The organism is Bartonella sp. 11B, assembly GCF_002022625.1.
Classification (GTDB): domain Bacteria; phylum Pseudomonadota; class Alphaproteobacteria; order Rhizobiales; family Rhizobiaceae; genus Bartonella; species Bartonella rochalimae.
Window position 1 is genome coordinate 1,118,257 of the sequence record NZ_CP019783.1, and the last position, 57,671, is coordinate 1,175,927.

Consider the following 57,671-nt stretch of genomic DNA (forward strand, 5'->3'; position numbering starts at 1 on the left):
AAAGGAAAGAAAGACTGATTAGAGATGACAATAAGCACATACAGCAAATATTTTTTGAAAAATTTACTGAATCTGTAAACCATCAATTAGATTTCTTAATTGTTATAGCAGAGCATATGATGATCTACGATATGGTTATCTATAATAAATATAATACTTATTGTAAAATATTCTGTTCATGGAAAAGTAGAAATGTTTTACATAAGTTATTTAAGTTTCTAAACAAATAATAGAGGCGTAATAAATAAGAAGCTATGCTTCCTAAAATACTTAAAACTTTAATAAGATATACAAAATATTTAGATTTTAGAAAATTATTTATAGTTAGTCTAATTCTATAAGAGGTTCTTTCAGTGATAAATTATGATAAAGAGCCGAACATGTCTTATTCATTATTTTCTTATTGTAATTAAACTTATTTAGGCAATAATACATTATTAAAAATGAATGTAGGATAAAGAATTCTCAAATTCTTGATAAAAAACGCAAATTGATTTTACTCATCAAATAACATAGCTTTTGATGAAAAGCACCTGAGTTAATATTTGCATCTTTGAAATGTTAACGATTATACTATTTTCAAATTTAAATGTAAGATCAGCAAGTAACACCTTGCCTATTCGAACATGTTCTTAAATAAGCATTTATAAAGATATTTTAAATAAGGTGAACAAACTTATTTGGCAGCATTTCTCGATGAAAATGAACAGCTGCTTGCTCTCAATCACACGCAGATTTCTTATAAAAAGATTGAGAATTCTTTATCCCATACTCATTTTTAATATATTGCTGCCAGAATAAATATAATCATGAGCTAAAGATAAATAGTATATTATTGTATCTCAACATTTATTGTTTTATTCACTCTTTATAGTGTTGCATTGTCCATAAGAGTATTAAATTCCTCTAATGAATATTCTCCCTTCGCATATCCTTCTAAAATTTCAAGCGTTTTAGAATGAAGAGTGATTCCCTCAATTGCATGTGTACTAATAGCTGCATCAACTGCTTCACGGCGTTTTTGTAATTCTTCTGACGTTAAAGATGTAGAATGATCAGTTGTTTTTTTCATGAACTCTTCCTTTCTTTTACTTGTTCTTATAAAATAGAAGCATATCTTCTTGTTTGTTCCGTTCTCTATTATTATTTAGAAACTTAAATAACTTATATAAAATATTTATGCTTTTCCATGAATAGAGTTGCTACAATAATTGCCATCTATAAATATTAAATGAATTATAACTCCACACACTTTAAACGGCCATATTGATTACTTCTGAGTGATCACGTTTGATTTCTTTTAACAAATTTTGTAGGTTTTTGCCTTGCATAAAGAGCTCTCTAATTTGTTTTGCTTTACTTTGTGATATACCAATGCTTTCAGCTAGCAAATCATAATTACCATCACGAAGCCATTTATGTTCTAGTGGCATAAGACGCTGATTGACTGCTTTTATAAAAATATTGAGTTCTTCTTGGAGTGAAGGAGAAAAACTTAAAGTTTCTTTTTGTATATCTTTTGACAAATTAAAAATATCTTGTAATGTTTTGCTAGGCATTTCCACTACTGTCGTAAGACATTTTTCCTTTATTAGATTCTCTCTAACAATTTCATTTTCTACCTCTTTTACAAGATCAACATAATCATAAACCTTCTGAGCAAGTGCTTCAACATTTTGTTCAGCGGTTTTGTATTTTGAAGTTTTCAACCATAATATTTTTTTGCCTGCCAATTCAGAAATAGACTTAGGACAATCGACTATTTTCTTTATAAAAATTTCCTGAAAATTTTTATCTTCAATAATGTTTTTTACACTTATCTTTTCATTAAAGTCTTTTAAATTTTTATAAACATACTTTGCATACATATCAACTTGTTGCCGCTTTAATTGGACAGCAGGATGACTCGTAATTTTTTCAATAAGTTGATCTGATGTTAAAGAAGCTACCGCTTCTTTTGGAATAAGAATATTTTCCAAATTTTTTATATCTCTACTCATTGGAACTTTAAAACTCAGTGGACAACCAGATTTTAATTCCTTAACTTCATTTGGTAAAAAATAATCTTTTTTGAATACCATATAAAGAGATTTTGAAATATAATTAAGATCTACTTTGAGTAGAAGATGTTCCGCAGTCTCACGTTCATAAAAACTTAGATAATTATACCCTCTCTTTGGCATTACAATAATCATTTTTTGAGCATTTTTATACTCTAACTTACTCATGGAGCTTATGAACTCTTTCATAATACTCACTTTTTCTGGATTTGAAATATCTTCAAACATATGCTTCATAGCACTTATATCGCCCATAACACCAGAACGCACCATAGAGAGTATACTGCAAATTCTCATACGCTCTTCTGTAACAATTGAAAAATCTAGTTGATGACCTGCAGCTTCAGCAAGTCTTTCAAAAAACATTCGTTGTGTGCGACCATTACCATCTCTGAATGGGTGTATATAATTAATAAGAGCAAACATACTCGCTGCTTTATTAATAAAAGCTTGTCGCGATAAACCTTGAAAATCATTCTGTTCCGCAAGCGTTTTATCCATATTATCTAGGTATTGAGGAATTTTTTTACTCTCTAAAAAATAATCGTCAGAATTTACCTTTCTCATTGTGTGTACACTAGCAGTAGTGCCATCCTTAAATGTAAACGGGAAATTACGACTATTCCCAGCCCATTCAAATGTATTCTCGAACAAGCGTTTATGGATATATATTAGATAGGAAGAATTAAACCTTTCTGGTAGTGGTTCATGGTGCAAATTAACTATTGCTTTCACCGCATGATGTCCGCTTACCATGGACAAATTGTCTGAGTCTATTATTCCATGTTTATTTTTTAGTACTTGGGTTGCAGGATAAATATAGTTGTCGTACGATGATGAGGAGGTAGATAGTAGTTTTTTCATTTCTACCTCCATATTTCCCATTTCTTGCAATATCATTTGTATAGCAGTATCCATAAGGATATTAAATTCATTTAATGAACTTCCCTCTGCATATTTTTCTAAAATTAGAAGTGTATTAGGATGCAAGGCAATACGTTCAATAGTATGAGTATGAATCGCTGAATCGATAATCCAGCGACGTCTTTGAAGTTCTGCTACCGTTAGAGATGCCTGATCTTTGGATCTTTCCACTAAGCGATCCCTCCTATTTTTCCATTTTTGTAAAATAAAAATATGTTTTTATTTTGTTATAAAAAACTCATATTTTAAACGGCCACAGCCATCTGTATTGACTTTTTTATTTTCAATTGTTGAAGTTCTTGACATATTTTTTTTGCGTCATTAACAGTCTTTATAAGTGTTTTCGCTTTATGTTCTGAAATACCAACACTTTTAGCGATTTCTCTATAATTACCATCTCTGAGTTGTTGAGACTCTATCTCTGAAAGACGAGAATTGACTTTAGTCAAAAAGGAAATAAGCTCTTTTTGGATCTTAACACAATTTTCTACATTTAAGGCTTGTGATTTCTCATTTTGAACCACGCTAAGGATATCTTGCATTAGCTTACTAGGCAGTCTTACTTCTTGTAAAAGGCGTTTTTGTTCTCTATCATAATTTCTAATGATTATATTTTTAGTAACTTCTACAGCAGACATATAATTTTTAATTTTTTGACTAAGTGGTGCAAGATTCCTTTCAGCTGTTCTGCGTTTTGGACTCCTTATACCAAATATTTTAAAACCAGCTAGCTTAGCAATAGTCCTAGGATATTTTAAGATTTGCTCAGGAATTTTTTTACTTACTTCTCGTCCTTTATTAATTATATCAATACTTGGATCTAACGCTTTTGAATTTCCATAAACAATTTGTGATAAATTCTCAATTTCTTTTCGATTGTTTTGAAGTTTAATATGATTCTCAATTTTTTGAAGAATTTTTTCTGACGTTAAAGGAGGTATTTTTTCTGCTGGGATGAGAATTTGATCTAAATCTTTATTTATTGAAACTGTAAAAGTAATCTCATCATTAGGTTTTAATGCCTTAAGCTGTTCTGGTGTAAAATAATCTTTGTAGCATACCATATAAAAGTCTACTGTTTCAACTATAATAGAATCCGCATTACTAGCCTTATAAAAACCTGTATAAGTCACACCTTCACGTGGTGTTATGATAATTTGATCATCCAAAAAATTACATGCATGCTTATTATTAGACACAGCATTTAAATAATCCTTCAAAATGCGTCTTTTTTCTGGATTAGAGATATCTTCGAACAAATGTTGCATCGTTTCATAATTTACATTACCTTCTACAGGTATCGCATCATTACAAGCATGTATCATGCGTTTTTGAGTCACAACTGAAAAATCAAGTTTATGGCCTGCAGCTTCAGCAAGTCTTTCAAAAAAGACTCGTTGTACAAGCCCATTCCCATCTCTAAATGGATGTATATAGTTGAGAAAGGAAAAAAGCTTCGTTGCTTCATCAACAAATTCTTCACGCGATAAGCCTTGTAAATTATTTTTTTTCGAAAGCACTTGATCAAATTTATGTAAACTTTTTGAAACTGCTTTACTCTCTTTAAAAAAAGCATCTGAATTTGGTATTTGCATCTTTGAGATGTTAGCAGTTACGCCATTTTTAAATTTAAATGTAAGATCACGCGTATAGCCAGCCCATTCGAACGTGTTTTCAAATAAACATTTATGAATATGTTTCAAATAAGAGGAATTAAACTTATTTGGCAGAGCTTCTTGACGCAAACGAATAATCGCTTGCTCTGAATGATACGCGCTCTTTTCATGAAGAGCTTGAGAATTCTTTATTCCATATTTATTGATTAATACATCACTGTTAGGATAAGTGTAATCACAATCAAAAAAAGACACATCTAATAATTTCTCTCTCTTTCTTATTCTTAAAGGTTTTAAAATTTTTTTTAAAGATTTTAAATTTTGCTTCTTCATGATCATTCGCTCAAATATTATTTTAAATAAATACAACTTTTTCACATAGATTCTTATAAAGTTTTAGATGTTTTAGTATTGATATTTATATTGATACTAAAATCTGAATTTTTTTATTATACTTTTTTTAGTTACCTCCAATTTTAGTTAGCTCCAAAAATATTTCGTTGTTTGAAAGGATCATAATAAATCTCTGTAACTTTAAATTTTCCTTCAATCCGTTTACATTGAACAATAATATCAATCATTGAAATTAATAACCCGCGAATATCATCGCGCTCTAAATGTCCTCCTCCTTCACTTTCTTTAACCAAAAGCGTCATTTGCTCAAATGCAGCCAATGCTGTTGATGCATGAACTGTAGTAATAGAACCTGGGTGTCCTGAATTAACATTGCGAATATAATAGAAAGCAGTACCATCTCGTAACTCTTGTAGAAGAATACGATCAGGACGCATACGCAAGGCGGATTCTAATAATTCTTTTGGTCCAATAGAAGCTAAGCCATACCCACCTTTTGCATAGATCATAGAAACACAATTAAGATGCGGCACAACTAACTCTGGTGTATCTTCAATAGTTATAATACGCTCATCATCAGGAATTTTAGCTATTAATGCTTTTGACAGCGTTGTTTTACCAGCTCCTGTTTTCCCTGAAATAAGAATATTTTTTTGCAATTTCACAGCTTGATTTAAAAAGGAAACAAAATTTTTATTGTAATAATCAATTGCTAATTTATGCTCGACGTTTTTGAGTTCATCAAAACGCAATTGATAGTCATTCAATGGAGTGAAAGAAATCTGTTCACACATTGAAAATAGACCTTTGTTGGCTAGATCTTCGAGCAAATAACTTCGGGATGATGGTTTACGAATTGTCATGCTGATAGTATTTTCTTTTACAGCTGGTGGTATAACAATTTGAATACGCTCATTATTTGGCAAAGTAGCGGATAATATTGGGTTTTTATCGGAAATACTTTGCTTAGAATAGGCCGCGATCACTTTAGCCATACCCATGAGTTCATTAAAGGAGAATTCTGGTACTTCTATTGTTTTCCATCCTGAAATTCCTTCAATCATGACTTGATAGGGACGATTAATAACGATCTCAAAAAGACTTTCATCTTTGAGAAAGTTATCAATTGGTTTAAGTTTTGTTAAAACGATAGCAGTGGTTTCATCGCTTAAATTTTGGAAGTTTTGTTTCATTTTAATGTCACTGTAGAATTTTTATGAAAGTCTCCTGAAAAGGCACGACGAATGACCTGTTTATTATTTTCAACAATTTTCAATTTATATACAGTTGAGAAATCCAGGTCGCGGGCAACAAAAACATTAACCATTTCACCCTGATTTTTGGTCAAGGTTGGAGGGATATTAGCGTAATTGTCCGCGATAATCTTTGCCATATATGTTCCTACAGAAAGGGTATATTTTTCTGAAGACACGGTATCTGTTGTTTGTTCTTGTGTTGTTGGCATTTTTAGTGAATCTAGCCGGTTATTTAAATAATTTGTTCCATCTCTGACGATTGAGACAAGAAGTGCAGAACCAAGTCGTTCAAACCAATGATTGTCAATATCGCCATCAACACCTGATCGACCTAAGAAATCTGTTGCGGGTGAGGATAATGTTATAATAATACCGTCTGGTGTTTTGGCTCTATTCCATAATATAAAGAGACGCGATTGGCCTTTTTTTAAACCCGCACGATATTCACCAATGATTTGCGTTCCTTTATCGAGCAAGACGATACGACCATTGTCTGATAAGATATCTCTAGAAACGATACAGCTCACAAACCCTTGTTGTTCACTACTGATTGCTGTTTCTAAGATACATGGGATGGAAGCTCCCATTGCAATGATGTAATTTCGGTTACCAAGCGTTGATGCACGAACACCATCTAACTTTGTTGGTTCGAGAAGTTGATTAAAGGATTGTGTTGTTTTATTCGAGTTATCATTGCTTTGGTTAGAAGGCACGCTATTATTTTCCGGAATACCCTGTTGCTGATTTGGATTAAAATAGGCTAAAACGGGAGCACGTTGCGCTGCTTCTAATAGTTTATGATCAGATTTTGGCTGATTGATTGTTGGCGCTGGTATTTCAACCTTAGGCAGCAGGGGGGTATTTTTATCAGCTAGCTCTAGAGGAGCTATTGTTGGTTTTATCGATTGGAAAAGCTCTGTTTGTCTGCTTCTTTCTTCTTTCGGCAATTCTATGGGCTGTTTTTTTGTGTCTTTTGAAGTTGAAAGGATTGCATATATTAAATAAATACAGACACCAAAGAGAATAAGAAGAGCAATGGCTTTTCCTAAATTAAAGCCCTCTTTTTTTTCTTGACCATCCTTTATTGTATCGCGGTCATTAAGATTTATTTCGTCCAATTCATCATTATTCATGGCTATTTCTCTACGTTTATTTCACGTTGGACAGAAGGTGATGTTGTACCGGTTTCTGGGTTAATTCCTCTTGGTATGAACCCTTTATTAAAGATACACAGGACTTCGTTACCACGTCGCAAAGTGAATTGCATGGCTATGGCGTGAACAATGACCTGGTTTCTTTTAATTGATTTTGGCACGATAGTTTCTTGTCCATCAAGTGTGACAAGATAAATGGCGGGGATTTCATTATTGTCTAAAAAGGTAAATGTTGTAGTTTTACCATTATCATAGACTGAACTTGGTTCAATGAGGGGTGAACCTTGAGCGATATAAGCCCAATTGCGTGGTCCAAAATGTTCATGCATATTGAGGATATTATCGACAAATTCTTCTTCATTTTTTTGTGCTTTGGCTTGTTCAGCTAATTGTTTACGCAATGCTTCATCTTCTGGATAACGAAACTTTACAAGGAAATATGTGTCATTACCGACGGAAACATCACCTTCACGCACTTGAAGTTCAAATTGATAAGATCGTTTTGTTCCATCTTGACGAGTTGTGACGATTTGTAGATTGGTAATCGGCTGAACTTCACGCGGTTTGAGAAAGACAAAGTGACCAGCTGGTGCTACTTGCCAAGCAACTGAATTGCCAATTCCAATATAGGCAATATTTTCATCATTAGCGAATTCAATCTGTACTGAAGAGCGAATAGATCCAATGATTTTTGTCACATTGTGTGGATCATAATTAATAAATCTAATTCGGTTGTCTTTATGTGCGCTTACGGGAGAAATTTCTGCCCATAAGAAAGACGCATGACAGTTTATTGCAACGAGGAGAGTTAAAAAAAATATTTTTATGACTCTAGTCATTGGACCACCTCTGGATCAGATCTATATGCTGATACTTGAAAGCCAAGCGGGTTAATTAAGCGATCTTCTACTGAAATGCGTGCATTAACGTAAGAAAAATTTAAGACTGAAACCCAATGGAAAATATCTTCTTTTCCATTGGAGTCTCTAATTGTTTTATAGTAACGTACTTGAACGAGATCTTTACTTAAAAAAGAGATCGATTTTATTGTGATTGTCACGGACATATTTTTATAGATATTTTGCGGACTGTCTGGATTATTTCCAGAATACCATTTGGCAAAGCGATTTTGTTCTTCTAGGGAAGATAAAAGAGAAACGATACGAAAGTTATTTTCTGTCTCTGATAATTGGAAACCTTCGCGTGCACGAATATATTTGCTGGCGAAGTAGCGCGTTATTACTTCATCGTAGTTTTGGGGTTCTTCTTTTAGAACACTGACAACATCGACAATACCTGTAGAATTATCCACACGAATAACGAAAGGCTCTACGGTTTTTAAGGGTGTTAATGCCACTACAGCTAAGGCTAAAGCGATTGTCATCAACCCAAAAAGCACAGTCAAGGCTACAGCAATTTTCATTTGTAGTCGCGTACTACGCATACGGTCAATATCAAATGACCGCGCTTCTCTTATATATTCTTTAAATTCATCACTTTTCATGTGTGATCTCCGCATTTTTATAAGAGGGCATTTGATGGTTTATTGTGTCTACAGAAGATGCGGGGAGTCCAATATGAGCTTTTGGTGCCTCATTTTCTTGTGTATTTAGGATAATAGGAGTTGTGATAGGTTTGATCGCCGTATTGTGAATGATGTTATGATGATTCCAGTTCCACTTACCATGATTGAGCATACGAGCATTCTGTCCATTACAGCGTGGAAGTTTTTGGGCTCCACTTTTTAAAGAAGCACAACCAGTAAGTGTTATCAAAAGGATCAAAATGATAGTGATTTTTAGTTGCATCATTTGGACTCGCAAACATTTTGAAAAATAAAACATTGGTGTTTTTCAGTCCATGATTTTACGAAAACATGAACACTAATCTTTTGAAAAAGCTGGGAGAGCTTTGCATGGATTGTGCATACAGTTAATATCTTGTGTGTGAAGGTATTGACTATAGCTACATTGAAGAGACGTTTGAGATTAAAATGAGCCACGTCCACCTCCTTGCATCATTTGCGCAGCTTGTGCAGCGTGTTGTGCAGCCGTAGAACCTCTCGTTACTGCTGCTGCACTTGCTGCACTTCTACCGGCACCAAAGCTTCTTCCAACAAAACCCAAAGTATTAGAAGCCATTGAGATCATTTGTGATCCTGTTGATACTCCAGCATGATGATATGGTCCTCCACTAGAAAGTGCAGAAGCAATGGTGGGAAGTGATTGGAAGAGATCTACGCCCACTATTGAGACGACAAGAACAGGGGGGAGCAAGAAATAGATTGAAGTATATGAACTATCGAAAACATAAAGCATAATTTTGCACATCATTGTTCCAAGCATCATTACGAGAACTTGCAAAATTGTAAAATTAACTAATGTTGTAATCCATGCATCAGAATATCTGCGGGTTACATTGAACAAATATAAACTAATAAAAAGAGGTCCAAGACCTATCACCATGATTAATGTAATTTTTGCAAACATTTGAATAATAAAACCGACTGTACAAAAAAAGATAACTGCCAAAAACATTAAACCACCAATCAGTGCAACCGTAATTTTATTGAAAAATGAAGCATTATTTAGAAACTCTTGATAACGCATATTTGTAACTAATAAGAGATAATCAAAAACATCAGAGTCAACCGGACTGCTATTAAACGCATTCCCAATAGCATTGGCTAAATTACCGAAAAATATATCTTTGATATAAATATTAAATACGTCTGCATTAGTTGCCATTGTTGTCACAACAACGATTTTAATAACATTATTAAGAAGACTATGCATCGAAAGGGCGACGTGGCCAGTCATAACATTGTAACCATATAAAAAGATAAAAATAATGGCTGCAAGATTTAATGGTGCTGCAATAGCAGAAGATAAGCTACTGACTGTTGTATCTACGACATCATTGAGTGGTGTCAAAATATACGAAGAAACAGTTTCGAATGGAGTAAATTTAAAATCTGACTCCTGAGTTGTCGCATTCATCAATTTCATCAGTTTTATCTCATTCCAATTTTATTTTTAATGTTTGATAAATATGAATTTATGATCTTTTGTTGCATTTTCTCCATGCTCTTTCTGTGATTGATGATTTCCATTTAATAATAGAAAGAGCTTGAATGAGAGTATTCATTTGAAAATTAGCCAACTACATTTGAAGAGCTTCCTTTTCTTCTTTTTGACTAACTGGAGTCAATTTAATACTTGACCTTAGCTTTAGCTTGATCCAATTTGTCTTGCAGTGTTTTTTGAAGAGCTTCCTGATTTTTCTGTTCTTCTTTTTCACGTTCTTGTTCTTTTGATTGAGCATTTTCCGATTTCATAATAGAAGAAGCCTGAAGTTTTAGAGTATCTACTTGAAGATTAGCTTGAAGAATAGCCAACTCCCTTTGAAGAGCTTCTTTTTCTTCTGGTTTAAGAGTCTGTGATGAAAATTTGTTATTGATTTCTTGAATCTTTTTCTGATTTTCAACTGCTGAAGTATAAATAGATTCAGCTATTTCTGATGTGGGCCGACTACCTTCTGATAGGGATGTTCCTTGTTGTGTGACACTTTGATAATATGAATCAACTTCTGTGTTTCCCGATTGCGATATTGCATGAGAGATAAAGCATAATGATAAAAACATAATCAGATATTTTTTCATTGGGATTGTTTCCTTTTGTAAAATATAGGTAGCCATATATCCGGATTTTCCCCATATTCACTTATAATTTGGTTGACGAGTTCAACATTTCTACTTGTTCCGCTTAAGACAGCAATTTCGTTATCCATTCCACGTAAATTAAGTTCTGCAACAATAGAACTTTGGCCTTGTTTAATGAGAAAACGACGAGATTCCCTGCTTAATTCTGATTGGATTAGCTCAAATTCACGTTCAGTGAGTTTAAAGTTTTCAACATAATCATTGTAATTGGCTTTTTGATTTGGAAAAAACAGTTGGGTAGGACATTGCTCAATGATTGTGTGAGCGATTGTTGAATTCAAAGCATCTCTAGGGCTTTGTGTGGCAAAGAGCATCATGCCATTTTGTTTACGAATCGTTTTGAGACGATCTTGAGTAAAAGCTTTAAATGAATCATCTTCAAGGGCTTTCCAGAATTCATCGATAACAATAATGATACGTCGACCATCAATAAGATCGAGAATGCGGTTAAACAAATACATCATCAAAGGGCGACGAATTTCTTCATTATCTAAGAAATCCGTCATGTCATAACCTATAAATTGAGCATCTAAATTGAGATCATCGTGATCATTATCAAAGACCCACCCTAAAGCATTACCTTTGATCCAACGTTGTAAACGTATGGCAATACCTTCTGTGGAAGTATTATCAAAAAACAGTTGAAGCGCACTGAAGGAGCGTTGTGATAGAGGAAGACTTTCTAAGGAATTAATCGCTCTAGCAATATCCTGCCGCTCTTGTTCTGTTACTGTTTGGCCATCCGCGGTAACTAATTTTAAGACCCAGTGCTGAAGAAAGAGTTTGTTTTTTTCAGTGTATTCCATCCCTTTTAATGGAGCAATACCAGTAGGTTGACCATTTTTCAGAGGCTTATATTTGCCTCCTCCAGCACGAACAAAGATCTCTGCTCCTTGATCTTTATCAAAAAAGACTATTGTTGGGTTGTGTTTTTGCAATTGTGCAAGAAGAAAATTAACAATGACTGTTTTTCCAGACCCTGATGGACCACATACAAAGGTATTACCAACATCACCAAAATGAAAATTAAAATAATAAGGAGAGCCAGCCTGTGTTTGTAATAAGGCGACGGCAGAACCCCAAACATTACCTTTGAGTTTGCCAATAGGAAAGGAATGGAAGGGGGATAATGCTGCAAAATTCCTGCTGCTAATAGCTCCAGAACGTGCTCGATAGTTAAAGTTCCCAGGAAGTTGTGCCCACCATGCTGCTTCTAACCCTAAATCTTCTCTGGCTATAACGGCCCCACCATTAGTAAGATATGAACGGGCTTTCGACAGATATTCTGTCAATTCTTGTAGACGATCAGAAAAAACAGCTAAAGAGAGATGATGTTCTCCCAAAACAAAACGATTCGATTCTAAATCATCAAGGGCCTCATCAAGGCCATCAATTTGTGAGCTGGCACGATCAGCTACATTAATCATTTGATTTTGTTTACGGCTCATAATAGCGCTTGCAACTGCTTTACTTTTAAAAACAAAGGATTGCGTTAAGATGAATTCAAAGGGCGCCGTCAATAAGCCATCTGTCATACCAGGACGTGTTTTAGAAGGATATTCTTTCCATCCAAACATACCAACAAAGCGTTCATTGCTTTCATGACGAATTTCAATAATTTCTTTGCCGAAAATAACACGATCTGAATAAATCGTTGAGGCAATAGTACCAAATGTAAGGGGTATGCGCTCACGTCTTCCTCCCACCAATTGATGAAGAAATTCACTTTGCTCAGAAAATACAATGTCATTGTATTCGTAAGTAGATAAAAGCCGTGCTCCATAACACTCCAGACCTTGTATAAGATCTTGACTTAACTCTTCAATTTTCCGAATAGCTTCAGAATCTGGTTCCGATTGCATCTTCTTTGCTTGCGTTAAGCGGTGAAAAAAAGAAGCTAACTGTTCAGTTTTATCTGCTGCAGGATTCCAGATAACCGAAAGGAATAGATCATTTCGATAAAGATCTTGCAAAATCATTTTTTGTTTGTATTGCCGATCTAAAGCTGTTGCAAAAGATGAAGAAAATTGACTCTCTGGGTAAATTTTTTCGCGTCGGCGAATGATGTGAGAATATAAAGCGACACGTTCATCTGCTATATTTTTCAAAAGCGTATTTAATTGGGTATGTAAAGAATTTAATTGGCTGATATCTGCAGTATCAAAATTGATTCCTTCGATAGAAATCACTGTCATCAAGCAACGGGAGTCTAATGCAATCACATGCTGATTGACATGACGAACATAAGGGATAAATTCCTCAGGTAGAGATTCCCGTTTCATCACTGACAGTTGTCTCACTTATTTTAGCTCCTTGTATGTACGGACAAGACGGAGAGGAGACGTAGATCCTCCACCCCATCTTGTCAGGTTTTTTTGTTTCCCTCGAGTATTGAGCCACGCGAATAAAACACGAAATTGGTTATGATCGCGTTTTGTGATTTCGCGTAAAATAAAATGCAAACCAACTCCAAGACCGATCATTGAAAAGCTGCTTGTTATGATAAAAAGAGTAGATGTTGCCATGACATTTAAGGCCATTGCTTCTACGGTAACACCTGCAAACATCGCTGGTCGTGTGCAAGCAAGAAAAAGAGTATCTTCATTCATTTATGATGAACTCCCCATTAATAACGTAACAAGAGCCGAAGCACCAAAAACAATACCAATACCAAGAACACAATATGCTGCTTTGCGTAAATCAATAACACCATACATCCAACCAATACCCACAGCGGCAACACAGATCGTTGCAATGAGCTTCGCTGTTGTCCCTGTCATCATTGTAACAATATTCCGCAAAACCGTATCAAGATTTCCCATACTGGCAGTAGCAGAATTAGCATACGCAGGGGTTAACACTGCAAACATTGATAAAAGTAGCGCAAAAGCGATATAATAAATATGCTTAGATATAATGTTTGGCATTTAATCTCCTCTTCAGAAAGAATATTGATTACAAACTGACATCATATTACTTTTACAAATTTAAAAACTTTAAAACTACAGGCCTACAACTTTAAGATTCTTTAATCGCAAGTGTTCTACCAAACTATCACAAAAATTCTTTACTAGAATTCTCCGACTGAGAGACAGAAATTAATCAAATCTATAACCAAAAAGGCTAATGTGGATATTGTTATTTTATCAAAATGACAATATCAAGAGCGTAAAATAATGTTTTTCTTTGCAAAATGTGTTTAATTTGCAACAAATGCTGTTGAGACGCTTTCTTTAAGATCTAGAAAAAAAGCAGAGATGCATAAAAAATTGTAGGATATAGAAACAATAAGGATTGGGCAAATGCGATTTAAATCGATTATTCTTGTCTACATTATCTGCTCTATAGGAATATGGATAATAAGCCAAAACCATTACAAAACAGATCTAGATATTCTCGAACCATTAAAAATGCAAGAAAACCAAGATACAATGGAGATCAAGATCGAACAAAATAAGCACTATGAAACAAGTGTGCCAAAAAAATTAGAAGAAAATGACCCAGATCTCAATTGGATCAATAGCGATTCAAATAATCATGAAGGTGTGTTTAATGGTATCGCATCTGTGACTAGTGGTGTCACATTTAAATTAATAATTCCTGCTGAACAACCTCAGCATAAACCTATCGTCCGAAATATTCACTTATATGGTGTAGATACATGTGCACCCCGTCAAAAAGCAAAATTAGATAATCAAGAATGGCCATGTGGAGCTGTCACAACAGCATGGCTGGTCACAAAAACTCTAGGACATAACTTATCTTGTAAACAAGCTGTTATAGAAAAAGAAACTCACTATGCTCAGTGCTTTGTGCAAGGAGTCGATCTAGCAGAAATAGGGCTTGCAGAAGGCATGCTGATCCTATCAAAAGACAATAAATATTCAGTTCCAACAACATATTTAAGTGCTGAACAAAACGCCTATAACAATAAAATTGGCCTTTGGTCTAGCAACTTTACTGAGCCTATACAGTGGCGCAAAAAGTATGGAACCTATAACCCTTTCGATAACCACCATCAGTTCATGTCTGAATCAAAATAAAATGCAGAAATATTCCATTAAACTTCAAAATACAAAAATAAACCAAACATAATTTTTGAAAAATAGTCTAAAACGCGTAATGATAATAATCTTCTCATCGCTAGTTTCAAATGATCTCCTAATAAACATGCCTTATAAAAATCTATTTGATAGAAGGATAATCCTCTAATGAGAATGCTCTAGCATTCCATCACAATCAAACAAAAATTTTCATTCTTACATTAAACAGAATAATACATATCAAATTCAACAGGATGAGGGGTTGTTTCATAGCGCAGAACTTCTTTCAGCTTTAATTCAATAAAGGAATTAATTTGGTCATCATCAAAAACATCGCCAGATTTAAGAAAATCGCGATCTTTATCAAGAAATTCAAGTGCTTCGCCTAGGCTTCTAGAAACTGTAGGAATGTCTTTGAGCTCTTTCGGTGGCAGATCATAAAGATCTTTATCCATAGCTGGACCAGGATGTATCTTATTCTTTATACCATCTAGACCAGCCATAATAAGCGCTGAAAAGGCCAAATATGGATTCGATGATGCATCCGGAAAACGAATTTTCATTACTTGCCTATAACTATTATGCTTAAATAGCTGATTGGCTTGATAAATAGCATCCCACACAATATAGGTAAAAGTACAATGGAAATCACTTATCTGTTAATCAAAAAGGTAACCACATATTTCTTGACTTACATAACAAAGTAATAACAATCATTCATCTGTAAGAATATCAGAATTTTTTTTGCAATCTTTTAGCCATACATCATAAATAGGATGCTCAACAGCATTTAAGCCAGGACTATCTGCAAACATCCATCCTGTAAAAATACGCCGTGTTTTTTTCTCCAATGTCATTTCACTAACTTCAATAAAACTAGTAGTACGAGCTGGTTCATTTTTAGAACTTGTATAACACACTCGCGGTATTACTTGCAAAGCACCATATTGATAAACCTGACCGATATGAACTTCAAAACTAGTAACCTGCCCCGTAATTTTATCAAGACCTGTGAAAATAACAATTTCATTGCTAATACGTTCAGCTTGTACAAAACTAACTGTAAATAAAACCGCTATACCCCCTAATAAAAAAGTATAAAAAAAATACTCAAATTTTGATAATAAAAGCTTCATAATACCAAATTAATTACACCTGACAAAAATCATTACAAACATAACCAAAGAAAAAATACACCTATTACTCCTCAGGTAACCATGCATCATAATCTTCACGAGCATAAAAGTTTCCATGATTATAAGCAATAGATCCTTTTGGCCGGTAAGCTTCACTTGTACCCGTCATATTTAAAATATGCGATTTCTCCCAACTATATGATTGATAATTTTCTTCCGTAGGTGGTACATCACAACGGTGGTGAATCCATCCATGCCAACCTGGAGGAATACTAGAAGCCTCAGAATAATCTTTATAAATCACCCAGCGGCGTAAATAGCCATCCTTATGGCGACTACCTTCATAATAAACATTACCAAACTGGTCTTCTCCTATACGTTTACCATGGCGCCATGTAAAAAAGCGTGTATTAATAGTATTACCATTCCACCATGTAAAAATTTGCTTGAAAAAACCAGACATTTCTTCTCCTATTTCTTTCGAATCCTCATAAGATCACTCCAACAAGAATAAATTTATTATGATACTTAGAAACATCAATTGCAGTTGAACCAAATAACTAACTATTAATCTGTACGAATTATATCATACGTTAATATCATACTTACAGGATTTTCATCCTGATATATTAATCTATCCCAAGCTTACTTTTAACTAATTTATTAACTGTTTGAGGATTTGCCTTACCTTCTGTTGCCTTCATTACCTGTCCAACAAACCAACCAATCAAAGCAGGCTTCTCTCGTGCTTGAGAAACTTTATCAGGGTTATTGATAATAATTTCATCAACAGCTCTTTCAATAACTCCTGCATCCGTTACCTGCTTCATACCACGCTTTTCTACAATCTGATGTGGATCTCCACCTTCATTCCAAATAATTTCAAATAGATCTTTTGCAATTTTTCCAGAAATAGTTCCAACTTTGATAAGATCAATAATTGCTCCCAATTGGTTTGCTGTAATCGGAGTATCTTCAATATCACGATTATCTTTATTTAAAGCGCCTAAAAGATCATTGATCACCCAATTAGCAACCATCTTTCCATCCCGCCCATGTGCTACTTCTTCGAAATAATCTGCAATTGCTTTTTCTGTTACAAGAATAGAAGCATCATATGCGGTTAACCCCATCTCATTGATAAAGCGCGCCTTTATATCATCAGGTAATTCAGGTAATTCTGAAGCTAAAGTATCTACAAAAACCTGATCAAGCTCTAACGGTAAAAGATCAGGATCAGGAAAATAACGATAGTCATATGCTTCCTCTTTTGAACGCATAGATCGTGTTTCACCTTTTGTTGCATCAAAAAGTCGAGTTTCCTGATCTATTACACCCCCATCTTCTAAAATTGCAATTTGGCGACGTGCCTCATATTCAATTGCTTGGCCAATAAAACGAATCGAATTAACATTTTTAACTTCACAGCGCGTTCCAAAAGGTCCACCAGGACGGCGAACAGATATATTTACATCTGCACGCATAGAGCCCTCATCCATATTCCCATCACAAGTACCCAAATAACGAACAATTGTACGTAATTTTGTCATATAGGCTTTTGCTTCTTCTGATGATCGCATATCTGGTTTAGAAACAATTTCCATAAGAGCAACACCTGAGCGATTAAGATCTACAAAAGACATTGTTGGATGCTGGTCATGCATAGACTTTCCAGCATCTTGCTCAAGGTGCAACCTTTCAATCCCAATTTCAATATCCTCAAACTGACCATTCGAATCTGGTCCAATAGATACAACTACTTTCCCTTCACCTACGATAGGATACTGAAATTGTGAAATCTGATACCCCTGCGGTAAATCTGGATAAAAATAGTTTTTACGATCAAAAACAGATTTTAAATTAATTTTAGCTTTTAATCCTAAACCAGTTCGAACAGCTTGACGAATACATGCTTGATTAATAACAGGCAACATACCAGGCATAGCTGCATCAACAAGTGACACGTGATTATTCGGCTCAGCTCCAAACTTAGTTGATGCACCTGAAAAAAGCTTTGAATTTGATATGACTTGCGCATGAACTTCCATGCCAATAATAACTTCCCAATCACCTGTAGCTCCAGAAATAAAACGCTTAGGATCAGGAAGACGAGCATCAACAATTTTCATTATCAACTCACTATCAACATTTCAAATACACCCAATGGCTAACCTAAAACCATTGCCAGAGCAAGCCTAGAATACACATCAAAAAATAATTTATCAGAACTATTTTATTAGCATAAATTTTAACTTGTTTTAGAGATTTTCTTTTTAGTTGAAGCCTTTTTTATACCTTTTTCTTTTACTGCCGATTTTTTCTTGGCAGAAGTCTTGTCAGTTAAACCTGCTTCATCATATTCTTTCATCAACTCTTCAATTGTCACTTTTTTATCTGTTATTTTTATCTGTGTAAGCAAATAATCAATAACTTTTTCTTCAAAGATTGGAGCGCGCAGATTAGCAACAGCTTCTGGTGTGCGGCGGAAAAAATCCATCATTTCTTTTTCTCGTCCAGGATATTGGCGGACTTGTTCAAAAACTGCAGCCTTTAATTCATCTTCACTTACTTGAACTCCAACTTTTGTACCAATTTCAGAAAGTACTAAACCAAGCCGAACACGACGCTTCGCAAGCATGCGATATTCTTCTCGCGCTTGTTCCTCTGTGATGCCCTCATCTTCAAAACTTTTGCCCATCCTTTTTAAATCTTTATTGATATGATTCCATATATTATTAAATTCAATCTCTAAAAGTTGTTCAGGAATATCAAAACTATAATCTGCATCTAAAGCATCAAGAACTTGTCGCTTAATTTTTTGACGTGTCATAGAACCATATCGACTTTCAACCTGTCCACGAACGACTTCACGTAAGCGATCAAGAGACTCTAAACCAAGTTTTTTTGCTGCTTCATCATCAATTTTCAATTCATCCGGTTTAGCAACAGTTTTAACAGTAATATCAAACTCTGCATTTTTACTAGCTAAATGCGCAGCACTATAATCATCAGGAAATTTAACAGAAATTGTTTTTACATCACCTGCTTTTAAACCAATTAATTGCTCTTCAAAACCAGGAATAAACTGTTTCGAACCAAGAATCAGTTGTGCATCTTTATCAGAACCACCATCAAATGGGACGCCATCAATTTTCCCTAAATAATCAATTGTTATGCGATCATCTTCTTTTGAAGGACCATTCTTTTGCGAATAACTACGAGTAGAAGAAAGAATCCGCGTTACTTGCTCATCAACTTCTTGTTCAGGTATATCAGCAATTTCGCGAACGATTTCAATATTTTTGAAGTCTTTAACCTCAAATTTTGGCAAAACCTCGTACTTCAAACTAAAAACAAAATCAGCCTTACCATCTATAACTTTTTTATCTTCATCTATATCAATTTGCGGTTGCATTGCTGAATATTCATTACGCTCTGCTAAAATAGAACGCGGAGCATCGTTAATGATCTCATTAAGAATTTCAGCCATAAAAGATTTACCGTACATTTTTCGGAGATGATCAGATGGAACCTTACCCGGACGGAATCCTTTAAGTTTGATCTTACCTTTGGTATCATCCAACCGTTCATTTAATTTTGCTTCCAAATCTTTCACTGGAACCACAATCTTAATTTCGCGCTTCAGTCCTTCGTTAAGCATCTCAGTAACTTGCATCGAACAACCTTTATTTCTCTGAGGAGATAGATAAACCTACTCCAATAACAACAATAATTCTAACACTTTAAATGCTAGATCTAGATAAACGGACTTCGTATACACAGCTATCCGTAGCGCTTAAAGCTATTACTTTGGTGCGGATGGAGGGACTCGAACCCCCACGGTCTCCCGCCAGAACCTAAATCTGGTGCGTCTACCAATTTCGCCACATCCGCTCAAATTTATAAACAAAAACTTCATGTCAGCGGCGTTTCTATAGCATTCAATTCCAACCAATTAAAGAAAAAAAGCAAATGGGTATCCTTTATTAACTCAATAAATAATTCTTTTCACAAAATTATAGAGATAAAATTCATCCTTTTCAAAAAGGACTCCTTACACTAAAAAGTAATTCATGTTAAATAAATCGAAAACTCCAATCCATATTATCGGCGGCGGTCTTGCAGGCAGTGAAGCAAGTTGGCAAATTGCTCAATTAGGAATTCCTGTTGTCTTGCATGAAATGCGCCCAAAAAGAAAATCTGATGCTCATAAAACAGATAAACTTGCAGAGCTCGTCTGTTCAAATTCATTTCGTTCAGATGATGCATCAAAAAATGCTGTAGGACTTTTACATGCTGAAATGCGATTAGCCAAATCGTTAATCATGAAGGCTGCAGATAGTAATAAAGTACCAGCTGGAGGTGCACTTGCTGTTGACCGTGATGAATTCTCAAAAACTGTTACAGAAACACTTGAAAAACATCCTCTTATAACCATACAACGCAAAGAAATTCATGAGATTCCTGAAAACTGGCATAATGTTATTATTGCCACTGGTCCTCTTACCACACCAGAATTTTCTCAAGCAATACAAGCAATAACTGGAACAGAAGCGCTTTCTTTTTTTGACGCTATTGCACCCATTATTTATACTGAAAGTATTAATATGGACATTTGTTGGTACCAATCTCGATATGACAAAATTGGTCCTGAAGGAACAGGAAAAGATTATTTTAATTGTCCTCTTGATCGAGAACAGTATAAAATTTTTGTTGAAGCATTGATAAGTGGAGAAAAAGTAGAATTTCGTGAATTTGAAAATATATCCTATTTCGATGGATGCTTACCAATCGAAGTGATGGCTGAACGTGGACTTGAAACTCTAAGACATGGTCCTATGAAACCTATGGGGCTCACCAATACTCATCACCCTACAATCAAACCCTATGCTATTGTACAATTACGTCAAGATAACAAGCTGGGTACGCTTTACAATATGGTCGGCTTTCAAACAAAATTGAAATATAGTGAGCAAACACGCATCTTTAGAATGATTCCTGGTCTTGAAAAAGCAGAATTTGCACGCCTTGGTGGCCTTCACCGCAATACGTATCTCAATTCACCAATCCTTCTTGATGAAAGTCTTCGTTTAAAACAAAAACCACAACTGCGTTTTGCTGGACAAATTACAGGCTGTGAAGGCTACATAGAATCAGCAGCGATAGGATTGCTCGCTGGACGTTTTGCTGCTGCTGAATATAATCATGCTTGCCCTTCTTTACCACCCAAAACTACAGCATTTGGAGCTCTATTGAATCATATTACTGGCGGTCATATTGCTACTATCGAAAAAGGAAAAAAATCCTTCCAGCCAATGAATATCAATTTTGGCCTTTTTCCGCCTATTATTTCGACCAATGACTTAGAAAAACGATCACATAAAGAAAAAAAAACAAGCTATAATTGAACAAGCCTTAAACGATTGTATTCAATGGTTAAAAAATAGTTTTTAACTGAACCATTGTATTTGATTATAATTACTACATTCGCTAATCTAATTTTTGATCTATTAAGTAATTTAGTTTATTGCTAAAAAATAATTTAAGATTGTTCATTTTGCTAACACATGTCTCATTTTTCACTATAATTCGCTATAAAAAGAAAATGTCGTAATTATATAAATATTAATACTCTAAATAATATATTTCTATTATTATAAAAACAATATTTAACAATAACTTATCTAAATATTTTAATATAATAAATGAAAGAACACGACTTGTCAGTTAGATACACTATCCAACATTAATAACGTTAGTAGAAACATCTACGCTTTTTTACACAAAAAATTAAGAAGCAAATTATCAATTAACTAAAAACAGCTATGATAATGATAAAAATAATTAAATAGATATTATCTCAATTACTGTTTAACATAAATACTCGAGTGATTACTTGAATTCCCACTACATAAATTAACACACAGTTCTTATATTTCACCCACAAAGCTAAACAATGTATCTCACAAACATGTACTAACTATTTCTAAGCATTTCTAAAAAAAAACCGGTTTATTTATAAACCGGTTTTTTAAAAAGTAGTTTGAATTATTTATTATTAACAGCTTCTTTAAGACTTTTTCCTGCAGAAAATTTAGGTACAGAACGTGCAGGAATAGTGATTTCAGCACCCGTTGAAGGATTTCGTCCTTTTGTAGCAGCACGATGAGAAACTTCAAAAGAACCAAAACCTGGAATACGAACATCACCTCCTGAAGCTAAAGCTTCTGTAACAGAAGCAATAAAAGCATCAACAGAAGCGCCAGCTTGAGCTTTCGAGATACCTGCTTTTTCAGCAACTGAATTAACCAATTCACTTTTATTCATTAAACATTTCCTTTCCCTATATTGCCGAGTAATAAAATTTAATCAGCTATAAGTAATTTTATTGAAAAGTACAGGAAACAGAAGTGCTATTTTTCCTCAATGCATTGTTTTTTAGAAATAATCGTAGTTATTCACGGAATTTTTTCATTATTTCTCTAAAATAGACAAAATTACAACTTCCTAAATGGCTCTTTTGTGCTTTTTATAGCATAATTATAGCGCATAATGTGAATCAGTGCGCAACTAACATTCCCTCATTATCACTTTCTGGTTTAACAGTTTCAGATATTGTGGAAGATTCTGTCCATTCAATAGGTTCGGGAAAACGAATCAAAGCGTGTTTAAGAACTTCACTTATATGAGTTACCGGAATAATTTCCATGTTATTTTTGACATCATCTGGAATATCAACCAGATCCTTCGCATTTTCTTCAGGAATAAGTACTTTCTTGATTTTCCCACGAAGAGCCGCAAGCAGTTTTTCCTTTAATCCACCAATCGGTAACACACATCCACGCAAAGTAATTTCACCAGTCATAGCAACATCTTTATAAACAGGTATCCCTGTTAACACTGAAACAATTGCTGTTACCATTGCAATCCCCGCTGATGGCCCGTCCTTAGGTGTAGCACCTTCCGGAACATGAACATGAATATCACGTTTATCAAAAAATGGGGGCTCGATACCAAAATCAGCAGCACGAAAACGCACATAAGACGCTGCTGCAGAAATTGATTCCTTCATAATATCGCGCAAATTACCAGTTACAGTCATCTTACCTTTACCTGACATCATAACGCCTTCAATGGTTAGCAACTCCCCACCTACTTCAGTCCAAGCAAGCCCTGTAACAACGCCAATTTGGTTTTCACCATCAATTTGTCCAAAACGATAACGCTTAACACCTAGGAAATCATTAATATTATCATCCCTAATTTCTATAAACTTTTGATCAGTCTTAAGAATTTTTGTAACTGATTTACGTGCTATTTTCATCAACTCACGCTCAAGATTCCGAACACCAGCCTCACGCGTGTAAAATTGAATAATTGATCTTATTGCATCATCAGAAACACTTAATTCTCTTTTAGAAAGAGCATGATCCTTTAACGCTTTTGGCAAAAGATGCCGTTTAACAATCTCCATCTTTTCACACTCAGTATAACCAGCAATACGAATGATTTCCATCCTATCCATTAATGGACCTGGAATATTCAGTGTATTAGAAGTTGTAATAAACATAACATTGGAAAGATCATATTCTACTTCTAAATAATGATCAATAAATGTACCATTCTGTTCAGGATCAAGAACCTCTAATAAAGCTGATGAAGGATCTCCACGAAAATCCTGTCCCATTTTATCAATCTCATCAAGCAAAAAAAGCGGATTAGATTTTTTTGCTTTTTTCATAGACTGAATAATTTTTCCAGGCATAGAACCAATATAAGTTCGGCGATGCCCACGAATTTCAGCCTCGTCACGAACACCTCCTAATGAAATACGAACATATTCCCGACCCGTTGCCTTTGCAATAGAACGCGCAAGGGATGTCTTTCCAACACCAGGAGGGCCTAACAAACAAATAATAGGACCTCGTATTCTTGATGATCTGCTCTGCACTGCTAGATACTCAATGATTCGCTCTTTGACTTTTTCAAGACCAAAGTGCTCATTGTCCATAACTTTTTCAGCAAAACTAAGATCATTTTTAATTTTTGATTTTTTATTCCAAGGAATAGCTAAAAGCCAATCAAGATAATTACGTACAACTGTTGCCTCTGCAGACATTGGAGACATATTACGTAATTTTTTGAGCTCTGCCCCAGCTTTTTCTCGCGCTTCTTTCGAAAGCTTAGTTTTTCTGATACGCTCTTCTAGTTCAGATAGTTCATCTTGCCCCTCATCACCTGCCCCTAATTCTTTCTGAATAGCCTTTAACTGCTCATTAAGATAATATTCCCGTTGATTCTTTTCCATCTGCCGTTTGACATGTGAACGAATACGCTTTTCAACTTGCAAAACGGAAATTTCTCCTTCCATAAAAGAAAGTACACGCTCAAGACGATTACGTATAGGCAATAGTGCTAGTATTTCTTGTTTTTCTGCAAGTTTAATAACTAAATGGGATGCAATAGTATCAGCAAGTTTAGAAGGATCACTAATCTGACTAACAGCACTGACAATCTCAGGAGAAATTTTCTTATTTAGTTTTACATAATTTTCAAAATAAGAAATCACTGACCGAGAAAGAGCCTTGATTTCAACATCATCATCTTTAGTTTCCTCTGCGATAGTTACATAAGCTTGAAGATAATCATCATTCTCAATAAATTGGTTAATTTTTGCACGTGCAGTCCCCTCAACCAAAACCTTTACAGTTCCATCGGGGAGTTTTAAAAGCTGAAGAATTTTAGCAATAGTACCAACATCATAAAGACCTTCTGAAGTTGGATCATCATCAGAAGCATTTTTTTGCGTAACCAGTAATATCTGTTTATCCATTACCATTGTCTTTTCAAGAGCACAAATCGACTTTTCTCGGCCTACGAAAAGCGGAACAATGATATGCGGGAAGACAACAATATCACGAAGTGGCAAAATAGCGTAAAACCCTTCTATTTCCTCGCCTGTCTTTTCATCAATATATTGCATATTTTTCCTTTCTAGAGCCTCTGACTCGCTCATAATACAAGTCACTCTTTAAAAAGCCAACTCTCTACAATAAATGAAATGATAATTATGGACCAATAAATCAAGTAATTACGCTGTTATATACAAAATATCTATACAAAAATAACACAATAGCTAAATTTATATTATAGATCACGCTGATACATTTTCTTTATTTTCTATATGATCTGAATAAATGTAGAGAGGACAAGCCTTGCCTTCAACTACATCGCTAGAAATCACCACTTCTTGAACACCTATAAGAGCCGGTAATTCAAACATAGTGTTAAGAAGTATCCTTTCCATAATAGAGCGTAAACCACGTGCACCAGTTTTACGTTCAATAGCCTTTTTAGCAATAACACGTAAAGCATCTTCATGGAAAACTAACTGAACATTTTCCATTTCAAAAAGACGTTGATACTGCTTCACTAACGCATTTTTGGGTTGTGATAAAATTTGAACAAGCGCACAAATATCTAAGTCTTCCAAAGTCGCTATAACAGGAAGGCGACCAATAAACTCCGGTATCAAACCAAATTTAATAAGGTCTTCAGGTTCTAAATCACGGAATATCTCACCAACACGACGCTCATCAGGAGCCTTAACAGCAGCAGAAAAACCAATTGAAGTCTTTTCACCACGTCCTGAAATAATTTTCTCTAAACCAGCAAAAGCTCCTCCACAAATGAACAGAATATTCGTTGTATCAACCTGAAGAAATTCTTGCTGTGGATGCTTACGCCCTCCTTGCGGAGGAACCGACGCTATTGTCCCTTCCATAATCTTTAATAGCGCTTGCTGAACACCTTCACCAGAAACATCTCTTGTAATTGAGGGATTATCAGCTTTACGAGAGATTTTATCAACTTCATCAATATATACGATACCACGTTGCGCACGTTCAACATTATAATCAGCAGATTGAAGTAGCTTTAAAATAATATTTTCAACATCTTCACCAACATAGCCTGCTTCAGTTAAAGTCGTTGCATCTGCCATAGTAAAGGGCACATCAATAATACGTGCCAAGGTTTGCGCTAAATATGTTTTACCACATCCTGTCGGTCCAACAAGAAGAATATTTGATTTTGCTAATTCAACATCACTACTCTTAGATTGATGAGCAAGTCGTTTATAATGATTATGAACAGCAACAGAAAGAACACGCTTTGCATGACGTTGACCAATAACATAGTCATCAAGAACTGTTAGAATTTCCTGCGGAGTAGGAACACCATCACGCGCCTTAATTCCAGAAGATTTATTTTCTTCACGAATAATGTCCATACAAAGCTCTACACACTCATCGCAGATAAATACGGTAGGCCCTGCAATAAGCTTATGCACTTCATGCTGGCTTTTGCCGCAGAATGAGCAATAGAGAGTATTCTTCGATTCGCTCTCGCTATTGCTAGTTTTGCTCATTTCACTTTCCTTTCACTGCGATATATGAATATTTTATCTATTTAAAGATAATTTTTCTTAACTACAATTAAAAACATACATAATATCTTTAGGTAATTTTCTTTATTATTTTTACGAGATCGTATTTTTAAAAATAGCTATTTTAATGGCAATTCTTATACGCTTCACAAATTAACTGCCTTTTCTATAAAAACTCTTAATCTTTTTCTTCTTTTTCAGTTTCTGCACGATATTGTATAACATCATCAATCAAACCAAACTGTTTAGATTCTTCTGCTGTCATAAAATGATCGCGATCAAGAGTATTTTCAATCACCTCATAACTCTGCCCTGTATGTTGAACATAAATTTCATTCAAACGCCGTTTCATCTTTATAATATCTTGCGCATGCCGTTCAATATCTGAAGCTTGTCCTTGAAAACCACCAGAAGGTTGATGCACCATGATACGTGCATTCGGTAAGGCAAAACGGCGACCTGTTGCCCCAGCTGTCAAAAGTAATGATCCCATAGATGCAGCTTGTCCCATACACAAAGTAGAAACAGAAGGACGAATAAATTGCATAGTATCATAAATCGCCATACCGGATGTCACAACGCCACCTGGAGAATTGATATAAAGATTAATTTCTTTTTTAGGATTCTCGGCCTCTAAAAAAAGCAACTGTGCACAAACAAGCATTGCCATATTATCTTCAACAGGACCATTAATAAAAATAATCCGTTCCTTTAAAAGACGAGAAAAAATATCATAAGCTCGCTCACCACGATTAGTTTGTTCAACAACCATAGGAACTAAACTTAAGACTTTTTTTACTGGATCACTCATATCTTCACTTCCATTAATAACTAAGAATTGGCATTTACATTTTTAACAGCCTATCCATAGGCCAACAATGCTCTCTGACGCAAGTCACAATCAATTATGCTTCAGTAAGATTAAAATATTAATAGTTAAAATGATAATAATACCTACTCAAATAAACTCTGAGCACCAGAAATACGTGATACTGCCCAATGGTAAAAGCTTCCTTCTTGAGGTTTCTGAATTGTTTTTTCCTTTCTGTGAATATGAAATCCTATAAAGTTTGGATCTCTCATTGGTTCAACACCAAAAGCTGGATCAAAAATTCTTTCAGCTTTTCGTCCTGTCCAATAATAAAAAGTTTTTTTCTCCTTTGCTTCTTGAAAAAAACCATTCTTTTTCGCTAACCGTGAAATACCATCATTACCAAATATAGTAATTCCAATCCTTCCCGGTAAAACCGGCAATTTCCTTCTTCTCAGCAAAAATGGCATCCAAACACGACGTTTAAAACCTAACCAATGAGGAATAATCTCTACACCCGCCAAATAATCTTCAAATGCTTTTATAATAGGGTTATCAGGTGGTAAATAAAGTGCAGAGACTCCTACTCTTGCAGCGTTTTCTTTTGCTAACCAAACCTGACCTACTTCTGGATGGAACTGTTTAACAAGATAAACATCCGTATCTAACCAAACTCCTTTCTCATATTTCATTAACATAATGCAAAAAAGATCTGAAAATTGAACAATTGTACGACAAGGTTCATAATCAGGAAAATTGGGATCAAGACGATAAAATACTGAATGAGGCAAAATTGACTCGGCTTCATGCAATTCAACACCAACAGGTATATTCTCCACTTTTTCATAGCTGAAAAGCTTAACACGCTGACCAACCTTAACCATTGATGACAAACACAACCAATCAACTAGTCTCAATTGTTTTCCATACCAAAAAGTACAAATATCCATAAATAATCTATCAAAAATATTCCAAGCTTACACGAAATAATTGTTCAACATCACGCACACTATCAGCAAGAGCGAAAATTACTACCCGATCACCAGGCAAAATACGTGTATCTCCTGAAAGCTGTATGACTGTCTCATCACGATAAATAGCGCTAATTCTCAAACCCTCTGGTAAATTAAGCTCTCTCAACGGTTTACCAACTAATAAAGATGTTTGCATTGCTTCAGCTTCAATAATTTCCGCAGCACCATTAAAAACAGAATGCACAGCGCGAATACGTCCACGACGCATTCGTTGTAAAATTTTTGATACAGTTACACTTCGAGGATTAAAATATGCATCCACACCAACCGCACGACTAAATTCTTGATAAGCCACATTATTAATCAACACCATGTTGGCCTTGCATCCTAATCTTTTAGCTATAATAGCGCTCAAGAGATTCACCTGGTCTTGATTGGTCAACGTAATCATTAAATCAGCTTGACCAATGCCAGCTTCTTGAAGAATAACTGGATCTAAAACATTACCATATAAAACAGTTGTTTTTTCTAGTTGGTCAGCAATAGTTAGTGCTCTTTCTTTATCTATTTCTATAATCTTCAACTTTATTTTATGTAATCGCTTTTCAATAGCTTGAGCCACATAAAGACCAATATGACCACCACCTACAATAATGATACGATGTGCTTCTTGTTCTTTATGACCAAAAAGTCTAAGTGCACGGCGCACTTGATCACGAGCTGAAACAAGATAAATGATATCACCAACGCGTAATTGTGTATCTGAACACGCGATTAATAATTCTGAACCACGTTTAATAGCAGTAACGGTTGTTTGTAAATCAGGAAAAAGCTCTGTTAGTTGCTGTAAAGGCGTATTAATAACCAGACAGTCCTCCATACATTCTAAAGCTAACGCAACAACAGCATCATTACAAAAATAAAGAACATCTATAGCTCCAAGCAAAGTAATACGACGCAAAACCATTTCCCCAACTTCAACTTCTGGAGAAATAACCACATCAATAGGAATATTCTCTCTTGCAAAAAGATTCTTATAACGTGGTTCTAAATATGATTGTGAGCGAATACGGGCTATCTTAGTTGGAATATTAAATAATGAATGTGCTACTTGACAGGCTACCATATTGACTTCATCAAATAAAGTCACCGCAATCAACATATCAGCCTCATCAGCACCTGCTGCCAAAAGAACTTCAGGCCTTGAACCATGACCAATGATACATCTAACATCTAATGTATCACGAATTTTTTCAATTAATTTTGCTTCGGTATCAACAACAATAACATCATGATTCTCTGCAGCAAGACGTTCTGCTATCCCATAACCAACCTGCCCTGCTCCACAAATAATAACATGCATAACTTATGAAACTCCAAGCACCTTAAGCTTACGATGCAAAGCTGAGCGCTCCATACCTATAAATTCAGCAGTACGTGATATATTTCCGCCTAAACGCTCAATCTGTGTCATCAAATACCTTTTTTCAAATAACTCTCGTGCTTCACGTAGTGGTAAATCCATTATATTTTTATCTGTATCCATTTGAATATGGAGGATAGAATCATTAACTTCAGCAGGAAGTAATTCTTTTGTTATTGGTCCATCATCGTCACGCACAAGAATCAATAAGCGTTCAATATTGTTGCGTAACTGACGCACATTACCCGGCCAAGTATGCGTTTGCAAAATAGTTATAACATCATTACTAATTTCACGAGGTTTAATACCAACTTGCTGCGATATCTTTTTAACAAAATGATGTACAAGTTCTGGGATATCTTCACGGCGTGCAGAAAGCGGTGGAACAACAATAGGAACAATCGAAAGTCGATGAAATAAGTCTTCTCTAAATTGTCCATTAGCAATGAGACGCTCAAGATTTTGCGCTGTAGAAGAAATGACACGAACATCTACTTTTACACGTTTCGTGCCACCAACTCTTTCAAATGTCTGATTCGTTAATACCTGAAGAAACTTATTTTGAATTTCACGCGGCATATCAGCAACTTCATCAATATACAAGACTCCGCCATGCGCTTCTTCTAATGCACCAATCTTGCGCTCCTCTCTTTCCAATTCACTACCAAATAATTCTATTTCCATTCTTTCAGCAGTAATTGTTGAAGCATTTATTGTAATAAACGGGCCATTAGAACGCGCTGAAAGTGCATGAATAGAGCGAGCGACCATCTCTTTTCCTGAACCAGAAGGACCAACAATCATAACCCGACTGTTGGTGGGAGCTACTTTTTCTATGACTTGGCGCAAATGCTTCATAACATTAGATGTTCCAAGTAATTCCGGTGTTTCAATTGACCGCTCTCGTAATTCTGAAAGCTCACGCTTTAATTGTGAATTTTCAAGAGTCCGCTCTGCAACTAATAGGAGTCGGCTAGCTTTAAAAGGTTTTTCAATGAAATCATATGCTCCCCGTTTTATAGCAGAAACAGCTGTTTCAATATTACCATGACCAGAAATCATAATCACCGGAATAGAAGGATATTGAACTTTGATTTCATCCAACAACGCTAAACCATCAAGACGACTTCCTTGTAACCAAATATCTAAAAAAATTAACTTTGGAACACGTTCACTAATTTGTGTTAATGCTTCATCAGAGTTACATGCAACACGCGTTTCATAACCTTCATCATCCAAAATACCAGCAACAAGTTCACGAATATCCGCTTCATCATCAACAATTAAGATATCTGATACCATCTTTACTCACCTATCTCATGATTTGTGCTCTGTGTAACGCTTTTATACTCTGTTTTATCGACTGGAAATACCATGCGAATCATTGCACCACGGCCTTCATAAAAATTTTCTAACGCATCATGCAATTCCATGTAACCACCATGATCTTCAATGACTTTACGTACAATGGCTAACCCCAGCCCTGTGCCCTTCTCCCGCGTTGTTATATAAGGTTCTAATAATTTATGTCTTTGCTCTTTAGGAAATCCTTTACCGTTATCAATAATCTCAACAACTAAACACTCTTCTTGACGATAAGAGCGTATCAGAATATGACCGCAAACACTTTTTTCTCGCGCCACAGCATCAATTGCTTCACTCGCATTTTTGATAACATTGCCAAAAGCCTGAACAATAAGACGATTATCAAACGCACCTATCAGCGGTACATTTCCTAAATCTTTCTCAAAATGAATATCATGACGAGTAACTTCTATCAAGAAACAGGCTTCATGCAATAATTCCCGTATATCTAAAATACGCATTTGCGGTTTCGGCATACGTGCAAAAGAAGAAAATTCATCGACCATACGCCCAATATCTCCCACCTGCCGAATAATCGTATCAATACACTGATCAAAAACTTCTCGATCCTGTGTGATAATTTTGTTATAACGTCTACGAATACGCTCAGCTGATAACTGAATAGGTGTAAGGGGATTTTTAATTTCATGCGCAATACGGCGGGCAATATCTGCCCATGCTGATGAGCGCTGCGCTTCTACAAGATCTGTAATATCATCGATTGTTAACACCCATGACTGTTCCTGTCCATCATTTTCTTCCATTGTCATTTGCACATTACAAACACGCTCTTGTCCTGCAACTTTTAAAGTCACTTGCTCACGATAATTCTTACGCCCTAATGAACAAGCAAGCTTAAAAACCTGTCCAATTTCAGAACTTAACGATACAAGATTACACCCAATAACTTGCTCAGAACGAATACCAAACATTGTTTCAATAGACCGATTAATAATTGTAATATTGCCATTAACATCAATCCCAGCCACTCCTGCTGTTACACCAGATAAAACAGCTTCAGAAAATCGTCGTCTCTCATCAATTTGATCACGAACTGCAATCAGTTCATTACGCCGGCTTTTAAGCTCACTAACCATATAATTAAAAGTCTTTGACAACTGTCCAATATCCCCATCTCTTGCACGTACTGGTACAAAAACTTCCATATTGCCAGAAGCAACATCATCAGCTGCGCTAATAAGAAGCCGGATAGGACACACCAAACGATCAGCAACAGCGATACCAGTCCAAATAGCGGACAGGAATAAACTTAAAAAAAGGCATAAATAAAGCATCCCAAATGCAATTTGGGTCGGTAGCCGATTTTCATTCAAATCACGATAACGGTCTGTATTAACCTCTGTCAAACGCAAGGCAGACAAAACACTTCGATCAACATCACGCACCAAATACAAAAATGTATTTGAAATATTGTTAAATTTCAAAATAATACCAAAATAATCATGAACTCCTGGCTGAAAAGAGAAAGGCCTTGCACTGGTTGCTTGACCAATGAGATAAGGTGGTGGAATAGGGAGCTGTTCCTCATCACCAAGATCACTTGATGCAAAAATAGTTCCATCTGAGCTTAATAAAAAAACACCCCGAAGATTACGCCCTACAGCATGACGTGTCAATTGCATTCGATATTCAGCTGGATTACGTGCCAAAAGTCTTTTATCATCCAGTGCTAATGCCATAGCATAGGATAAATTCTTTAAATTTTGAAGCATTTCATCTGCATAAGCATTTGCTAAATCAATAGAAGAACCTACAATTTGTCGAGTCGTCGTATCAAACCATCGATCAAGACCTAGATTAAGAGCAGGACCAGATACAAGAGCAACGGCAACAGCTGGCAATGTCGCAACAAGCGCAAACAAAGAAATAAGCCGTACATGAAGACGCGAACCAGCACGCCTTAATCTCCAAGCATGAATAATGGGAATTACCTCATACAAGACAATGACTATAAGTCCCAAAATCCAAATACTATTAATAGCTATAAAAAATAATGTTACAGCCCTATTGGGAACAATAGGCGTTAATCCAATAAGAATAATAAATGAGATAGAAGCAGTCAGCAAAGCTAATACAATAATTGTAACACCCAAGAACGTATACACACTGTTCAAACGCCGGGACTCATCTTTAGAGATATTTTGATCTATACCTTTGGGATTCGTTACGAATGTTGTATTCATAATTACCTTACAATACTTTCTTTACTGCTCTCATATAAATCCTTATGTCAAAAATTGACAATACTATGATTTAAAATATAACTAATCTAAAATTAAGAAAGAGCTTCCACATTTTTCATAGTCACTTTAAAAGTGGTTATATTATTCAGGGGATATTTCATAGGATTTGCAATGCGATTAACCAAACAAACAAATTATGCACTCCGGATGCTCATGTATTGTGCCTCTAATCAAGAAGCACTAAGCCGTATTCCTGAAATTGCCAACACATATGCTGTTTCTGAACTTTTTTTATTCAAAATCCTTCAATCATTAGTCGAAGCAGGCTTTATGAAAACAGTAAGAGGACGTAATGGCGGTGTTAAATTAGCCAAACCTGCAACAGAGATTTCAGTAGCTGATGTTATTAAGATAACAGAAGATAACTTTTCCATGGCAGAATGCTTCGATAATCAATCAAGTAATTGTCCACTAATAAATTTCTGTGGTTTAAATATTGTATTGAAAAAGGCTTTAGACTCTTTTTTTGATGTATTATCATTAACATCCATTGCTGATTTACAATTATTATCCTCTCAACCTCAATTTAAAATTGATAAAGGAAAAAGCAAACAACTCACTAATTAAAATGAAATTTCAAAAGGAAACTCGATATTTCTATTGCAGCCATAATATTAGCTGCCGGGCGCAGCAAAAGAGTAGGATCTTCACAAAATGGCCCTAAACAATACCGGATTTTAGGACAAAAACCGGTTATTTATCATACTATAAATTGTTTTTTACAACACTCCTCTATTACAACTATCGTTTTGGTTATCCATCCAGATGATCGTCAAATATGTGAAAACGCTATAGCTGATTTGAAAGAGCACCTCATCATTGTTGAAGGGGGTGATACACGCCAAATATCCACTTTACATGGACTAAACGCACTCAAAAATATCAAACCAGAATATATTCATATTCATGATGGTGCACGTCCCTTTGTAGAAAAAAAGCTTCTTGAACAAATACATACTATTGTTAATCATCGAGAAGGTGTACTCCCCATCATTCCTATCTCAGATACCCTTAAACGTTTAAGTAACACAGGCCATGTTTTAGATACAATCCCACGAACAAATCTTTATACTGCACAGACGCCACAATGTTTTCCATTTGAACTCATTTTAGCAGCTCATGAAAAAGCAAGACAATCTAACCAACAAAATTTTACTGATGATTCAGCAATCGCTGAATGGTTTGGAATCCCTATGCGAACGGTTCCTGGAAATCCGAATAATATAAAAATTACGTGGCCAGAAGATTTTGAAACTGCCTATTCATATTTACAAAAGAGGACGCAAATGTTCCCTGATATCCGTACTGGACATGGTTATGATGTCCATGCTTTCGAAAAAGGTGATTATCTCACTTTGTGTGGCATAAAAATCCCTTTTAAACAGAAATTAAGTGGACATTCTGATGCTGATGTTGCTCTTCATGCTTTAACAGATGCTCTTTTAGCAACTCAAGGAGCAGGAGATATCGGAACGCATTTTCCTCCTTCTGATTCTCAATGGAAAAATGTATCATCAGAAGTTTTTCTACGTTATGCCATTAATATAATTAAGCAAGCAGATGGCCGTATTGCTAATGTGGATATTACTTTGATTGCTGAAGAACCTAAAATTAATCCTTATCGTCATATAATGACAGAAAACCTTAGCAACATACTCAAACTTTCAACTAATCGCATCTCTATTAAAGCAACAACCAATGAAAAGCTTGGTTTCATTGGTCGTGCAGAAGGCATTGCAGCTCTTGCAGTTACTACAGTTATTTATCCGGGAGAAACTCCACGATGACATACCTTTGTGAAACACTGGCGAAGACTGTCCTTAAAGCTTGTCGTGAAAGAAATTTGCTCCTAACCACTGTAGAATCTTGCACAGGAGGGCTTATTGCTGCAAATCTTACCAGCATTGCAGGATCATCAGATGTATTTGACTGTGGATTTATTGTTTATTCAAATGAATCTAAAATTAATCTTGTTGGCGTGTGCCCTGAACTTATTAAAACATATAAATCGGTCTCAAAAGAAGTTGCTATTGCAATGGCTGAAGGTGGACTGAAATACTCACGAGCTTCAATTTCAGTTGCTGTAACAGGCATTGCTGGACCTGGAGGAGCATATTTAAATAAACCAGTAGGACTTGTCCATTGTGCAACAGCTTATAAAAATCACGCAACTATGCATCAAGAAATGCGTTTTGAGAATTCTGATCGCAATATTATTCGCCATAAAACTGTTGAAAATGCTTTAAATCTTATTCTTAGATATTTCTCATAGCTCTCCACTGAAAAATCATACTGTTGAAAAACCATAAATTTGATGTGCGCGTTTTTCAAAAGCATCAGTAAATTTATGAAAAGCAATACTAAACATTGATCCTACAGCCAACCCAAGCATTTTGCTCTTAAACTCATAATCAATAAAAAATTCTATATCACATGCATTTGTATTTTTAAGATCATGAAAAACCCAACGATTTTCAAGGTATTTGAATGGACCATCAATATATTTAACTTCAATAAGATTTTCTTTAGGATGAAGAAACACCTGAGTTGTAAAAGTTTCTCGAAACATCTTATAACCAACTGTCATATCAGCAAGAAGCAAAGTCTTCTCTTCACATTCCTTCCGAGAACGTATAATTAAAGATTCACACATTGGTAAAAATTCAGGATAACACTCAATATCGGCAACAAGCTCAAACATTTCATGAGCAGTATAGGCAACTTGCCGATGTGTTGTAAAAGTCGGCATAATTATCTCTATTGGGAAAATTTTTCAGCACGTGCTTTTTGCAAAGCTTTAAAATCATCTCCTGCATGATGAGATGAACGTGTCAAAGGATTAGACGCCATATGTAAAAAACCCTTTACTTTACCAATTTTGGCAAAAGACTCAAACTCTTCAGGGGTTAAAAAACGAATAATAGGATGATGTTTTCGTGTAGGCTGCAAATATTGCCCAATTGTCATAAAATCAACATCCGCAGAACGCAAATCATCCATCAGTTGAAGAACTTCATTCCGCTCTTCCCCAAGACCAACCATAATTCCTGATTTTGTGAAGATTGTTGGATCAAGTTCTTTAACGCGTTGTAATAACCGAATCGAATGAAAATAACGTGCTCCTGGACGGACCTTTAAATATTTTGATGGCACTGTTTCTAAATTATGATTGAAAACATCAGGCTTAGCAGCAACAACAATTTCCAATGCACCATCCTTATTCCGAAAATCAGGCGTCAATACTTCAATTGTCGTCGTTGGAGCTTTCTGACGAATGGCATAAATAACTTTAGCAAAATGCTGTGCACCACCATCAGAAAGATCATCACGATCAACAGATGTAATAACGACATGCTTTAACTCCATTTGCACAACAGCATCTGCTATGCGCTCGGGCTCATTATCATCAACTGCAAATGGAATACCTGTCGCAACATTGCAAAAAGCACAAGCTCGCGTACATATTTCACCTAAAATCATAAAGCTGGCATGTCGTTTACTCCAACATTCGCCAATATTTGGACAGCCTGCTTCCTCACACACGGTAACCAATTTATTGGTACGCACCACATTATGTGTTTCCTTATATATTGGTGATACTGGTGCTTTTACACGAATCCAACTCGGTTTTTTCTGAATACTTGTATCGGGAAGATGCGCCTTTTCAGGATGCCGCATACGTCTACTCGTAACTTTATCAAGCACCGTAACCATTCAAGACCTCTGTCTTTTAGATATAAAACGTTGATGAAAAATCACATAATCTAAATTTGCATGTAACCTAATCATTAAGCATTTAAAACCTGATCATAAGCATCCAATACACTCTCTTTCATCATTTCTGATAATGTTGGATGTGGAAAAACAGTGTGCATTAATTCTTCTTCTGTTGTTTCAAGATTCATAGCAATAACAAAACCTTGAATGAGCTCTGTCACTTCTGACCCTACCATATGCGCACCAAGAAGCTGTCCTGTTTTTTTATCAAAAATAGTTTTAACTAATCCTTGATCTTCTCCTAAAGCAATTGCCTTACCATTCGCTGAGAAAGAGTAACGTCCAACGCGTATATCATAACCTGCTTCTTTTGCTGCCATTTCTGAAAATCCTACAGAAGCAACTTGCGGCGTACAATATGTGCATCCTGGAATTTTTGTTTTATCCAGCGGATGAGCATTCTTTAAACCAGCAATATGTTCAATACATATTACACCTTCCTCTTCTGCCTTATGAGCCAACATAGGAGGACCAGCAACATCACCAATAGCGTAAATTCCTTTCACTCCTGTCCAACTCCATTCATCAGTAACAATGCATCCACGATCAGTTTTGATACCTAATGCCTCCAATCCAAGATTTTCAATATTACCTTGCACCCCAACAGCTGAAATCAATCGATCAACCATTATTGTTTCTATCTTATCCTTCACATTAATACGCGTTGTAACAAAATCAGCAGCTTTTTCAACTTTAATTACTTTTGCCTCAGTAAGAATACGTATGCCCTTTTTCTCTAGCTGTTTACGAGCGAATGTTGAAATTTCAATATCTTCAACTGGCATAATTTGAGGCATCATTTCAACAACAGTTACCTCAGTTCCCATATCATGGTAAAAAGAAGCAAATTCAATACCTATCGCTCCAGATCCAATCACCAAAAGAGACTTTGGTATAGCAGGAGGAACCATAGCTTCAAAATAAGTCCAAATGAGTTTTCCATCTGGTTTAATATCAGGAAGAACACGAGGACGCGCACCAGTAGCGATAATTACATGCCTTGCTTGATAAGCTCCTTCCCCTAATATTCCTTTAGGAATTGGATTTTGTGGCTGCATAACTTCTTTGGATGATGCAGAAACCATAATTTCTGCAGGTTGATTACCGTTAGCTGCCTTCGTTAGTTTCGCTTCTCCCCAAATAATATCAATTTTGTTCTTTTTCAATAAAAACCCAACACCAGTATTTAAACGGGCTGAAATCCCACGAGAACGCGCTACAACACCTTTAATATCAACTTCTATTGAACCATTAAGCTTTAATCCATAGTCTTTTGCATGTTCAGCAAAATGTTTCATTTCTGCTGAACGCAAGAGTGCCTTTGTTGGTATACATCCCCAATTTAAACAGATTCCACCTAAATGCTCACGTTCAACAATTGCAGTCTTAAAACCACATTGTGCCGCACGAATCGCGGTTACATATCCACCTGGTCCTGAACCAATCACAATTACATCATAAAGACCCGCCACAATAATCCCTCCATGGATATATGCAAAAATGGATGTATTATCCAAACTTTAGACCAAAAATAAATAAGCTTCTTCCCTGTATACTGCTCCGAGTACTATAGAAAAAGCTATATGAAGTCAAAAGAGGTTATAAACCATCATTAAACTATTGAGATCTGCTATTTCCATCACATTCTCTCTACTCTTAAGTGCAATATTTAAAAATAATTAAATTAACATTGTTAATGGATTTTCAATTATCTTCTTAAAAGTCTGAGCAACTCCTGCCGCTAATGCTCCATCAATAGCACGATGATCAACTGAAAGAGTAACTGACATAACTGTTGCTATCGCTAATGCTTCATCCTTAATAATAGCACGCTTCTCACCTGAACCAATTGCAAAAATCGTTGCATGCGGCGGATTAATAATAGCAGAAAAATTCTTTATGCCATACATCCCCATATTTGATACAGCTGTTGTCCCTCCTTGGTATTCTTCCATTCTCAATTTACGTTCACGAGCACGCGTTGCAAGATCTTTCATTTCATTAGAAATAATTGACAAAGATTTTTCTTCTGCACAGCGAATAATTGGTACCATTAATCCATTCGGAACAGAAACAGCAACACCAACATCACAGTGTTTGTGATGCAGCATTCCATCCTCAAGCCATGATACATTAGCATCAGGTATAGCTTTTAAAGAAAGTGCTACAGCTTTAATAATCATATCATTGACGGATAACTTATAAGCAGGTTTAATACCTTCTTGTATCTCAACTATTGGAGCTACAGCATTTAATTGCGTACGTAATTCCAATAATGCATCTAATTCACAATCTACAGTTACATAAAAATGCGGTACCATCTGCTTTGATGCAACTAAACGCTTAGCAATTGTTTTACGCATATTATCATGGGGCGCAAATGTATATTCACTTTCTTTAAACAGTTGCAAAGTCTGTCTATCAGAAGTACCTGAAATTATTGACTGATCGATGTGCAATGCATGGGAACTTGCAATACCATTATTCAGAGCTTTTTCCACATCACGCTTAATGATACGCTTATGAGGACCAGTACCAGAAATAAGCGATAAATTAATCCCTGCCTGAGCTGCCAGTCGTCTTGCTAAAGGAGACGCAAAAAGACCTCTATTATCTCCATTCTGTTTTGCTAATTTCTGGTTTGTTGATGAATGAGCAGCTTGTACACTTGCTGCTTCCATAGATTGTTTAACAACTTGTTCTTTCATCTCAACAGAAGAAGATTCTTCTACAATTTTTGCAGCTTCAGATAAATCCTCTCCCTCTTCTGCTAAAATGACAATCAAACTATTAACTTTAACACCCTGTGTTCCAGCAGGTATAACAATTTTAGCAACCGTTCCTTCATCAATAGCTTCTACTTCCATAGTCGCTTTATCTGTCTCAATTTCAGCAATAACATCACCACATGCAACCTTATCACCTTCTTTGATATTCCATTTTGATAAATTTCCTTCTTCCATTGTAGGAGAAAGCGCAGGCATCGTAATCTTAATAGGCATAGTGCTCTCCTTAATTATGCTTTATAAGTTACAGCCTTAACGGCTTCGACAATTTCAGCAACACTTGGTAAAGCTAATTTTTCAAGATTTGCTGCATAAGGCATAGGAACATCTTTTCCAGCAATTGTAGCAATTGGTGCATCAAGATAATCAAAAGCCTGTTGCATAACACGCGTTGCTATTTCAGTGCCAACAGATGACTGAGGATACCCTTCTTCAATTGTTACCAGACGACCTGTATTTTTAACTGAAGCAATAATTGTTGGTAAATCCATTGGACGAATAGTTCGTAAATCAATTAATTCAGCGTCAATGCCAAGCTTTTCAATTTCTGGCAATGCTTGGACTGCATAATGCATTCCAATTCCAAAAGAAACAATTGTTACATCCTTACCAGGCTTATGGATTCGCGCTTTGCCAATAGGTAAAACAAAATCATCTATCTTTGGAACTTCAAACTGATGACCATAAAGAATTTCATTCTCTAAGAAAATAACAGGGTTATCATCACGAATAGCAGCTTTAAGCAAACCCTTGGCATCTGCTGCATTATAAGGCATAACAACCTTAAGGCCCGGCACATGACTATACCATGCCGCATAACACTGCGAATGTTGAGCACCAACGCGTGCAGCAGCACCATTAGGACCACGAAAAACCATAGGAGTGGACATTTGTCCACCAGACATATAACGAGTTTTTGCTGCTGAATTGATAATTTGATCTATCGCCTGCATAGCAAAGTTAAATGTCATAAACTCAACAATAGGACGTAAGCCTCCAAATGCAGCACCAACACCCAACCCTGCAAAACCGTGCTCTGTAATAGGTGTATCAATAACTCGGCGTGCCCCAAATTCTTCTAATAAACCTTGACTAACTTTATAGGCCCCCTGATATTGCGCTACTTCCTCCCCCATTAAGAAAACTGTCTCATCGCGCCGCATTTCCTCAGCCATAGCTTGATTAAGCGCCTCACGCACTGTCATCATAATCATTTCCGTATTTACAGGAATATCAGGATCAGAAGCAATTATAGGAATAGGTTGTACAGGAATTGATAGCATAGTAGCAGCGTCTCCTCCTTGTGATTTTTTTAAAGTTTGTGAAATATTTTCAACACTTTCACCTTCTTCCAATAATACTGCAATAACAGTATTAACTTTCACATTTTCAGTACCTTCAGGTACAAAAATTCTTCCAACAATACCCTCATCAATAGCTTCCACCTCCATTGTTGCTTTATCTGTTTCAATTTCAGCGATAACATCACCGGAGCTAACTTTATCACCTTCTTTTTTAAGCCATTTAGATAACTTACCTTCTTCCATTGTTGGCGAAAGTGCCGGCATTAAAATATCAATGGGCATACTTGCTTCCCCTGCTTTAAACTAGAATATCAGTATAGAGCTCAGAAGAATCTGGCTCTAGATCATTTTGTGCAAAATCCGCTGCATCTGCTACAATCGCACGTACTTCTTTATCAATAAATTTTAAATCATCCTCGCTTGCCCAACCTTGTTTAATCAGCCGATTTTTTACTTGATTAATCGGATCGTGCTCAGACTTTATTTTCTCTACCTCTTCTTTTGACCTATATTTCGCCGGATCAGACATAGAATGACCACGATAGCGATAAGTTTGCATATCAAGAATAATTGGTCCTTTACCCGAACGTGCCCAAACAATTGCTTCGTCAGCAGCTTTTTTCACTGCACGAACATCCATACCATCAACAGCAATGCCTGGAATATCAAAAGAAAGACCTCGGCGAGAAAAATCAGTCTCTGCAGATGCGCGCGAGACAGATGTCCCCATAGCATACTGATTATTCTCAATAATATAAATGACAGGAAGTTTCCAAAGTGCAGCCATGTTAAAACTCTCATAAACCTGCCCTTGATTTGCAGCCCCATCACCAAAATAAACTAATGTCACATTATCTTTACCAAGATACTGATTCGAAAATGCGAGACCTGAGCCAATTGGAACCTGCGCACCAACAATACCATGTCCCCCATAAAAATTTTTTTCCTTAGAAAACATATGCATCGAGCCACCTTTTCCTTTAGAAAAACCACCTTGACGCCCCGTTAATTCTGCCATCACACCACGTGGACTCATACCAGCTGCTAACATATGACCATGATCACGATAAGATGTAATAATTTGATCACCTGCTTTTGTTGCTTTTAATGTACCAGTAATAACAGCTTCTTGTCCGATATAAAGGTGACAAAAGCCACCAATCAAACCCATACCATACAATTGTCCCGCTTTTTCCTCAAAACGCCGAATCAAAAGCATTTCACGATAAGCATCAATTTCTTCTTCTTTGGTGAAATTAGCTATCTGTGCCGTTTTAGTAGTATCTGATGATCCAGCATACACTGTCGACATAGAACTTTTTTTAGCCCGTCCTGCCATACTTAAACTCCCTTCAATGATTATTAGAAATAACCTCTACGAATAAAAGTTACAAGTATTATAAATCAATTCAAACTATACTATAGTAATTGTTTAAAATATCTCTTTAGCTTAATTAACTTCTAATTCATTCAGATCAGAAGGAGAAATTAAAATTGTTAGCTCATTCGGCTTGGAAAAGTTTAAATTTTTCCGAACATACTCATCGAGCATATCCTTCTCAATATGGCCATCACGTAAAAGAGAAATACGCTTTTCAATAGATATCCGCTCAGCTTTTACTTGATGAAGTTCTTCTTGCAACTCAATAATATGTTGATTAATCTTGCTACGTGAATAAAGTCCATATTTCCCATGATAAATATGATAACTAAAATAACCTAACACCCCCACTGTTATGAGCGGTAATATAAAGCGCGCTTTTATTGATCTCTGTTTTTGTTTTGTCCACATACAGCACAGTCTTTTTTAAGATTTATTTTAACTATGCATTATTTTAATTAACACCTCATTACCAAAACAATCATACACAAGTAGTTTATTACCTTCTTTAAACTATCTTAGCGCAATAAAGACCTGCTAATACGTAATTTTATTCCCGTTTTTATCAGTAAAGTTTCCCGATAAAATAAAGATAAAATCAATAATTGCCCAAACCGTAGTAACGACTAATCCTACAACTGATAAAGAAAGAACAAGCATTACAATACCAGTCCCAATTTTACCAACTATAAAACGGTGAATACCAAACATACCAGTAAACCAACAAATAAGTGCAAGCATCAATTTTAATTGTTTTGTTTCTTTTTTTAAAATCGGAAATACAGACTTAGCAACCCCATCTTCACATACAAAATCAAGATAATCACCAATTTGTGGTGAATTTTTTCCTAACCAATCCCAAGTCGCAAATTGATAACGCTTGCCATCATCACCTGATACAAGATAAATGCCCTGATCTTGGCTAATAACTATACCTCTCACTCTTACCTCTCAAAAAACTCAGTATATTAAAATGCTGTCTATAAATGCTTAAGTTTGTCATTGTAAATTATATTTAACATACAATGTTTTCCATCTTTCTGCTAAAAACCATTAATGATAAAAATTACCTGCATAACGAGCCTGTTTTCCTAACATTTCTTCAATACGAATAAGTTGATTATATTTCGCTAATCTATCCGAACGTGCCAATGAGCCCGTCTTAATTTGTCCACAGTTAGTCGCAACCGCAAGATCCGCAATCAGAGAATCTTCTGTCTCACCTGAACGATGGGAAATAACAGCACGATAACCTGCTTTATGGGCTATTTCTATAGCACCAAGAGTTTCACTTAAAGTCCCAATCTGATTCAGTTTAATAAGAATAGAATTCGCTGCACCCATTTTTATACCATTGCGTAAACGTGCTGAATTTGTGACAAACAGATCATCACCAACCAACTGACATTTTTTACCAATCGAACCAGTTAGTAACTTCCAACCCTCCCAGTCATCTTCGGCCATCCCATCTTCAATTGTAATAATAGGATAAGTATCAACAAGTTGAGTCAAATATTTTATCTGTTCTTGTGTATTACGATATTTATTCTCACCTTCGTAAAAATATGAACCATTTTTATAAAACTCTGTTGAAGCACAATCTAAACCAATAGCAATTTCTTTACCTGGTTTATATCCACACGATATTATAGAATCTAAAATAAAATCAATTACTTGACTAGCATCCCTAAGATTAGGTGCGAAGCCACCCTCATCACCAACATTGGTATTATAGCCCGCATTTTGCAAATGTTTTTTTAACGTATGAAAAATTTCAGCACCATAACGAACTGCTTCCTTCAATGTAGGAGCCCCGATTGGAATAATCATAAACTCTTGAAAATCGATCGGATTATCAGCATGAACACCCCCGTTCATAATATTCATCATTGGAGTAGGAAGAACATGCGCTTGCGTACCACCAATATAACGATACAAGGGTAAGTTTAATGATTCTGCCGCAGCTTTTGCAACTGCCAATGAAACACCAAGAATAGCATTAGCACCAAGACGAGATTTATTAGGTGTTCCATCCAAATCAATCATTGTTTGATCAATTTCTCTTTGGTTTCTTGCATCTTTTCCGATAAGAACCTCAAAAATTTCACCATTAACTGCAGCAACAGCGTTTTTAACACCTTTACCTTGATAACGCAAACCACCATCACGAAGTTCTACAGCTTCATGCGCACCTTTCGATGCGCCTGAAGGAACAATAGCACGACCAAAAGCTCCATCTTCTAAATGAACATCAACTTCTACAGTCGGATTACCACGACTATCAAGAACTTCACGCCCAATAATACCTGTAATTATAGTCATATGAAATCCCTCATCCAGCAAAAATCCTTATTAATTTTATTCACAAACAACATAGTGCTAAAATACTTCCTATACTCAATATTGAATTTGTTTTTTTGCTAAACGATCAAAATCTATCAAAATTTCAAGTAATCTGTATAAATTATCAATTTTGATCATATTCAAACCATCAGACGGCGCATTATCCGGATCTTGATGCGTTTCCAAAAAAATACCAGCAACTCCAATAGAAACAGCAGCACGTGCTAATACTTCAACAAACTCACGTTGTCCACCAGATGAACTCCCTTGACCACCTGGCTCCTGCACAGAATGCGTAGCATCAAAAATAACAGGAGCACCGAATGAACGCATAATTGGTAATGAACGCATATCAGATACTAAACGATTATAACCAAATGAAGTACCTCGCTCACAAAGCATAACGTTAGGATTACCACTTTTTGTCACTTTCTCTAAGACATTTTCCATATCCCAAGGAGCTAAAAATTGTCCCTTTTTAATATTAATAACACGCCCTGTTCTAGCTGCTGCAACTAAAAGATCTGTTTGACGACATAAAAAAGCTGGTATTTGCAAAACATCTACAACTGAAGCAACGGCCATACATTGCTCTTCTGTATGCACATCAGTCAGAACTGGACATCCAAATTCCTTCTTAAGATCAGAAAAAATAACTATTGCTTTTTCAAGACCAATACCACGTGTCGCACTTAAAGATGTTCTATTGGCTTTATCGTAACTAGATTTATAAACAAAACCAATACCAAACTGATCAACAATTGTTTTAATCCGCCCCGCCATTTCAAAAGCATGATCTCGACTCTCCATCTGACAAGGACCTGCAATTAAAGAAAGTGGTGCTTCATTTGAAAAAACAACATTTCCAACTTTAACAGTAATGTTTGATTTAAACATTTTATTCCTCGAAAGTAAGCAAATAAATTTATGAACTACCCTAACTTACTTTGCTTCACAGTAGCTTTGATAAAAGAAGAAAAAAGTGGATGAGGATCAAATGGACGCGACTTTAATTCTGGATGATATTGAACACCGATAAACCACGGATGATCTATATATTCTACTGTTTCTGGCAACATACCATCTGACGACATGCCAGAAAAAATCAACCCACATTGTTCTAGCCTATCTTTATAATGAATATTCACCTCATAACGGTGACGATGCCGCTCATAAATCTTTGTGGTACCATAAATTCCCGAAATATGGCTACCTTTTTTTAATTCAGCCACAAAAGAACCAAGACGCATTGTGCCGCCAAGATTTCCAAATTCAGTGCGCTTTTCAAAAACATCTCCCTTAAACCATTCAGTCATTAAACCGACAACTGTATCATTTGTTTTGCAAAATTCACTTGATGAAGCATTTTTAATATTTGCGACATTGCGTGCAACCTCAATACAAGCTAATTGCATACCCAAACAAATACCTAAAAAGGGAATCTTATTTTCTCTTGCAAATCGAATCGCTTCGATTTTACCTTCTGCACCACGCGCACCAAAAGCTCCAGGAACTAAAATCCCGTGAACCTTTTTTAAATAAGACGTAGGATCTTCTTTCTCAAAAAGCTCTGCTTCAATCCACTCAATATTAACCCTTACTTTATTTGCTACTCCACCATGCACAATCGCTTCGATAAGAGATTTATAAGCATCTTTCAAACCAGTATATTTTCCAACAATTGCAATCGTAACTTCTCCTTCAGGATGATGAATCCGATATGTAATATCTTTCCAACAATCCATATCCGGTTCAGGAGCACAATCAATTCCAAAAGCAGAGAGGACTTGCAAATCTAAGCCTTCTTTATGATACGCTATAGGCACATCATAAATTGTTGGAACATCTAATGCCTGAATAACTGCACTTGGACGAACATTACAAAAAAGCGATAACTTGTGCCGTTCTGCCTCTGGAATAGAGCGATCTGTACGCACTAAAAGAATATCAGGAACAATACCAATTGCTCGCAGCTCTTTAACAGAGTGTTGTGTCGGCTTTGTCTTTAATTCTCCTGCTGAAGAAATATAGGGCATTAATGTGAGATGCATATAAATAGCACTTTGCTTTGGCAATTCATTATGCAATTGACGAATTGCTTCAAGAAAAGGCATAGCTTCAATATCACCAACGGTTCCACCTATTTCACACAAGATAAAATCAAATTCTTCATTCCCTGTAGTAATGAATGTCTTAATTTCATCTGTCACATGTGGAATAACCTGAACAGTTGCTCCTAAATAATCACCACGCCGTTCTCGTTCAATGATATTGCGATAAATACGCCCCGTCGTAATATTATCTTGGCTATTTGTAGAATACCCAGTAAAACGCTCATAATGGCCAAGATCAAGATCTGCTTCTGTACCATCATCAGTGACAAATACTTCACCATGTTGATAAGGCGACATTGTTCCTGGATCAACATTCAAATAAGGATCAAGCTTTCGGATCCGCACGTGATAACCACGAGCGCGAAGTAATGCAGCCAAAGCTGCCGCTGCAATGCCCTTTCCAAGAGAAGAAACCACACCACCAGTAATAAAAATATAACGTGCCATGGGATTATGATGATAAATAATTCATAATGATTTTTCCAGCAAAAAATGAAAAAAAATAATCTCTCTTTCATAAAACAAAAATGTAGAAAAACCATATTCCATAATGATCTATACCAACTCTACATAAAACTATTTAGGCTTATTATTTAGAAATCGGATTACCTACTGGTGGAGGAAGTGGATCTTCATTTTCAGGTATAGCTAAGCCATTTTGTTGTTGAGAAGATGCAGGACCACTGCCCAATTGATCAATAATAGAAGGCTGAGCTTCACCCTCAACTGATGGCGCACTCCCTGATTCATTCTCTTTTGTTGAATTTTGTCCTGAATTAACTGGAATACGATTGAGAATATCAGAACTAGAATTTGATAAGTTTCCAATCACAATAAGTCCAATTGATGTCATGAAAAAACAAGCCGCTAAAATAGTTGTCAAGCGCGTCAATGCACTTTTGGCACCACGCGTACTCATAAAGCTTGAGCCACCACCTCCAAGCCCACCGCCTTCTGAAGGCTGAAGTAACACAACACCAATCAAAGCAATAACAACCAAAAAATGAATAACAATGAGTACTGTTTGCATAAATTCTGCTCTTTAATAATTACTCACAACTACCTACACACAAATTAAGTATAATCCAAGGGGTAATTATGATTTTCTCCTTATAATCTACGATAAACATCGCAAATATTTAAAAAATCAACTGCTTTTAGGCTTGCTCCACCGATCAAAGCACCATTAACGTGGGGAATACTCAAAAGCTCAAATGCATTAGATGGCGTTACTGATCCACCATAAAGCAGGCGTATTTTACACCCCTCATCACCAAAGCGAAAACTAATCTTCTCACGAATAAAACTGTGGATCTTCTCAACATCTGTCAAAGCAGGAACTTTTCCTGTGCCTATAGCCCATACCGGCTCATAAGCAATAACTATATTCTCTCCTGTTGAATCATCTGGCAAAGAATCCTCAAGTTGCTGTATGAGGACATCAAATACCTTACCACCTTCACGCTCCTCCAACGTCTCACCAATACAAACAAGAGGAACAAGATCTTCTCGCCATGCAGCTTTTACTTTAGCACAAACAATAGCATCATTTTCATGATAGGCTATACGACGTTCTGAATGTCCAATAATAACATAACTCGCTCCGGCCTCTTTAAGCATAAATGCCGAAACATCTCCGGTATAAGGGCCACTGCTGTTAAAATGGCAGTTTTGCCCTCCTAAAAGAAGCTTTTCATCATGTAATATTTCAGAAGCACGTGACAAAAGTGTGGCTGGAATACAAATAAGTGCTTCAAACAAACGACCCAAATCAGAGCTAACACCAGCAGCAATAGCGCGCAGCTCTCCAAGAGATTCGCCTGTTCCATTCATTTTCCAATTTCCAGCAACCAAAGGTCGAAGATCCGAAGCCATATTTTCACCTCAAAGGCTATCTTAATATTTTTTTTGCTTTAAGTATCAAATTATACAACGAAAGCAAGTCTTTAAGCTTGCATCTTCTTCATCTTTATTGCAAATTCTATCATTGCTGATAATCAATATACCCAATTATAGGATTAATTGAATAATGCTTAAAACCATGAGAAACTCTGTAAATTCTTGGGTTGCTAAGATTTTTCTTAGCACTTTGCTTTTGTGCTTTATCCTTCTATGGGGTGTACCACAATTACATACAACGAATAAAAATGAGCTTCTTACTTCCGGAAAATCCACAATAACTGTTGATACTTATCATCTCGCACTTGCTGACCAAAGTTTACGTTTAGCCCTTACTTCTAATCTTAGACGAATGTTTACACCAGATGAAATACAGAGATATAAAATTCCCTTTTTTGTTCTCAATCAGTTGCAACAGGATGTGCTTTTTGATGAACAAGCGCGTAAAATGAAAATTAATCTTTCAAAAGATATGATAGCCCGTATCATTGGTAATGACGATATTTTTCAGTATAACAGAGTTTTTAATCGCGATTTATTTCTCAACTATCTTCAACAATTACAGACTAACGAAAATAATTTCTTAAAATACTATACAAAAAAAGAAAAACGTAATCAGCTTATTTCAGCTTCATTAGCTGGTATGAGAGCGCCCGATATTTTTTATAAAGCACTTGCTACTTATCACGAAGAAAAACGTATCGCTGATTATCTTGTTATAGACCTAAAAAAAGAGAAAAAAATTGCTGATCCTAATCCAGAGATATTAGAAAAATGGTTTGATACTCACAAGAATAAATTTCGTGCTCCAGAATATCGTACTGTCTCTTTATTCTCTATAACATCAGAAGAATTTTTAAAACCACAAAACATATCAGTAAATGAAATACAGACTTATTATACTCAAAATACCTCGCGTTTTATTACTCCTGAAAAACGTATAATTGAAGAACTTCGTTTTTCTACACGTGAAGCCGCTGATAATGCAGCAAAAAAAATAGCAGAGGGCTTAAGTTTTGATGCTTTAGTTAAAGAAGAGAAAAAAAACCTCAGTGATATAACGAGGGGGCCTCTAGCAGAAAATGAGCTTCCTAATCATTTAGCATCTGAGATTTTTGAACTCAAAAAAGGAGAAATTAGTGCTGTCATTAATGATCTGCAAGGTCCTGTCATTATTCGCGTTGTACATATTACACCCTCAACTCAAATTCCCCTTCAAAAGGTAGAAAACGATATTCGTCAAACGCTTGCCCAAAACTATGCTGTAACTCATCTGCGCAATAAGTATACAGAAATTGAAAATGCTCGTTTTAAAGGTGCTTCTCTTACAGAGTTAGCAAAACAATATAAATTGCCTCACCGCAAAATTACTATTGATAAAACGGGAAAAACAACTGAAGGAATCATACTCACAGACCTACCTCAAAAAGAGGTTTTATTAAATGCTATTTATCAATCACATGAAGGTATTGATGTGGATCCTCTTTCTCTTCCAGAAGGAGGATATCTCTGGTATCAAGTTGATACGATTATCCCTGCCCGTGATAGAACACTTTCAGAAGTAAAACAAAATGCCATTGTCCAATGGAAAGAAGAAGAAATCCAACGTCTTCTTGATGAAAAAGCCCAAGATATCCTCAAACAACTCGCTAAAGGAAAAAGTCTTGATGCTCTTGCAACTGAGCTTGGTATCATAAAACAAACAACTCCAGCTCTCCGGCGCCAAGATCCATCACAAATCTTCGGCGTTGAAGGAGTTAAAGCACTTTTTTATGGTACCAAAGATCATTACGGCGTAGTAAAAGGTGTAAATGCGACAAATCGTATTGTTTATAAAATAACGACATCAATCGTACCTGAAGATATTACAGCTCATACTCTTTCGTCTGATATACGTACTAATATAGATACAATGATAAGAGAAGATTTAAAATTAGAAATGTTACAGGCTGCAAACAAAGAATATCCTATAAAAATTAACAGTTCTAATTACACTCGGATTTTCAGTAATTTTCAATAAAGTACTAAAATTATAATTTTTTCTTGTCTAAATAAAAATACATATTTACCTACCCTAATGGGTACATGTATCGTAGACTATTAATATAATAATAAATCAGTCTGTTTTTATATGAAAGAACTTTAACAAAACCTTCATTATCCTTGTAATGAATAATTTCTGAATATAAAGAATAATAACAACTAGCTAAAAAAATATTATAACTACTGCAACTTCTATTATATTTTAACCCTTTTTGTTCTTTTTTAGTTTTCTCGGATAACTTCCTGATAAATGAATTAGAGCTATATTAGTGTATTTCAAATGAAAAACTAGTCCAGAAAATTTTACTTTAAAGAGCTTATGCTAAATAAACGATCATAAAAATTACCATTATATCAAACAATTAGGTATCAATCCTTAAAGAAAATTCTGTAGCCAAACTGAATATATCGAGTTGAAAAATGCAGATCTTCTTTGCCTCTATAATTATCCGCAAATGAAATTTACTATTGAAATTTACTATCAAATGAAATAACAGGGTCTTTTTCAGGAATGATCATAATTTTGCTAAACAACTACCAATCACGCACTATTATTAATCACGTCTCCCTAAAAATAATCAATACTACGAGCTTGTCTAAACATGAGACATTGTTAAGTATCGGAAATTAAGATTCAATAAAAAGATAACTTGTTACTAAAATTTATCCCCCTATTCAAAAAAACATTTATGTGATTTACCTCGTAATGGTGCTATTTTTACTGAGGCTTGCACAAAATATCATCTTGAAATAGATTATAAGCTATAAATGTACTCGTATAAAGCCCACTTATGTTGCAAACAAGCAGAAGCTATCCCTAATGATCCATGCTAATCAAAAAGCTGTTTTGATTGCTCATATTCATTAAATTTATATAGAAAGAAAGCTTAAGTAAAAGAAGACAGACTCGGAATTTGTGGGATAACAACTCTAACTTTCAACTGAGAAAAATTTCTCTAATTATCTATCCCTGCATATTAATTATTGCCCTTAGTTTCAAGACTTATTACAATATTTGATAAACGCAAACTCTTTCTCCTCAGTATAGCTTTTTCTTGATGTAATACTAATAGAGCATAATTTAGCCTTTTTGCATCATCACTAATAAAAATTAATATTATTTTCTTCCCACAACTATATTATCCACTTTAAAACTATCTTGGATTTACTCAGCTTTAATAGCTAAAAGCCGATCTAGAAAAACTTTCTCGATATATATATAAGTTACATCTCTTAGTCTATCATAGCATGTAACATCCCTATCCCAACAAACGTAGTAAGCGAAATCGGTACTACAATTAGCCTTGGTTACTTCAATTTATAAAAAAGAAAATTACAACTAATATATGACTCTTAACCTTCAACTGCTTCATTTACAAAATCTGCTATTTTACTTAAGAATCCTGATCTTTTTCTAGAGGATCAACAATAAAAAACAAAAAGTATTTTATTGATTTCTTTAAAATTTTGAGTATATAAAGGTAAAATGATGGTACTAATATAAACATATAATATTAATACTATTATGAATTTTGAGTAAAATAGATATAACGAAAATATGTGTAATCAATGGTTTAGAAAAATGATTAAAATAATCAAAAGCGCCTACAACCCAACAGATATTAAAATACATTGATAAGCATGAAAATAGTTTTTCCTATATAAGCGAGAATAACGTTTATGCATTACCCCAGTAAAAAAATAATATCAATTTCCAAAGAGTAGTTAAAGCATTATATCTAAGAGTTTCTATTGTTACTCGTCTCAACACAGCAATCAAATCTTTATCAACTCGCTTAATTTTCTCAATCGATACATTATCTAAAATCATTAAAAATGTTTTCTTTTTTGCGATTCACTCATATCATGCCTTTATACGAGTAATTGCCTTTTTGATTAGCGTAATTTAGCCTTAATAATAAGGAGGTCTTCATAAAAATGGACTATAAACAAAATTTAGCTGAAAATCATCAAAGGAAATTACAACGTGGATTAGACAATCGTCATGTACAACTCATTGCCATTGGTGGTGCTATTGGAACTGGTCTATTTATGGGATCTGGGAAGACAATTAGTATTGCTGGCCCTTCAATCATATTAGTTTATGCTATTATTGGTTGCATACTTTATTTTGTAATGCGTGCTATGGGAGAATTACTGCTTTCAAATACACAATATCGGTCTTTTATTGATTTTTCAGCTCATTTTTTGGGACCAAAGGTTGGATTTTTTATCGGCTGGACTTATTGGTTATGTTGGATAGTAACTGGAACAGCAGATATTATTGCGATAGCCAGTTATGCACAATTTTGGTGGTCTGAGCTCAATCCATGGATTCCTGTGCTCATCTGTATTGTTTTCTTTTTAATATTTAATCTTGTCGCAGTAAAATTATTTGGTGAACTTGAATTTTGGTTTGGCCTGATCAAAATTTTAGCAATTTTAGCATTAATTATTATTGGATTTTATATGATTTTTATTGGCTTTACCTCCCCACATGGTACTCTTTCTTCTCTCCGTAATGTATGGAATGATGGAGATATTTTTCCCCGAGGTCTTGGGGGATTCTTTGCTGGATTTCAAATTAGTATTTTTTCCTTCGTTGGTATTGAACTTGCTGGAACAATTGCAGCTGAAGTCAAAGAACCAGGAAAAATTTTACCAAAAGCGATCAATTCAATCCCTATTCGTATTATACTCTTTTATATCTTCTCTCTCATTGTAATTATGTCCGTTACCCCTTGGAATCAAGTTGCTTCAGATAAAAGCCCATTTGTAGAAATGTTTTTGCTAGCTGGTATTCCAACTGCTGCTGGATTAGTTAATTTCATTGTTCTCATGTCAGCAGCATCTTCAGCAAATAGCGGCATTTTTTCTACAAGCAGGATGATATATGGTCTTGCGACTAAACGAGGAGCACCTAGTTTTTTAGGAAAACTTTCTAAAAATTATGTTCCGGCCAATGCATTATTCTTCTCTTGTTTATGTGTTTTGTTAAGCTATATACTTTTGTCATTATCTCCAACGACTATAAGTGCTTTTACAATTATTACTACCATTGCAGCTATTTTATTTATATTTGTATGGTCTATAATTTTAATCAGCTATATTATTTATCGTCGTGATTATCCTATGCAACACATTACTTCTACGTATAAAATGCCAGGAGGGACTTTAATGTGTTGGTTTGTCTTAGCTTTTTTTATATTTATTCTTTTTTTATTAACATTAGAATCTGATACTTTAATAGCTCTAAAGTACACTCCACTGTGGTTTATTTTCTTAGAAAGCATGTACTTTATTTTCAGAAAAAATAAAGAATAAATTTTCATATAAAAATATATCAAAGATTACTCTTTTAGAGATAGTTCATCAGTTTTTATTAGTTCAATATAAAATTTAGTTGCACTCTTTAATCGATGGTATCATAGCACGAATTTTTTTACCAACTTCCTCAATAGGATGGATATCATTTAAACGCCGCATACTTTTAAAACGTGCAGAACCCGCTTTACATTCTTGTATCCAATCTGATGCAAATTTACCTGTCTGAATATCTTTCAAAATACGTTTCATTTCAGCCTTAATTTCATTAGTAATTAAACGGGGACCAGATACATACTCGCCCCACTCAGCTGTATTAGAAATTGAACGATTCATGTTTGCGATACCACCTTCATAAAGAAGATCCACAATTAATTTAACTTCATGTAAACACTCAAAATAGGCTATTTCTGGCGCATAACCTGCTTCTGTAAGTGTTTCAAAGCCTGCACGAATAAGCTCGACAAGCCCACCACAAAGCACGACTTGTTCTCCGAATAAGTCTGCTTCACATTCTTCTCTAAATGTTGTTTCAATCACACCAGCACGTCCACCACCAATATTACAAGCATAAGACAATGCTATATCATGCGCATGCCCTGAATTATCCTGTTCAACTGCGATTAAACAAGGCACACCACCACAACGTTGATATGCACTACGTACTTTGTATCCTGGCCCTTTGGGTGCAATCATCACGACATCAACTGTTTTTTTGACCTCAATTAAACCAAAATGAATACTCAAACCATGAGCAAAAGCAATTACTGCTCCATCACGCAAATAATCACGAATAGAATCTTTATAAAGATCGGCTTGTAATTCATCAGGCACTGCCATCATAATGAAGTCTGCCCATTTTGTTGCATCAACAACATTCACAACCTCAAAACCATCTGTTTCAGCTTTTTTGACTGTTGCTGACTCTAATCGCAAAGCAATTTTTATATCTTTAACACCAGAATCTTTAAGATTTAATGCATGCGCACGTCCTTGAGAACCGTAACCAATAATAGCCACTTTCTTTTCTTTAATTAAATTAACGTCTGCATCACTATCGTAATAAACATGCATAATAATACTTTCCCATAGACATATTTAAATTGAACTTCAAAACCTTGATGAACAACAAGCAACACGCATTGAGCACTTTATATCTCACAGATAATCATACTATCACTTATGATAAAATGGCAGCTGAATAAATTTAAATTTTCCTATTGCAAATAACAAGACCTTAAAGTTATAAAAAAAGCATATTTTGATCTAGAAATAAACTTCAAAGATTATTTTATAGCAAATAATAATATTCCTAAAAAATACTAATATCTATTTAGTATAAATTTCTATTCTAATAACAATAAAAATTTGGTTCTTTATTTAAACAGCTTATTTAAAATAAATAATGTTTATTTATAAACATAAAATATAGAAAATTTCTTTAATGAAAATAAAGTGTACAATTCTTGTACAAAATACTTGAAAAAAACAATTAACCTTTTTTATATTCAAATTTTAAACTACCTTATTTGAACAATTCTTTATCTTCACTGATCTTCCATAAGACCTTCTGCTTTTACAACAAAATTCTTACCTGAAAACGATAATAAAGTAGCTCTCTCTAAACATTTTAATGGCTTAACCAGGATCTAACCAAATACTTGAAAAATACATTCCCTTCAGAAAAACTATTACATCTCTGAGACAGTATTTTTCACCGTTGAGGGATCATCACAATAAAAATAAAGCCATATTTTAGCATTCCAAAATTCCTTCTTTCACAAAACGTTTATAAAGTACAAAACGAAGTGCATTAGTCACCTTAGATGTAGAAGTAATATTGGACACATAAACAGCTAAAGTAAATGAAAAATTCTTACTATCAAATGCTGTAAAACTTACCTGTGGTGCAGGATTTTTTAAAATTCCTTCTATTGTTGAAGCAACCTCTAATAACATTTCAACAACACGTTCTGGATCAACGTTAATCGCAACAGTGAGAGGTATATCAATCCTCCCCATTTTACTAGGACGGGTCCAATTACTCACATTATTATTAATAAGGCTTGAATTGGGAACAATAATTGTTTGTCGCTGAAATGTTTCAAGTTCTGTCGCACGTACACTAATACGTTTTACAATACCATGTACTGATCCAACTTCTATATAGTCCCCCAATTTAAATGGCCGCCCAATTAAAATAATAAGACCAGACACAAAATTCTGGACAATGTTCTGCAAACCAAAACCAATACCAAGTGAAAGCCCACCAGCAATAAGCGCAAAATTTCTAACATTTAATCCTGCAATTGATAATCCTACTAAGGCTGATAAAGCAATACCAACATAATTTATGACCGTTTTGATAGAATTACGTACACCAGAATCGAACTCTCCACGCACCATTATTGTACTATCTAACCAACTAATAAATAAGCGGCTAACAAACAAACAAACAAAAAAGAAAATTATTCCTATGATAATAGAAATCAAAGAAATAGATATATTCCCAATTTGAATATTAGTCATTAATTGCCACAATATTGTTTTTATATCGGAATACGAAAAACCAAACTGCATAAAAATTGGCATTGCACAAAATACAATAACAACCAAATTGAAAAAAATACTGCTAACAATCCCCAATCGATTCATTGTTTTTTCTTCTAAATGAAACCTTTTCATCAAAGCACGACCAACATTCGTTCTGATAAGCTCTCCTTCGTTTCCCATGGCATAAGCGCTTCGCATCCCCAAATACATCAACACTAAAAATGTACTACAGATCACAATCTGTTGCATAATAAAACGAGCAAAACCAATATAACCTAAGAAATTCATTACAATTAACAATAATCCAAGTGTCATCGGTAGAATACGTATATACAACAGCCAAGATGGAGTTTCCTCTCTTGTACTTTGGCGTCTAAATTGCAAAGGTATAAACGAGATAATAAACAACAAGACTCCTATAAGGAAAACAGCAATAAAACTTTTCGCAATAATCAAAGAAAAAGATGCTGATATCATTCGATAGATACTATCCAGAACTGTATCTAATGCAAACACCACACCTAAAAGAGTTATACAAACTATCAATTGATATGCTGCCAATGGTGTAACATTTAAAGGACGTATATGCGGTCTATACG

The 57,671-nt window shown here is 35.2% G+C and carries 47 protein-coding genes, 1 tRNA gene and 2 pseudogenes (2 of these 50 only partly in view); 8 read left to right on the forward strand and 42 right to left on the reverse strand.

Annotated elements, in window-relative coordinates; genetic code table 11:
• Positions 1-18, forward strand: partial view of a Ti-type conjugative transfer system protein TraG gene (gene traG, locus Bho11B_RS04830; RefSeq protein ID WP_078673801.1) — the final stretch only. 1,905 nt of this gene lie to the left of the window's left edge; 18 of the gene's 1,923 nt are visible here — the last part of the coding sequence; the start codon falls outside the window, past its left edge; its stop codon occupies positions 16-18.
• 850 nt (positions 19-868) lie between these two features.
• Here the strand turns inward: traG and Bho11B_RS04835 are convergent.
• The 13 genes from Bho11B_RS04835 to Bho11B_RS04900 all read right to left on the reverse strand — a co-directional run bounded on the left by Bho11B_RS04835 (position 869) and on the right by Bho11B_RS04900 (position 14,012).
• Complete coding sequence (locus tag Bho11B_RS04835) at positions 869-1,072, reverse strand: antitoxin VbhA family protein (RefSeq protein WP_035007373.1); 204 nt, start codon at positions 1,070-1,072, stop codon at positions 869-871.
• A 181-nt stretch (positions 1,073-1,253) separates the two neighbouring features.
• A complete protein-coding gene (locus tag Bho11B_RS04840; RefSeq protein ID WP_078673800.1) occupies positions 1,254-3,155 on the reverse strand; it encodes a BID domain-containing T4SS effector in 1,902 nt (633 codons plus the stop codon).
• 74 nt (positions 3,156-3,229) lie between these two features.
• The gene (locus Bho11B_RS04845) at positions 3,230-4,933 is read right to left on the reverse strand and encodes a BID domain-containing T4SS effector (RefSeq protein WP_078674152.1); all 1,704 of its coding nucleotides are present in this window, start codon (positions 4,931-4,933) and stop codon (positions 3,230-3,232) included.
• 143 nt (positions 4,934-5,076) lie between these two features.
• A complete protein-coding gene (gene virB11 / locus Bho11B_RS04850; RefSeq protein WP_078673798.1) occupies positions 5,077-6,147 on the reverse strand; it encodes a P-type DNA transfer ATPase VirB11 in 1,071 nt (356 codons plus the stop codon).
• Positions 6,144-7,343, reverse strand: coding sequence for a type IV secretion system protein VirB10 (virB10, locus tag Bho11B_RS04855; protein ID WP_078673469.1), 1,200 nt, complete (start codon positions 7,341-7,343; stop codon positions 6,144-6,146). The genes virB11 and virB10 overlap by 4 nt, the downstream gene beginning before the upstream one ends.
• A gap of 2 nt (positions 7,344-7,345) precedes the next feature.
• The gene (gene virB9, locus Bho11B_RS04860) at positions 7,346-8,203 is read right to left on the reverse strand and encodes a P-type conjugative transfer protein VirB9 (protein WP_035006348.1); all 858 of its coding nucleotides are present in this window, start codon (positions 8,201-8,203) and stop codon (positions 7,346-7,348) included.
• Positions 8,200-8,868 carry a virB8 family protein gene (locus Bho11B_RS04865; protein ID WP_078673470.1) on the reverse strand — a complete coding sequence of 223 codons (669 nt, stop codon included), beginning with the start codon at positions 8,866-8,868 and terminating at the stop codon, positions 8,200-8,202. Before Bho11B_RS04865 ends, virB9 begins: the two co-directional genes overlap by 4 nt.
• On the reverse strand, positions 8,858-9,175 hold the full coding sequence (locus tag Bho11B_RS04870) for a conjugal transfer protein TraJ (protein ID WP_235692210.1): 318 nt from the start codon (positions 9,173-9,175) through the stop codon (positions 8,858-8,860). Before Bho11B_RS04870 ends, Bho11B_RS04865 begins: the two co-directional genes overlap by 11 nt.
• 177 nt (positions 9,176-9,352) lie before the next feature.
• Entirely contained in the window at positions 9,353-10,372 is a 1,020-nt protein-coding gene (locus Bho11B_RS04880; RefSeq protein WP_305764384.1) for a type IV secretion system protein, read from the reverse strand.
• 203 nt (positions 10,373-10,575) lie between these two features.
• On the reverse strand, positions 10,576-11,025 hold the full coding sequence (locus Bho11B_RS04885; RefSeq protein ID WP_172802076.1) for a type IV secretion system protein VirB5: 450 nt from the start codon (positions 11,023-11,025) through the stop codon (positions 10,576-10,578).
• Positions 11,022-13,376, reverse strand: a complete 2,355-nt coding sequence (locus Bho11B_RS04890) for a VirB4 family type IV secretion/conjugal transfer ATPase (protein WP_172802090.1) — start codon at positions 13,374-13,376, stop codon at positions 11,022-11,024. Before Bho11B_RS04890 ends, Bho11B_RS04885 begins: the two co-directional genes overlap by 4 nt.
• 9 nt (positions 13,377-13,385) lie before the next feature.
• Positions 13,386-13,694 (reverse strand): type IV secretion system protein VirB3, encoded by a 309-nt coding sequence (locus tag Bho11B_RS04895; RefSeq protein ID WP_035006340.1) that lies wholly within the window; start codon positions 13,692-13,694, stop codon positions 13,386-13,388.
• Entirely contained in the window at positions 13,695-14,012 is a 318-nt protein-coding gene (locus Bho11B_RS04900) for a TrbC/VirB2 family protein (RefSeq protein WP_078673474.1), read from the reverse strand.
• A gap of 375 nt (positions 14,013-14,387) precedes the next feature.
• On the opposite strand from Bho11B_RS04900, the gene Bho11B_RS04905 reads away from it, so the two are divergent.
• On the forward strand, positions 14,388-15,128 hold the full coding sequence (locus tag Bho11B_RS04905; RefSeq protein ID WP_035006338.1) for a hypothetical protein: 741 nt from the start codon (positions 14,388-14,390) through the stop codon (positions 15,126-15,128).
• A gap of 221 nt (positions 15,129-15,349) precedes the next feature.
• Here the strand turns inward: Bho11B_RS04905 and glnA are convergent.
• The 6 genes and pseudogenes from glnA to Bho11B_RS04935 form a co-directional block, all read right to left on the reverse strand.
• Positions 15,350-15,691: pseudogene (glnA, locus tag Bho11B_RS04910) on the reverse strand (glutamine synthetase); the annotation flags it as partial.
• A gap of 150 nt (positions 15,692-15,841) precedes the next feature.
• On the reverse strand, positions 15,842-16,264 hold the full coding sequence (locus Bho11B_RS04915) for a DUF2155 domain-containing protein (protein WP_035007364.1): 423 nt from the start codon (positions 16,262-16,264) through the stop codon (positions 15,842-15,844).
• A gap of 64 nt (positions 16,265-16,328) precedes the next feature.
• On the reverse strand, positions 16,329-16,727 hold the full coding sequence (locus tag Bho11B_RS04920; protein ID WP_035007362.1) for an NADH:ubiquinone oxidoreductase subunit NDUFA12: 399 nt from the start codon (positions 16,725-16,727) through the stop codon (positions 16,329-16,331).
• A 166-nt stretch (positions 16,728-16,893) separates the two neighbouring features.
• Positions 16,894-18,393 (reverse strand): Asp-tRNA(Asn)/Glu-tRNA(Gln) amidotransferase subunit GatB, encoded by a 1,500-nt coding sequence (gatB, locus tag Bho11B_RS04925; protein ID WP_035007357.1) that lies wholly within the window; start codon positions 18,391-18,393, stop codon positions 16,894-16,896.
• Positions 18,394-18,512: 119 nt separating this feature from the next.
• Positions 18,513-19,940 (reverse strand): trigger factor, encoded by a 1,428-nt coding sequence (gene tig / locus Bho11B_RS04930; RefSeq protein WP_078674153.1) that lies wholly within the window; start codon positions 19,938-19,940, stop codon positions 18,513-18,515.
• 135 nt (positions 19,941-20,075) lie between these two features.
• Positions 20,076-20,158 (reverse strand) — tRNA-Leu (locus Bho11B_RS04935).
• Positions 20,159-20,337: 179 nt separating this feature from the next.
• Here Bho11B_RS04935 and trmFO point away from each other — a divergent pair.
• Positions 20,338-21,718: pseudogene (trmFO, locus tag Bho11B_RS04940) on the forward strand (methylenetetrahydrofolate--tRNA-(uracil(54)-C(5))-methyltransferase (FADH(2)-oxidizing) TrmFO).
• A 594-nt stretch (positions 21,719-22,312) separates the two neighbouring features.
• Here trmFO and Bho11B_RS04945 read toward each other — a convergent pair.
• The 8 genes from Bho11B_RS04945 to Bho11B_RS04980 all read right to left on the reverse strand — a co-directional run bounded on the left by Bho11B_RS04945 (position 22,313) and on the right by Bho11B_RS04980 (position 33,488).
• The gene (locus Bho11B_RS04945) at positions 22,313-22,591 is read right to left on the reverse strand and encodes an HU family DNA-binding protein (RefSeq protein WP_035007353.1); all 279 of its coding nucleotides are present in this window, start codon (positions 22,589-22,591) and stop codon (positions 22,313-22,315) included.
• 232 nt (positions 22,592-22,823) lie between these two features.
• Entirely contained in the window at positions 22,824-25,247 is a 2,424-nt protein-coding gene (gene lon, locus Bho11B_RS04950) for an endopeptidase La (protein ID WP_035007432.1), read from the reverse strand.
• Between the two features lie 171 nt (positions 25,248-25,418).
• Positions 25,419-26,693 (reverse strand): ATP-dependent Clp protease ATP-binding subunit ClpX, encoded by a 1,275-nt coding sequence (clpX, locus tag Bho11B_RS04955; RefSeq protein WP_035007352.1) that lies wholly within the window; start codon positions 26,691-26,693, stop codon positions 25,419-25,421.
• 196 nt (positions 26,694-26,889) lie between these two features.
• Entirely contained in the window at positions 26,890-27,522 is a 633-nt protein-coding gene (gene clpP / locus Bho11B_RS04960; RefSeq protein WP_035007350.1) for an ATP-dependent Clp endopeptidase proteolytic subunit ClpP, read from the reverse strand.
• Between the two features lie 143 nt (positions 27,523-27,665).
• Positions 27,666-28,472, reverse strand: coding sequence for a hypothetical protein (locus Bho11B_RS04965; protein WP_078673806.1), 807 nt, complete (start codon positions 28,470-28,472; stop codon positions 27,666-27,668).
• Between the two features lie 10 nt (positions 28,473-28,482).
• Positions 28,483-29,859 carry a Trk system potassium transporter TrkA gene (gene trkA, locus Bho11B_RS04970; RefSeq protein WP_078673807.1) on the reverse strand — a complete coding sequence of 459 codons (1,377 nt, stop codon included), beginning with the start codon at positions 29,857-29,859 and terminating at the stop codon, positions 28,483-28,485.
• 3 nt (positions 29,860-29,862) lie between these two features.
• Positions 29,863-31,221 (reverse strand): sigma-54 dependent transcriptional regulator, encoded by a 1,359-nt coding sequence (locus Bho11B_RS04975; RefSeq protein ID WP_078673808.1) that lies wholly within the window; start codon positions 31,219-31,221, stop codon positions 29,863-29,865.
• Positions 31,222-31,223: 2 nt separating this feature from the next.
• The gene (locus Bho11B_RS04980; RefSeq protein WP_035007343.1) at positions 31,224-33,488 is read right to left on the reverse strand and encodes a PAS domain-containing sensor histidine kinase; all 2,265 of its coding nucleotides are present in this window, start codon (positions 33,486-33,488) and stop codon (positions 31,224-31,226) included.
• A gap of 171 nt (positions 33,489-33,659) precedes the next feature.
• Here Bho11B_RS04980 and rirA point away from each other — a divergent pair, with 171 nt between their 5' ends.
• Genes rirA through Bho11B_RS04995 form a run of 3 tightly spaced genes read left to right on the forward strand, consistent with a single transcriptional unit; the run spans position 33,660 to position 35,820 of the window.
• Entirely contained in the window at positions 33,660-34,115 is a 456-nt protein-coding gene (gene rirA / locus Bho11B_RS04985; RefSeq protein ID WP_078673809.1) for an iron-responsive transcriptional regulator RirA, read from the forward strand.
• Between the two features lie 26 nt (positions 34,116-34,141).
• Complete coding sequence (locus tag Bho11B_RS04990) at positions 34,142-35,335, forward strand: bifunctional 2-C-methyl-D-erythritol 4-phosphate cytidylyltransferase/2-C-methyl-D-erythritol 2,4-cyclodiphosphate synthase (protein ID WP_078673810.1); 1,194 nt, start codon at positions 34,142-34,144, stop codon at positions 35,333-35,335.
• Positions 35,332-35,820 carry a CinA family protein gene (locus Bho11B_RS04995; RefSeq protein WP_035007339.1) on the forward strand — a complete coding sequence of 163 codons (489 nt, stop codon included), beginning with the start codon at positions 35,332-35,334 and terminating at the stop codon, positions 35,818-35,820. Before Bho11B_RS04990 ends, Bho11B_RS04995 begins: the two co-directional genes overlap by 4 nt.
• 15 nt (positions 35,821-35,835) lie before the next feature.
• Here Bho11B_RS04995 and Bho11B_RS05000 read toward each other — a convergent pair whose 3' ends face one another.
• The 13 genes from Bho11B_RS05000 to tpiA form a co-directional block, all read right to left on the reverse strand.
• Positions 35,836-36,297 (reverse strand): type II toxin-antitoxin system RatA family toxin, encoded by a 462-nt coding sequence (locus Bho11B_RS05000; protein ID WP_078673811.1) that lies wholly within the window; start codon positions 36,295-36,297, stop codon positions 35,836-35,838.
• An 8-nt stretch (positions 36,298-36,305) separates the two neighbouring features.
• Entirely contained in the window at positions 36,306-37,262 is a 957-nt protein-coding gene (gene lipA, locus Bho11B_RS05005) for a lipoyl synthase (RefSeq protein ID WP_035007334.1), read from the reverse strand.
• A gap of 74 nt (positions 37,263-37,336) precedes the next feature.
• Positions 37,337-38,797 (reverse strand): dihydrolipoyl dehydrogenase, encoded by a 1,461-nt coding sequence (gene lpdA, locus Bho11B_RS05010; RefSeq protein ID WP_078673812.1) that lies wholly within the window; start codon positions 38,795-38,797, stop codon positions 37,337-37,339.
• Between the two features lie 207 nt (positions 38,798-39,004).
• Positions 39,005-40,327, reverse strand: a complete 1,323-nt coding sequence (locus tag Bho11B_RS05015) for a pyruvate dehydrogenase complex dihydrolipoamide acetyltransferase (protein WP_078673813.1) — start codon at positions 40,325-40,327, stop codon at positions 39,005-39,007.
• A gap of 14 nt (positions 40,328-40,341) precedes the next feature.
• Positions 40,342-41,697 (reverse strand): pyruvate dehydrogenase complex E1 component subunit beta, encoded by a 1,356-nt coding sequence (locus Bho11B_RS05020; RefSeq protein WP_078674154.1) that lies wholly within the window; start codon positions 41,695-41,697, stop codon positions 40,342-40,344.
• Between the two features lie 16 nt (positions 41,698-41,713).
• Positions 41,714-42,754 (reverse strand): pyruvate dehydrogenase (acetyl-transferring) E1 component subunit alpha, encoded by a 1,041-nt coding sequence (gene pdhA / locus Bho11B_RS05025; protein ID WP_035007327.1) that lies wholly within the window; start codon positions 42,752-42,754, stop codon positions 41,714-41,716.
• A 111-nt stretch (positions 42,755-42,865) separates the two neighbouring features.
• A complete protein-coding gene (locus Bho11B_RS05030; protein WP_035007325.1) occupies positions 42,866-43,207 on the reverse strand; it encodes a septum formation initiator family protein in 342 nt (113 codons plus the stop codon).
• Positions 43,208-43,333: 126 nt separating this feature from the next.
• Positions 43,334-43,738, reverse strand: coding sequence for a TM2 domain-containing protein (locus Bho11B_RS05035; RefSeq protein ID WP_035007323.1), 405 nt, complete (start codon positions 43,736-43,738; stop codon positions 43,334-43,336).
• A 111-nt stretch (positions 43,739-43,849) separates the two neighbouring features.
• Positions 43,850-45,118, reverse strand: coding sequence for a phosphopyruvate hydratase (gene eno / locus Bho11B_RS05040; RefSeq protein WP_078673814.1), 1,269 nt, complete (start codon positions 45,116-45,118; stop codon positions 43,850-43,852).
• Positions 45,119-45,193: 75 nt separating this feature from the next.
• Positions 45,194-46,036, reverse strand: coding sequence for a 3-deoxy-8-phosphooctulonate synthase (gene kdsA / locus Bho11B_RS05045; RefSeq protein ID WP_078673815.1), 843 nt, complete (start codon positions 46,034-46,036; stop codon positions 45,194-45,196).
• 35 nt (positions 46,037-46,071) lie between these two features.
• Positions 46,072-47,700, reverse strand: coding sequence for a CTP synthase (locus Bho11B_RS05050; protein WP_078673816.1), 1,629 nt, complete (start codon positions 47,698-47,700; stop codon positions 46,072-46,074).
• Between the two features lie 142 nt (positions 47,701-47,842).
• Positions 47,843-48,283: a preprotein translocase subunit SecG gene (gene secG, locus Bho11B_RS05055; protein WP_035007318.1), complete on the reverse strand. Its 441-nt coding sequence runs from the start codon at positions 48,281-48,283 to the stop codon at positions 47,843-47,845.
• Positions 48,284-48,363: 80 nt separating this feature from the next.
• On the reverse strand, positions 48,364-49,128 hold the full coding sequence (tpiA, locus tag Bho11B_RS05060) for a triose-phosphate isomerase (RefSeq protein ID WP_035007315.1): 765 nt from the start codon (positions 49,126-49,128) through the stop codon (positions 48,364-48,366).
• Positions 49,129-49,282: 154 nt separating this feature from the next.
• Here tpiA and Bho11B_RS05065 point away from each other — a divergent pair, with 154 nt between their 5' ends.
• A complete protein-coding gene (locus Bho11B_RS05065; protein WP_078673817.1) occupies positions 49,283-51,172 on the forward strand; it encodes a peptidylprolyl isomerase in 1,890 nt (629 codons plus the stop codon).
• Positions 51,173-53,133: 1,961 nt separating this feature from the next.
• Positions 53,134-54,519, forward strand: coding sequence for an amino acid permease (locus tag Bho11B_RS05070; RefSeq protein ID WP_035007308.1), 1,386 nt, complete (start codon positions 53,134-53,136; stop codon positions 54,517-54,519).
• A gap of 75 nt (positions 54,520-54,594) precedes the next feature.
• On the opposite strand, the gene ilvC is transcribed toward Bho11B_RS05070, so the two are convergent.
• Both ilvC and Bho11B_RS05080 read right to left on the reverse strand, forming a co-directional pair.
• Positions 54,595-55,593, reverse strand: coding sequence for a ketol-acid reductoisomerase (gene ilvC, locus Bho11B_RS05075; protein ID WP_078673818.1), 999 nt, complete (start codon positions 55,591-55,593; stop codon positions 54,595-54,597).
• 681 nt (positions 55,594-56,274) lie between these two features.
• Positions 56,275-57,671, reverse strand: partial view of a mechanosensitive ion channel family protein gene (locus Bho11B_RS05080; protein ID WP_078674155.1) — the 3' portion only. It continues 964 nt past the right edge of the window; 1,397 of the gene's 2,361 nt are visible here — the last part of the coding sequence; its start codon lies beyond the right edge, outside the window; its stop codon occupies positions 56,275-56,277.

Bases quoted from the DNA above. Each gene is read 5' to 3' on its own strand.
- Bho11B_RS05050 (WP_078673816.1), bottom strand. From the start codon at position 47,700: ATGGCACGTTATATTTTTATTACTGGTGGTGTGGTTTCTTCTCTTGGA.
- Bho11B_RS04965 (WP_078673806.1), bottom strand. From the start codon at position 28,472: ATGGATATTTGTACTTTTTGGTATGGAAAACAATTGAGACTAGTTGAT.
- virB11 (WP_078673798.1), bottom strand. From the start codon at position 6,147: ATGAAACAAAACTTCCAAAATTTAAGCGATGAAACCACTGCTATCGTT.
- pdhA (WP_035007327.1), bottom strand. From the start codon at position 42,754: ATGGCAGGACGGGCTAAAAAAAGTTCTATGTCGACAGTGTATGCTGGA.
- trkA (WP_078673807.1), bottom strand. From the start codon at position 29,859: ATGCATGTTATTATTTGTGGAGCAGGGCAGGTTGGTTATGGGATAGCA.
- Bho11B_RS05065 (WP_078673817.1), top strand. From the start codon at position 49,283: ATGCTTAAAACCATGAGAAACTCTGTAAATTCTTGGGTTGCTAAGATT.
- Bho11B_RS04900 (WP_078673474.1), bottom strand. From the start codon at position 14,012: ATGCCAAACATTATATCTAAGCATATTTATTATATCGCTTTTGCGCTA.
- clpP (WP_035007350.1), bottom strand. From the start codon at position 27,522: ATGAGTGATCCAGTAAAAAAAGTCTTAAGTTTAGTTCCTATGGTTGTT.
- Bho11B_RS04880 (WP_305764384.1), bottom strand. From the start codon at position 10,372: ATGAAATTGATGAATGCGACAACTCAGGAGTCAGATTTTAAATTTACT.
- Bho11B_RS04895 (WP_035006340.1), bottom strand. From the start codon at position 13,694: ATGAATGAAGATACTCTTTTTCTTGCTTGCACACGACCAGCGATGTTT.
- Bho11B_RS05000 (WP_078673811.1), bottom strand. From the start codon at position 36,297: ATGCCGACTTTTACAACACATCGGCAAGTTGCCTATACTGCTCATGAA.
- kdsA (WP_078673815.1), bottom strand. From the start codon at position 46,036: ATGTTTAAATCAAACATTACTGTTAAAGTTGGAAATGTTGTTTTTTCA.
- Bho11B_RS04995 (WP_035007339.1), top strand. From the start codon at position 35,332: ATGACATACCTTTGTGAAACACTGGCGAAGACTGTCCTTAAAGCTTGT.
- tig (WP_078674153.1), bottom strand. From the start codon at position 19,940: ATGCAAGTTACTGAGATGCTTAACGAAGGACTGAAGCGCGAAATTAAG.
- lon (WP_035007432.1), bottom strand. From the start codon at position 25,247: ATGCAATATATTGATGAAAAGACAGGCGAGGAAATAGAAGGGTTTTAC.
- Bho11B_RS05070 (WP_035007308.1), top strand. From the start codon at position 53,134: ATGGACTATAAACAAAATTTAGCTGAAAATCATCAAAGGAAATTACAA.
- tpiA (WP_035007315.1), bottom strand. From the start codon at position 49,128: ATGGCTTCGGATCTTCGACCTTTGGTTGCTGGAAATTGGAAAATGAAT.
- Bho11B_RS04945 (WP_035007353.1), bottom strand. From the start codon at position 22,591: ATGAATAAAAGTGAATTGGTTAATTCAGTTGCTGAAAAAGCAGGTATC.
- Bho11B_RS04905 (WP_035006338.1), top strand. From the start codon at position 14,388: ATGCGATTTAAATCGATTATTCTTGTCTACATTATCTGCTCTATAGGA.
- Bho11B_RS05030 (WP_035007325.1), bottom strand. From the start codon at position 43,207: ATGTGGACAAAACAAAAACAGAGATCAATAAAAGCGCGCTTTATATTA.
- rirA (WP_078673809.1), top strand. From the start codon at position 33,660: ATGCGATTAACCAAACAAACAAATTATGCACTCCGGATGCTCATGTAT.
- Bho11B_RS04980 (WP_035007343.1), bottom strand. From the start codon at position 33,488: ATGAATACAACATTCGTAACGAATCCCAAAGGTATAGATCAAAATATC.
- Bho11B_RS05020 (WP_078674154.1), bottom strand. From the start codon at position 41,697: ATGCCCATTGATATTTTAATGCCGGCACTTTCGCCAACAATGGAAGAA.
- virB9 (WP_035006348.1), bottom strand. From the start codon at position 8,203: ATGACTAGAGTCATAAAAATATTTTTTTTAACTCTCCTCGTTGCAATA.
- Bho11B_RS04975 (WP_078673808.1), bottom strand. From the start codon at position 31,221: ATGGTATCAGATATCTTAATTGTTGATGATGAAGCGGATATTCGTGAA.
- Bho11B_RS04920 (WP_035007362.1), bottom strand. From the start codon at position 16,727: ATGTCTGGTTTTTTCAAGCAAATTTTTACATGGTGGAATGGTAATACT.
- clpX (WP_035007352.1), bottom strand. From the start codon at position 26,693: ATGAGCAAAACTAGCAATAGCGAGAGCGAATCGAAGAATACTCTCTAT.
- Bho11B_RS04915 (WP_035007364.1), bottom strand. From the start codon at position 16,264: ATGAAGCTTTTATTATCAAAATTTGAGTATTTTTTTTATACTTTTTTA.
- Bho11B_RS04845 (WP_078674152.1), bottom strand. From the start codon at position 4,933: ATGAAGAAGCAAAATTTAAAATCTTTAAAAAAAATTTTAAAACCTTTA.
- ilvC (WP_078673818.1), bottom strand. From the start codon at position 55,593: ATGCATGTTTATTACGATAGTGATGCAGACGTTAATTTAATTAAAGAA.
- eno (WP_078673814.1), bottom strand. From the start codon at position 45,118: ATGACTATAATTACAGGTATTATTGGGCGTGAAGTTCTTGATAGTCGT.
- Bho11B_RS04865 (WP_078673470.1), bottom strand. From the start codon at position 8,868: ATGAAAAGTGATGAATTTAAAGAATATATAAGAGAAGCGCGGTCATTT.
- Bho11B_RS04870 (WP_235692210.1), bottom strand. From the start codon at position 9,175: ATGATGCAACTAAAAATCACTATCATTTTGATCCTTTTGATAACACTT.
- lipA (WP_035007334.1), bottom strand. From the start codon at position 37,262: ATGGTTACGGTGCTTGATAAAGTTACGAGTAGACGTATGCGGCATCCT.
- virB10 (WP_078673469.1), bottom strand. From the start codon at position 7,343: ATGAATAATGATGAATTGGACGAAATAAATCTTAATGACCGCGATACA.
- gatB (WP_035007357.1), bottom strand. From the start codon at position 18,393: ATGAAAATTGTTGATGCTCGTCTTCCTGATCCTAAGCGTTTTATTTCT.
- secG (WP_035007318.1), bottom strand. From the start codon at position 48,283: ATGCAAACAGTACTCATTGTTATTCATTTTTTGGTTGTTATTGCTTTG.
- Bho11B_RS04835 (WP_035007373.1), bottom strand. From the start codon at position 1,072: ATGAAAAAAACAACTGATCATTCTACATCTTTAACGTCAGAAGAATTA.
- Bho11B_RS04885 (WP_172802076.1), bottom strand. From the start codon at position 11,025: ATGAAAAAATATCTGATTATGTTTTTATCATTATGCTTTATCTCTCAT.
- Bho11B_RS05015 (WP_078673813.1), bottom strand. From the start codon at position 40,327: ATGCCTATTAAGATTACGATGCCTGCGCTTTCTCCTACAATGGAAGAA.